This is a genomic window from Paenarthrobacter sp., from assembly GCF_031180005.1.
GTDB lineage: Bacteria > Actinomycetota > Actinomycetes > Actinomycetales > Micrococcaceae > Arthrobacter.
Genome location: NZ_JAPSHI010000002.1, coordinates 112,948 through 170,166 on the forward strand (window position 1 = coordinate 112,948; position 57,219 = coordinate 170,166).

Annotated in this window: 53 protein-coding genes (2 of these 53 cut by a window edge); 22 read left to right on the forward strand and 31 right to left on the reverse strand. The window is 61.3% G+C overall.

Features of this window, described 5'->3' with window-relative positions; translation table 11 throughout:
- Positions 1-897, forward strand: partial view of a heavy metal translocating P-type ATPase gene (locus RIF72_RS02855; protein WP_309073355.1) — the end only. Its footprint begins 1,032 nt before the window's first position; the window shows 897 of its 1,929 coding nt (coding positions 1,033-1,929); its start codon lies beyond the left edge, outside the window; it ends in the stop codon at positions 895-897.
- Here the strand turns inward: RIF72_RS02855 and RIF72_RS02860 are convergent.
- Entirely contained in the window at positions 842-1,264 is a 423-nt protein-coding gene (locus tag RIF72_RS02860; RefSeq protein WP_309073356.1) for a pyridoxamine 5'-phosphate oxidase family protein, read from the reverse strand. The genes RIF72_RS02855 and RIF72_RS02860 overlap by 56 nt on opposite strands.
- 211 nt (positions 1,265-1,475) lie before the next feature.
- Between RIF72_RS02860 and pta the strand changes: the two genes are divergently transcribed.
- Complete coding sequence (gene pta / locus RIF72_RS02865; protein WP_309073484.1) at positions 1,476-3,551, forward strand: phosphate acetyltransferase; 2,076 nt, start codon at positions 1,476-1,478, stop codon at positions 3,549-3,551.
- On the opposite strand, the gene RIF72_RS02870 is transcribed toward pta, so the two are convergent.
- Both RIF72_RS02870 and RIF72_RS02875 read right to left on the reverse strand, forming a co-directional pair.
- Complete coding sequence (locus RIF72_RS02870) at positions 3,548-4,006, reverse strand: universal stress protein (protein ID WP_309073357.1); 459 nt, start codon at positions 4,004-4,006, stop codon at positions 3,548-3,550. The genes pta and RIF72_RS02870 overlap by 4 nt on opposite strands.
- Before the next feature lie 66 nt (positions 4,007-4,072).
- Positions 4,073-4,198, reverse strand: coding sequence for a hypothetical protein (locus RIF72_RS02875; protein WP_309073358.1), 126 nt, complete (start codon positions 4,196-4,198; stop codon positions 4,073-4,075).
- A 139-nt stretch (positions 4,199-4,337) separates the two neighbouring features.
- On the opposite strand from RIF72_RS02875, the gene RIF72_RS02880 reads away from it, so the two are divergent.
- Positions 4,338-4,820, forward strand: coding sequence for a pyridoxamine 5'-phosphate oxidase family protein (locus RIF72_RS02880; protein WP_309073359.1), 483 nt, complete (start codon positions 4,338-4,340; stop codon positions 4,818-4,820).
- On the opposite strand, the gene RIF72_RS02885 is transcribed toward RIF72_RS02880, so the two are convergent.
- The gene (locus RIF72_RS02885) at positions 4,814-5,635 is read right to left on the reverse strand and encodes a universal stress protein (protein ID WP_309073485.1); all 822 of its coding nucleotides are present in this window, start codon (positions 5,633-5,635) and stop codon (positions 4,814-4,816) included. The two genes, RIF72_RS02880 and RIF72_RS02885, sit on opposite strands and share 7 nt — an antisense overlap.
- Before the next feature lie 168 nt (positions 5,636-5,803).
- Between RIF72_RS02885 and RIF72_RS02890 the strand changes: the two genes are divergently transcribed.
- Positions 5,804-6,958 carry an acetate/propionate family kinase gene (locus tag RIF72_RS02890; protein WP_309073360.1) on the forward strand — a complete coding sequence of 385 codons (1,155 nt, stop codon included), beginning with the start codon at positions 5,804-5,806 and terminating at the stop codon, positions 6,956-6,958.
- A 3-nt stretch (positions 6,959-6,961) separates the two neighbouring features.
- Here the strand turns inward: RIF72_RS02890 and RIF72_RS02895 are convergent, their stop codons facing one another.
- Positions 6,962-9,658 carry an HAD-IC family P-type ATPase gene (locus RIF72_RS02895; RefSeq protein WP_309073361.1) on the reverse strand — a complete coding sequence of 899 codons (2,697 nt, stop codon included), beginning with the start codon at positions 9,656-9,658 and terminating at the stop codon, positions 6,962-6,964.
- 200 nt (positions 9,659-9,858) lie between these two features.
- A complete protein-coding gene (locus tag RIF72_RS02900; RefSeq protein WP_309073362.1) occupies positions 9,859-10,821 on the reverse strand; it encodes a 1-phosphofructokinase family hexose kinase in 963 nt (320 codons plus the stop codon).
- 208 nt (positions 10,822-11,029) lie between these two features.
- On the opposite strand from RIF72_RS02900, the gene RIF72_RS02905 reads away from it, so the two are divergent.
- The 4 genes from RIF72_RS02905 to RIF72_RS02920 all read left to right on the forward strand — a co-directional run bounded on the left by RIF72_RS02905 (position 11,030) and on the right by RIF72_RS02920 (position 15,684).
- A complete protein-coding gene (locus RIF72_RS02905) occupies positions 11,030-13,252 on the forward strand; it encodes a catalase (protein WP_309073363.1) in 2,223 nt (740 codons plus the stop codon).
- A gap of 224 nt (positions 13,253-13,476) precedes the next feature.
- Positions 13,477-14,907, forward strand: a complete 1,431-nt coding sequence (locus RIF72_RS02910; protein WP_309073364.1) for a DUF1538 domain-containing protein — start codon at positions 13,477-13,479, stop codon at positions 14,905-14,907.
- Positions 14,904-15,254, forward strand: a complete 351-nt coding sequence (locus tag RIF72_RS02915) for a P-II family nitrogen regulator (protein WP_309073365.1) — start codon at positions 14,904-14,906, stop codon at positions 15,252-15,254. Before RIF72_RS02910 ends, RIF72_RS02915 begins: the two co-directional genes overlap by 4 nt.
- Before the next feature lie 40 nt (positions 15,255-15,294).
- Positions 15,295-15,684 (forward strand): CBS domain-containing protein, encoded by a 390-nt coding sequence (locus RIF72_RS02920; RefSeq protein ID WP_309073366.1) that lies wholly within the window; start codon positions 15,295-15,297, stop codon positions 15,682-15,684.
- Between the two features lie 74 nt (positions 15,685-15,758).
- Here the strand turns inward: RIF72_RS02920 and RIF72_RS02925 are convergent, their stop codons facing one another.
- A complete protein-coding gene (locus RIF72_RS02925) occupies positions 15,759-16,400 on the reverse strand; it encodes a metal ABC transporter ATP-binding protein (protein WP_309073367.1) in 642 nt (213 codons plus the stop codon).
- Positions 16,401-16,454: 54 nt separating this feature from the next.
- Between RIF72_RS02925 and aztB the strand changes: the two genes are divergently transcribed.
- The 4 genes from aztB to aztD are packed head-to-tail and all read left to right on the forward strand — an operon-like array spanning position 16,455 to position 20,781.
- A complete protein-coding gene (gene aztB / locus RIF72_RS02930; RefSeq protein ID WP_309073368.1) occupies positions 16,455-17,339 on the forward strand; it encodes a zinc ABC transporter permease AztB in 885 nt (294 codons plus the stop codon).
- 2 nt (positions 17,340-17,341) lie between these two features.
- The gene (locus RIF72_RS02935; protein ID WP_309073369.1) at positions 17,342-18,589 is read left to right on the forward strand and encodes an ABC transporter; all 1,248 of its coding nucleotides are present in this window, start codon (positions 17,342-17,344) and stop codon (positions 18,587-18,589) included.
- On the forward strand, positions 18,586-19,497 hold the full coding sequence (gene aztC / locus RIF72_RS02940; RefSeq protein WP_309073370.1) for a zinc ABC transporter substrate-binding protein AztC: 912 nt from the start codon (positions 18,586-18,588) through the stop codon (positions 19,495-19,497). The genes RIF72_RS02935 and aztC overlap by 4 nt, the downstream gene beginning before the upstream one ends.
- A 54-nt stretch (positions 19,498-19,551) precedes the next feature.
- Positions 19,552-20,781 (forward strand): zinc metallochaperone AztD, encoded by a 1,230-nt coding sequence (gene aztD, locus RIF72_RS02945; RefSeq protein WP_309073371.1) that lies wholly within the window; start codon positions 19,552-19,554, stop codon positions 20,779-20,781.
- Positions 20,782-20,876: 95 nt separating this feature from the next.
- On the opposite strand, the gene RIF72_RS02950 is transcribed toward aztD, so the two are convergent.
- From RIF72_RS02950 to RIF72_RS02960, 3 genes are all read right to left on the reverse strand, one after another.
- A complete protein-coding gene (locus RIF72_RS02950) occupies positions 20,877-21,032 on the reverse strand; it encodes a zinc transporter permease (protein WP_309073372.1) in 156 nt (51 codons plus the stop codon).
- A 132-nt stretch (positions 21,033-21,164) separates the two neighbouring features.
- Positions 21,165-22,925 carry a prolyl oligopeptidase family serine peptidase gene (locus tag RIF72_RS02955; protein WP_309073373.1) on the reverse strand — a complete coding sequence of 587 codons (1,761 nt, stop codon included), beginning with the start codon at positions 22,923-22,925 and terminating at the stop codon, positions 21,165-21,167.
- Positions 22,922-24,145 carry a hypothetical protein gene (locus RIF72_RS02960; protein ID WP_309073374.1) on the reverse strand — a complete coding sequence of 408 codons (1,224 nt, stop codon included), beginning with the start codon at positions 24,143-24,145 and terminating at the stop codon, positions 22,922-22,924. Before RIF72_RS02960 ends, RIF72_RS02955 begins: the two co-directional genes overlap by 4 nt.
- Positions 24,146-24,250: 105 nt before the next feature.
- On the opposite strand from RIF72_RS02960, the gene amiA reads away from it, so the two are divergent.
- From amiA to RIF72_RS02995, 7 genes are all read left to right on the forward strand, one after another.
- Entirely contained in the window at positions 24,251-24,352 is a 102-nt protein-coding gene (gene amiA / locus RIF72_RS02965; protein ID WP_309073375.1) for a streptamidine family RiPP, read from the forward strand.
- An 81-nt stretch (positions 24,353-24,433) separates the two neighbouring features.
- Positions 24,434-25,165, forward strand: a complete 732-nt coding sequence (locus tag RIF72_RS02970; protein WP_309073376.1) for a hypothetical protein — start codon at positions 24,434-24,436, stop codon at positions 25,163-25,165.
- The gene (locus RIF72_RS02975; RefSeq protein WP_309073377.1) at positions 25,165-26,238 is read left to right on the forward strand and encodes a CocE/NonD family hydrolase; all 1,074 of its coding nucleotides are present in this window, start codon (positions 25,165-25,167) and stop codon (positions 26,236-26,238) included. Before RIF72_RS02970 ends, RIF72_RS02975 begins: the two co-directional genes overlap by 1 nt.
- Before the next feature lie 16 nt (positions 26,239-26,254).
- A complete protein-coding gene (locus tag RIF72_RS02980; protein WP_309073378.1) occupies positions 26,255-27,646 on the forward strand; it encodes a YcaO-like family protein in 1,392 nt (463 codons plus the stop codon).
- Complete coding sequence (locus RIF72_RS02985; protein WP_309073379.1) at positions 27,646-28,818, forward strand: hypothetical protein; 1,173 nt, start codon at positions 27,646-27,648, stop codon at positions 28,816-28,818. The genes RIF72_RS02980 and RIF72_RS02985 overlap by 1 nt, the downstream gene beginning before the upstream one ends.
- Positions 28,778-30,538 (forward strand): ATP-binding cassette domain-containing protein, encoded by a 1,761-nt coding sequence (locus tag RIF72_RS02990; RefSeq protein WP_309073380.1) that lies wholly within the window; start codon positions 28,778-28,780, stop codon positions 30,536-30,538. The genes RIF72_RS02985 and RIF72_RS02990 overlap by 41 nt, the downstream gene beginning before the upstream one ends.
- Positions 30,535-32,199 (forward strand): ABC transporter ATP-binding protein, encoded by a 1,665-nt coding sequence (locus RIF72_RS02995; RefSeq protein WP_309073381.1) that lies wholly within the window; start codon positions 30,535-30,537, stop codon positions 32,197-32,199. Before RIF72_RS02990 ends, RIF72_RS02995 begins: the two co-directional genes overlap by 4 nt.
- A 105-nt stretch (positions 32,200-32,304) precedes the next feature.
- On the opposite strand, the gene RIF72_RS03000 is transcribed toward RIF72_RS02995, so the two are convergent.
- The 5 genes from RIF72_RS03000 to RIF72_RS03020 form a co-directional block, all read right to left on the reverse strand.
- Positions 32,305-33,324: an ABC transporter substrate-binding protein gene (locus RIF72_RS03000; RefSeq protein ID WP_309073382.1), complete on the reverse strand. Its 1,020-nt coding sequence runs from the start codon at positions 33,322-33,324 to the stop codon at positions 32,305-32,307.
- Positions 33,325-33,362: 38 nt separating this feature from the next.
- A complete protein-coding gene (locus tag RIF72_RS03005) occupies positions 33,363-34,184 on the reverse strand; it encodes an ABC transporter ATP-binding protein (RefSeq protein ID WP_309073383.1) in 822 nt (273 codons plus the stop codon).
- Positions 34,181-35,299 carry an iron ABC transporter permease gene (locus RIF72_RS03010; RefSeq protein ID WP_309073384.1) on the reverse strand — a complete coding sequence of 373 codons (1,119 nt, stop codon included), beginning with the start codon at positions 35,297-35,299 and terminating at the stop codon, positions 34,181-34,183. The genes RIF72_RS03005 and RIF72_RS03010 overlap by 4 nt, the downstream gene beginning before the upstream one ends.
- 222 nt (positions 35,300-35,521) lie before the next feature.
- A complete protein-coding gene (locus RIF72_RS03015) occupies positions 35,522-36,967 on the reverse strand; it encodes an SLC13 family permease (protein ID WP_309073385.1) in 1,446 nt (481 codons plus the stop codon).
- A 12-nt stretch (positions 36,968-36,979) separates the two neighbouring features.
- Positions 36,980-38,098, reverse strand: coding sequence for a PrpF domain-containing protein (locus tag RIF72_RS03020; RefSeq protein ID WP_309073386.1), 1,119 nt, complete (start codon positions 38,096-38,098; stop codon positions 36,980-36,982).
- Positions 38,099-38,317: 219 nt separating this feature from the next.
- Between RIF72_RS03020 and RIF72_RS03025 the strand changes: the two genes are divergently transcribed.
- The gene (locus RIF72_RS03025) at positions 38,318-39,274 is read left to right on the forward strand and encodes a LysR substrate-binding domain-containing protein (RefSeq protein ID WP_309073387.1); all 957 of its coding nucleotides are present in this window, start codon (positions 38,318-38,320) and stop codon (positions 39,272-39,274) included.
- A 99-nt stretch (positions 39,275-39,373) separates the two neighbouring features.
- On the opposite strand, the gene RIF72_RS03030 is transcribed toward RIF72_RS03025, so the two are convergent.
- The gene (locus RIF72_RS03030; RefSeq protein WP_309073388.1) at positions 39,374-40,735 is read right to left on the reverse strand and encodes an aspartate aminotransferase family protein; all 1,362 of its coding nucleotides are present in this window, start codon (positions 40,733-40,735) and stop codon (positions 39,374-39,376) included.
- A 30-nt stretch (positions 40,736-40,765) separates the two neighbouring features.
- Positions 40,766-41,824, reverse strand: a complete 1,059-nt coding sequence (locus RIF72_RS03035; protein WP_309073389.1) for a phosphotransferase — start codon at positions 41,822-41,824, stop codon at positions 40,766-40,768.
- A 254-nt stretch (positions 41,825-42,078) separates the two neighbouring features.
- On the opposite strand from RIF72_RS03035, the gene RIF72_RS03040 reads away from it, so the two are divergent.
- The gene (locus RIF72_RS03040) at positions 42,079-42,753 is read left to right on the forward strand and encodes a haloacid dehalogenase type II (protein ID WP_309073390.1); all 675 of its coding nucleotides are present in this window, start codon (positions 42,079-42,081) and stop codon (positions 42,751-42,753) included.
- Positions 42,754-42,828: 75 nt separating this feature from the next.
- On the opposite strand, the gene RIF72_RS03045 is transcribed toward RIF72_RS03040, so the two are convergent.
- From RIF72_RS03045 to RIF72_RS03100, 12 genes are all read right to left on the reverse strand, one after another.
- Positions 42,829-43,503, reverse strand: coding sequence for a GntR family transcriptional regulator (locus tag RIF72_RS03045; RefSeq protein ID WP_309073391.1), 675 nt, complete (start codon positions 43,501-43,503; stop codon positions 42,829-42,831).
- 105 nt (positions 43,504-43,608) lie between these two features.
- Positions 43,609-44,376, reverse strand: a complete 768-nt coding sequence (locus tag RIF72_RS03050) for an amino acid ABC transporter ATP-binding protein (protein ID WP_309073392.1) — start codon at positions 44,374-44,376, stop codon at positions 43,609-43,611.
- Entirely contained in the window at positions 44,373-45,302 is a 930-nt protein-coding gene (locus tag RIF72_RS03055; RefSeq protein ID WP_309073393.1) for an amino acid ABC transporter permease, read from the reverse strand. Before RIF72_RS03055 ends, RIF72_RS03050 begins: the two co-directional genes overlap by 4 nt.
- A gap of 11 nt (positions 45,303-45,313) precedes the next feature.
- Positions 45,314-46,240, reverse strand: coding sequence for an ABC transporter substrate-binding protein (locus RIF72_RS03060; RefSeq protein WP_309073394.1), 927 nt, complete (start codon positions 46,238-46,240; stop codon positions 45,314-45,316).
- 310 nt (positions 46,241-46,550) lie between these two features.
- Entirely contained in the window at positions 46,551-47,213 is a 663-nt protein-coding gene (locus tag RIF72_RS03065) for a GntR family transcriptional regulator (protein WP_309073395.1), read from the reverse strand.
- Positions 47,214-47,238: 25 nt separating this feature from the next.
- Positions 47,239-48,693 (reverse strand): NAD-dependent succinate-semialdehyde dehydrogenase, encoded by a 1,455-nt coding sequence (locus RIF72_RS03070; protein ID WP_309073396.1) that lies wholly within the window; start codon positions 48,691-48,693, stop codon positions 47,239-47,241.
- A gap of 56 nt (positions 48,694-48,749) precedes the next feature.
- Positions 48,750-49,883, reverse strand: a complete 1,134-nt coding sequence (locus RIF72_RS03075) for an FAD-dependent oxidoreductase (RefSeq protein ID WP_309073397.1) — start codon at positions 49,881-49,883, stop codon at positions 48,750-48,752.
- 43 nt (positions 49,884-49,926) lie between these two features.
- Positions 49,927-51,333 carry an FAD-dependent oxidoreductase gene (locus RIF72_RS03080; protein WP_309073398.1) on the reverse strand — a complete coding sequence of 469 codons (1,407 nt, stop codon included), beginning with the start codon at positions 51,331-51,333 and terminating at the stop codon, positions 49,927-49,929.
- Between the two features lie 32 nt (positions 51,334-51,365).
- Complete coding sequence (locus RIF72_RS03085) at positions 51,366-52,100, reverse strand: SDR family oxidoreductase (protein ID WP_309073399.1); 735 nt, start codon at positions 52,098-52,100, stop codon at positions 51,366-51,368.
- 50 nt (positions 52,101-52,150) lie between these two features.
- Positions 52,151-53,257 carry an alanine racemase gene (locus RIF72_RS03090; protein WP_309073400.1) on the reverse strand — a complete coding sequence of 369 codons (1,107 nt, stop codon included), beginning with the start codon at positions 53,255-53,257 and terminating at the stop codon, positions 52,151-52,153.
- Between the two features lie 126 nt (positions 53,258-53,383).
- Complete coding sequence (locus RIF72_RS03095) at positions 53,384-53,869, reverse strand: RidA family protein (RefSeq protein ID WP_309073401.1); 486 nt, start codon at positions 53,867-53,869, stop codon at positions 53,384-53,386.
- A 42-nt stretch (positions 53,870-53,911) separates the two neighbouring features.
- Entirely contained in the window at positions 53,912-54,598 is a 687-nt protein-coding gene (locus RIF72_RS03100) for a haloacid dehalogenase type II (protein WP_309073402.1), read from the reverse strand.
- A 236-nt stretch (positions 54,599-54,834) separates the two neighbouring features.
- On the opposite strand from RIF72_RS03100, the gene RIF72_RS03105 reads away from it, so the two are divergent.
- Positions 54,835-55,068 (forward strand): hypothetical protein, encoded by a 234-nt coding sequence (locus tag RIF72_RS03105; protein WP_309073403.1) that lies wholly within the window; start codon positions 54,835-54,837, stop codon positions 55,066-55,068.
- A 4-nt stretch (positions 55,069-55,072) separates the two neighbouring features.
- Here the strand turns inward: RIF72_RS03105 and RIF72_RS03110 are convergent, their stop codons facing one another.
- Together RIF72_RS03110 and RIF72_RS03115 are read right to left on the reverse strand one after the other, a co-directional pair.
- Positions 55,073-56,059: a LysR substrate-binding domain-containing protein gene (locus RIF72_RS03110; RefSeq protein ID WP_309073404.1), complete on the reverse strand. Its 987-nt coding sequence runs from the start codon at positions 56,057-56,059 to the stop codon at positions 55,073-55,075.
- 58 nt (positions 56,060-56,117) lie between these two features.
- On the reverse strand, positions 56,118-57,219 hold the 3' portion of the coding sequence (locus RIF72_RS03115) for an ATP-dependent acyl-CoA ligase (protein ID WP_309073405.1). 497 nt of this gene lie beyond the right edge of the window; the window shows 1,102 of its 1,599 coding nt (coding positions 498-1,599); its start codon lies off the right edge, out of view; the stop codon is at positions 56,118-56,120.

The window sequence follows — 57,219 nt, forward strand, 5'->3', positions numbered from 1 at the left end:
GCATCCGCCGAGCAGTATTCCACCCACGTCCTGGCTGCTTCAGTCATGGCAGCCGCCCGCGCGCGCGGCTTGGCGCTTGTACCGGCAGCGAGCGCGAGCGAACACGCCACAAACGGGGTGACGGCCGCCTGCGGAACCCACCACGTGGTGGTGGGAAAGCCTGCCTACGTCGGCTCCCTGGTGAGCGGCTTCGAGAAGATGCCACTGCCTGGAGGCCACCTCGGGATTTACGTCGGCGTGGATGGCCGGTTTGCCGGCACTCTGATCATGAGCGATCCATTGCGGCACAATGCGGAGGCCACCCTGACGGAGCTCCGCAGACTGGGAGTCGTGGAGACGATGCTCCTGACCGGAGACACTGCAACGACAGCCCAACACATCGCCGCGGAGGCGGGGATCAGCAACGTCATTGCCGAATGCCTGCCTGCCGACAAAGTTACTGCCGTTGCCGCGCTTCCGCTCAGGCCCGTGATGATGGTGGGCGACGGCGTCAACGATGCCCCGGTACTGGCAGCGGCCGACGTCGGCATCGCCATGGGTGCCAAAGGCGCCACTGCGGCCAGCGAGTCGGCGGACGTGGTGGTTATGGTTGACGACCTGTCCAAGGCTGCGGTCGCGGTTGGCATCGGGCAGCGTACCCTTCGAATCGCGCGAACCAGCATTTGGACTGGGATACTGCTGAGCCTCGGCCTGATGGTGATGGCCTCGTTAGGCATGATTCCGGCTGTCGCCGGGGCGCTGCTGCAGGAGCTGGTGGATCTTGCCACCATTCTCAACGCCCTCAGGGCTTTGGGTCCCGGACGGTCTGTTGCCTCGGTGCGCGCCGCGGATAACCGCGGGGTCAATACCGCGCCGGCTCATCACCGAGTTCAAAGTGGCGGCCATGGACCCGGGTAGGGGTGATCTCCACGTAGGTGTATTTTCGCGTCGGAATCCATGGTTTGAGGGGCAGCTTGTCGGCCTCGTCGATCTCAGATTGTGACTCGATCACCCTGGCAGTCCCCTTAAGGACAACGCTCCAGGCTTCGGCGTCGACGATCTCTTCCACTTCGAAGGCAACCTTCTCATTGACGGTCAGCTCAGCGAGCTTTGTTCCCGGATTCGTCCTCAGAAGCAGCCGCTGCTTGTGGGCGATGAAATTCAGTGGGTAGATGTCCGGTTCACCCAGGACGCTGACTGCCAAGCGACCATGCTGGTTGCGTTCCAGGACTTTCCATGAGTCGGCTTCGGATAGGACGGTTCCGGGACGTTCGTCGGTTTCCATGGGTCTCTGTCTCCTGGGTGGTTTGGTGGCTGCTGGCGAATTGACATGTTGCCGTTGGTTTCGATGCTCCCGAGCCTATGACCGGCTCCCCGTCCCCAACAGAGTCCAAGGTCCCGAGGGCGAAAGCTGCCATCATGACCTTCGACTCTGGTGTTGAGGGCCTCCAGGGTGGAACCTGAAACATCGGATGATCGGCCCGGAGGGATTCACCATGGTCCAAGGCGTTTATGTTTTGTCCGTTGCACCGGAAGCAGGCAAATCACTCGTGGTTCTGGGCTTGGCTGACGCGTTGCACCGCAGAACAGGCCGTCTGGGTTTCTACCGGCCAATCGTGAACGGCAGAGATCCGGCCGATGACCCGCTACTCCGGATGCTTAAGCGGCTGTACAAAATGGAGTCATTCCGCTGCAAGGGCGGAATGACTCTGGCTGATGCCCGGGCGGCACTGTCGGTAGGCCGCGAGGACGAGGTTGTTTCCCGGGCCCTCGAGGAGTACGGACGCATCGCCGAAGAATGTGACGTGGTTGTGGTGGACGGTTCGGACTTGAGGGGCCAGGACGGTGGTTGGGAGTTTGACCTGAACGCGCAATTGGCCAACAATCTCGGGCTGCCTGTTCTTGCTGTCATTGGGGCACAGGGCTTGAATCCCCGGGAGAACACACAGGCTGTGTCCGACGCGTTGCGGCAGCTCGCCGCAGCCAGATGCACGGTGTTGTCGGTCGTGGTTAACCGCGCCCAGCCAGCAGGCATCGACACGGTCCGGGGCGCCCTTCGGACAGCTACCGGAAAGCTACCTAGCTATGTGATTCCCGAGGTTGCAGAAATATCAGCACCCACCGTGGCCGATGTGGCGATGTCGTTGTCGCTTGAACGGCTCTCGGGCAGCGCAGAACTGGACCGGGACGTGGGCAGCGTGCAAGTGGCCGCGATGACCGTAGAGAACTTCCTACGGGTACTTGAGCCCGGGAACCTGGTGATTGTTCCCGGGGATCGCACTGACATCGTCATGGCTTGCATGGCCTCTGCCTTGTCACCGGAGCTGCCCACAACGTCCGGAGTCATCCTGACCGATGGCCTGGTCCCTGCAAGCTACGTGCTGCCCTTGGTGGCACATGCGCCCTTCCCTGTCTTCGCCGAAACAACGGATACCTACACAACGGCTCAACGGGTCTCGCACGTCCGCAGTGAAATCCACACGGGAGAAAGCCGCCGGCTCGCTGCAGCGTTGGGCGTGTGGGCCCGCTCCATCGACGAAACAGAGTTGCTGGAACGTCTGGCGCTGCCGCGCCCGGCTACCATGACGCCGCTGCGCTTCCTCAATGACCTGGTGGAACGCGCCCGCCAGCAGAAGAAGCACATCGTTCTGGCGGAGGGTACAGATGGCCGAGTATTGCGAGCGGCGGAGATTCTGCGACGCAGGGACGTTTGCCGCGTGACGCTTCTTGGGAACCCGTCGGCGGTCCGGGAGCTAGCCGATGCTGAGGGCATAGACGTAGGTGGTATCACCGTCATCGACCCCGCCCACTCGCCATTGCGTGATCGATTCGCGATGGAATATCAGCGGTTGCGCGCCCACAAAGGCGTGATCCTGGAACGGGCCAGGGAAGTCATGCTCGATGGCGCCTACTTCGGCACCATGATGGTCCACCTCGGGGAGGCCGACGGAATGGTCTCCGGAGCGGCGCACACCACGGCCAACACGATTCGGCCGGCCCTGGAGTTCATGAAGAGCCAGCATGGCAACGGACTGGTGTCCTCGGTGTTCTTCATGCTGTTTCCGGACCGCGTGCTGGTATACGGGGATTGCGCTGTGGTGCCGGATCCAACGGACCGGCAACTGGCGGACATTGCGCTCGCATCGGCAATGACGGCGGCGCAGTTCGGCGTCGAGCCCAGGGTGGCTATGTTGTCGTACTCTACTGGCGTATCCGGCGCCGGAACGGCGGTGGACAAGGTCAAGCGTGCCACGGACATGGTGGCGGCTGCCCGGCCGGACCTTGCGGTGGACGGGCCCATACAGTACGACGCCGCGGTGGATGCAGCTATCGCGAGTTCAAAGTTGCCGTCCTCTGCTGTCGCGGGAAGGGCGACAGTCTTCGTCTTCCCTGACCTGAACACGGGCAACAACACCTATAAGGCCGTGGAGCAGTCTTCCGGTGCCGTCGCCGTCGGGCCTATTCTTCAGGGGCTCCGCAAACCTATCAATGACCTGTCCAGGGGATCGACGATCGAGGACATCATTAACACTGTCGCCATCACTGCTGTCCAGGCGCAAGGGGAGAGTTAGCCTTTGTCGTCCTGAGTGACTACCAGGACCGGGCACTGCGCGTGGGCCGAGCAAGCCCGGCTGACGGATCCAATGGGCTGACTGAGGAATCCGCCCGAGCCCCGTCTGCCCACCACCAGTAGTTGTGCCCCACGGCTTTCCTCGACGAGGACCTTGGCTGGCTCGCCGAACTTCACGGTCACTGTAAGATCCTCCGGACGGCCGGACCCGAATGCGCGTTCCAGTCCCTGGTCCACCAGCCGTTTGGCGGTCTCCTCAAGTTCGGTGGTGAAGCGTGTCAGTTCGGGTTCGAAGAGGGAGGCCATGTAGTAGTCGGACATTCCAATACAGGTGATCACATCCAGAGGGCCTCCCAACGCGGCTGCCATTCGACCGGCCATCTGCAAGGTGTTGGAGGAATATTCGGATCCATCGACGCCTACAACGATCCGATCGGAGCGCGATTGTGTATTCATGGGACCAGCCTGCCTTCCGCGTAGCCGCCCCACTAGGGTCGAAGGGCATGGATCCGGCAGACTGCCTTACCGGGGGAAGGCCCCTCCGTGACGCAGCCGTTTGTAGAGCCAGTCCGCGCCCAGTACGCCGGGGATTGCCAGGAGCGCGACTGCGAGGCCAGGCAGGGGAGGCGGCGCCTCCATGGTAACCATGACTGCAAAGATCCTGAGCATGAGTTGGCGATCAAGGAAAGACTCCACCGGGGAACTGCTCGCGTCTAGGGTCGAAGGGCACGGCAGGGAGGGACCTTCTGCCCTATGAGCGTATCGACGGAGGGGTTAGGCTCACCCCATGGAGAACACATCAATGGATTCAGACACCAAAGAGCTCAGTGTCCACGACTGTTGGAAGTACCTTCAATCGGTGTCCATTGGCCGGCTTGCCCTCATCAACGGCGAAGAGCCCGAGATCTTTCCAGTGAACTATGTGCCTAATTACGGAACGCTTCTTTTCAGGACGGGACCGGGGACGAAGCACGATGCCTTGCGTGAAGGAGCGGTGGTAGTTCTGGAAGCCGATGGGTTCAACCGGTATGGAACCATCGCCTGGAGCGTCATCCTCAAGGGGAGGCCGGAATTTGTCACCCAGCCTGAAGACATCCAGGAAGCCGTGGATGCGGGGTTGTCGCCGTGGCAGCCTGGCTCGAAGGACATTTTGGTGAGGATTACGCCCACGGAAATCAGCGGTCGCCGGTTCGTTATTGCACCTCCATCGAAGTGGTGGCCGCCGCTGGATCCAACGGCCTCTGACGCTCACGACGGCGAAGCTCAGTAGGCGGTGCCCGGCACCTCTGGCTTGGGCCGGGTCAGGATAGCAGGGCACTGCACATGCAGGAGCACATGCTGGGCCACGGATCCCAGCAGTACGCTCAGACCTCCCCGCCCTTTGCAGCCCATGACCAGCAGCTGCGCTTCTCTTGCAGCAGCTATCAGCGCCACGCCGGGGCCATGGGTGGTATTCAGGACTTCCCTTACGACGAGGGCCGGGAACTTTAACTTGACCCGCCGGACAGCCTCGCTGAGGACATCCCCGCCCTCTGCAAGTCCGGCTTCGGGACCTGTCGCATGGACAACGATCAATTCGTCATCCAAACGCTGAGCCTCCCCGGCCCCCTGATCCAAGGCATCCAATGACTCAGCGGAGCCGTCAACGCCAACCACAACACCGCTACGCCTTTGAGGTTCAATCCCCGGGACAACGGCGACGTCGCACTTGCTGGTGACCGCCACTTGGAAGCTGACAGAACCGTATCCTTGCCCTTCTGTCCCTGGTGCTCGGTCCGTGCCCACCACCACCATTGCGTAGGCCGGTGACAGGGATGCGATCGTTTCGGCCGGTTCGCCAGATAAGCGTTGAGTCGTAATGCCCAAGCTGGGAAAGGCAGCCGCAAGCCGCTGCGCTTCGCTTTCGAGGAGGTCCTCAGCGCGGCTTAGAGCCAGTTGACGGTCCGTTTCCCGGGCGTAAGCCCACTCCCCGGGAACCACATGGACCAGGGCCAGGCCAAGATCAAGGGAAACTGAGCGAGCCGCCGCCCAGTCCGCCACATGTGTACCCGCTCGGGAGCCATCCAGGGCAACCAGAATCTGCATCTTCACGAACCGCCGTACCTTTCGGATTACCAACGATAGTGCTCTCCACTATCGGCGGGGAGGCCCGCCGCGGCAAGGGTCGGAAGGCCCTCCCACTGAACGGTTCTGTGTATTAGGGTCCACAGCAGAGACATCGCCACTAGCTTGCCCGCGGAAGTGAGGGGGAACATGCGTGTTCTTGTGCTGAATCCCGGCTCCTCATCGCTGAAGTACCACCTGCGTGACACTGTAGCTACCAGCCCGGCTGCTGCCCTTCTTGCCTCCGGGCAGGTCGATTGGCCACCGGATGAGCGCTCCAGCGCGACCCGCCTGCACGCTGCCTTCGAAGAGCTGAAAGACACCATGAAGAACCTCGGATCCGTGCATCCAGAGGCGATCGGACATCGAGTAGTCCATGGTGGCCTGCGGTTCAGCACCCCGGTTCATGTCACGGCGGAGGTAATATCCGCCATTGAAGAACTAAGTCCCCTGGCGCCGCTTCACAACCCGGCAAGTGTTGCCTGCTTCTATGCCGCCGGCAAACATTGGCCCGCCCTCCCACAAGTGGCTGTCTTTGACACAGCGTTCCATCGCTCCATTCCGGAGTTCGCAGCCCGCTACGCCATTCCGGATGACGCATACCGGGAGCATCCGGTGCGGCGCTACGGCTTCCACGGCATATCGGTGGAAATGGCGTGCAGGGAAGCAGCTGAGTTTCTCGGAATTCCGGTTTCGTCCTTGAATGCGGTGGTGGCACACATTGGCAACGGGGCGTCCGTCACCGCGGTAAGGGGTGGTCTTAGTGTGGATACTTCCATGGGAATGACCCCCTTGGAGGGGCTCGTCATGGGCACGCGTTCAGGAGACCTGGACCCCTCCGTGGTCCTCTTGCTGCAACACGAAGGCGCAACTGCAGATGAAGTTGACCACCTTCTGAACCACCAATCCGGGTTGTTGGCCCTTACAGGATCCGCGGACATGCGGGTTGTTGAAGAAGCTGCGGGCCGAGGCGAAACTCGTGCTCGTCTCGCAATCGAAATGGCGTGCTACCGGCTCGCCAAGTACATAGCTTCATACTCGATGGTGGTTGGTCGCCCCCACGCATTGGTGTTCACCGGCGGCGTTGGGGAGAACTCGGCGATTTTCAGGGCGAAAGTGGTCTCATGGCTGGGAACCCTGGGCCTCAGCATTGACGAAGACCTGAACGCTGCTACGTCGAAAGACCTCCGTGTAGTCAGCACCCGGGCCTCCGGTTTTCCTGTGCTGGTAGTACCCAGCGACGAAGAACGCGCTATAGCGGACTCGACGGCGGCGCTGCTCACCGGAACCGCCGGGGAAGGATGATGTTCATGTTGCCACTGTCACTTCATTCCGGCGGTACCAGCGTCGGACAGCCTTTTCGGCCTCGACGATGAGCAAGACAGTAGACCCGACAGCGATGCACGTCAGCCATTCCCAGGCGGTCAGTGGAGTGATCTCCAGAAGTCCCGCAGTGACCGGCCAGGTCATTGCGGCCCAGTGCAGGCCCAAGGCGCCGAGCGAAGTAAAGAAAAGCGGTTTGTTGGCCAGTAAACGGAGTTGGAAAAGTGACTTCATTTCGGCCCGGGAACTGAATACCTGAAAGAAGCTCAGCATCACGAACATGGTCAGTGCCATGGTCCGTGCATGAATCTCTTGGTACCCGGCATTGAGTTCCACAATGAAGGTCAAAATCACCGCAAGGGCCATCCACGCGCCTGTTATGCCGGCCCGGAACCACAGAGTGCGTGACAGCAGTCCCTCTGACGCTGGACGCGGCGGACGGCCGAGCTCATCGCCTTCTCCCGGCTCGAAGGCCAAGGCAATGTCTTGCACACCATTGGTCACTACGTTCATCCACAGCATTTGGACCGGAAGAAACAGCAAGGGCGTCTCTGCGAAGACGCTCAAGGTAACGGCCAGCAAAGCTGCGGCACCGGTGGACAGCAGGAAATAGGTGGTTTTGCGGATCGCCGCAAACGTAATCCGACCTTCCTCCACAGCATGGACGATGGTGACGAAATTATCGTCCGTGAGAATGATGTCCGCGGCTTCGCGTGCAACGTCTGTTCCAGACCTGCCCATTGCTACGCCGATGGCGGCGGACTTTAGGGCAGGTGCGTCATTGACGCCGTCCCCTGTCACTGCCACAACTTTCCCCGCGCCCTTGAGCGCTTCCACGATCCTCAATTTGTCTACAGGCGAGACCCGGGCCGCCACGCTTGTCTGTTCAAGCCGGGCGGCCAGCATGTGGTCATCCAAGTTCGCCATCTCGGTTCCCGTCAGGGCCGGTTTACCGGACGGCATCCCCAAGCGGTCCGCGATGGCCACGGCGGTGACAGGGTGGTCGCCGGTAATCATCATCACTTTGATGCCAGCCCGCCGGCATTTCTCCACCGCTGCCGCCACCCCGGGCCGCGGCGGATCAGTCATCCCTTCCATGCCAAGGAACGTCAGCCCGGACGGTGGAGGCAGTGGCTCGACAGCGTCTTCATCATGGGCAATTACTCGGGAGCCTGTGGCAATAACGCGGAGTCCGTCCCGTCCCATTTCCTCGTTGGCCCCATGGATCCGGACAGCATCCAATGGAATGTTGCCAGCAGGGCCAGCCAGATGAGTAGATGCATGCAACAAGGCTTCCGGGGAACCTTTCACGTAGAGGACCCGTCGGCCGTGCGCCTCCCGCCGAACCGTCTGCGAATACCTGAAATGCGGTTCGTATGGCTGGTGGGCGACCGGTACGGCGGTGCGATCCGACTCAATGACGGCACCGCGGACGACGGCAGCTAGGGCCATGGCCGCATCCACGGCGTCGCCGGAGTACTCAAGGTCCTCTTCGTCTTCGGCGGAGAGCGTAGCTTCATTGGTCAAAGCGCCCGCGCTCAACACCGACCGGACCAGAGGCGGGTCCGCCGAGCCGCCGTCGTCGTCTCCGTCTGTGAGGTCCAGCATGCCCGCGGAGGTCCACACGCGCTCGACTGTGAGCCGGTTCTCTGTGAGCGTCCCGGTCTTGTCCGAGCCGATCACGTCCGTGGATCCCAGTGTCTCAACTGCCGGCAGGGTGCGCACAATGGCGTTCCGCCTGGCCATCCGGGACACGCCCAGGCTTAGCGCCACTGTCAGGACGATTGGCAGTGACTCGGGGATGGTCGCCACGGCCAGCCCGACGGCGGTGCGGAACATCGTGGACACATCATTCCCCAACACCAGGCCCGCAATGAAGATGAACACCAGAGCGCCGAGCACAATCATGCCGATTCGGCGTTCCAGGCTGTGGGTAAGCAGCTGAAGGGGCGACTTACCGGAAGGCCCCTGGATGAGCGCATTGATCTCACCCAAGGCAGTACCGGCCCCCGTGGCTATGACGATCCCCCTGCCCCGGCCGCTGCCTACGAACGTGCCGCTGAACGCTATGTTCGCCTTGTCAGCATCCCCGACATCTTCGGGCAGCGGCACGGAACGCTTGGTGGCGGCAAAGGACTCGCCCGTCAGCATCGACTCGTCCACTTGCAGGCCGTTGACTTCGAATAGACGGAGATCAGCCGGAACGCGTTCGCCGCTCTCCAAGAGGACCACATCGCCGGGCACGACATCCCGGCCGGGCACCACTTGCCCGTAGCCCTCTCGCAGGACCCGGCACGACGGCGTCGACATCGCCTGGAGGGCGCGTACGTCGGCCTCCGCCTTGCGCTCCTGAACGAACCCCAGAGCGGCGTTTATGGTCAGCACCAACAAGATAGCGCCGGAGTCCACCCAGTGCTGCTGTATCAGGGTGACAATTGCGGCAACCAACAGGATGCCAATCAGCGGACTGATGAATTGCCTGATCAGCACACGCCACCATGGCGTGGCGCCCACGAAGCTCAGCTCATTGGGCCCCACCTCAGCCAGTCGCCGTGCAGCCTCCTCGGTACCCAAACCTTCGGGCCCGGAGGTTTGCGCAGCGAATACCGCCTCGGAACTCATGGCGTGCCATGGCACGGACTTCATGGGGCGGGGAGCTGATGCCGCGAACCGGGCTGCCATAGCCACAGTCTCCCCGCACACACTCATTCCGGCAAGCAATAGGGGCGCTATCAGCGTCCCACTGGTTCCTCAGGGGCGTTCGGTACCGGGGCTGGCACTCCTGCCCGCCTATGCCGACCCGCCGCTGGCAGTGATCCGGTTCGGGACCACGCCTTGGTCCGCCGCGGTGAGGTCTTCCGTAATGGTTGTGGCGAAGTTGGTCATGGCATCCCAGCCAACAACCCAGCTTCCAAACGCTCAACGTCGCCGCGGCAGCATAACTCGGTGGCCGGCGTCATGACAGCGGCGCTCCCGGCGGCGACTGCAGCTTTGAAAGCCTCCTCGGCAGAGCGGCCTTGGGCGAGGCGCAGCACAAAGGCGGCAAGGAAGCTGTCACCTGCACCCACGGTACTGACCACCTTCACTGTCGGAACTCCCAGACGGACAACGCCGGACGTTGAGGCCAGTACGGCACCTGCCTCACCCAGTGTGAGAGCCACGTACTCCGCGGAACCACGGGCGATCAGCGTGGAAGCCGCTTCAACCTGGCTCTCAGGACTGTTGAGTTCTTCCCCAACGTACTCTTCCAATTCCCGCCTGCTGGGTTTGACCAGAAAGACCCCCTCTGCCAGTGCACCTCTGAGGGCAGGCCCGGAAGTATCCACAATGCACCTTGCCCCGCCCTCCTGTGCCAAGCGGACCACCCGCGCGTAAAAATCGTCCGGCACTCCTGGCGGCAGGCTGCCGCTAGCCACAACATATCCACCAGGCGGAACCGCTTGGATAACAAGGTCCAAACACGCACGCCATTCATCTTCGGTGAGCTCGGGGCCTTCCAAAACAAAGCGGTACTGCTTGCCCGTAGACGTCTCGTCCACGGTGAAGTTTTCCCGTGTACTTCCCTGAACCGGCACTACAACGCTGGGAATGCGCTCGGCTTCGATAAGACGTCGATAGGCCTCACCAACGGGACCGCCCGCGGTGTAGACGGCAATGCTTCGTCCACCGAGCCGCTGGATTACCCTCGATACGTTGACTCCACCGCCGCCGGGGTCCACGCGGCTAGTGCTGCACCGGAGCTTATGGGCGCCGACCACTTGTTCCGTTGAAGTGCTGATGTCCAATGCGGGATTTAGTGTCAGAGTGAGAATCTGTTGGGCGCTCATGCGCTGTGAGGCTTCCATGCGCCCAGCATAGGGACCCACTACCAGCGCTTGCTACAAGAACATCCCGTTACGAGAAGAAAGCTACCGCATCAAGCGCGCAGGGTTACCCGCCGATGGCTTGCCCTGACTTTGCAAGAGGGAAGCCGGGCCTCTAGGGTACTAAGGAAGCTTACCTTTTGGTTGAGTGCAGAATTCGGTTTGCCCATCACGTCGAGGAGAATGCGAAGTGCCAGTCGAGGACAACATCAAGATTCCAGGTGCTCCTTCAAGTGAGCGCCCAGCGGTTGACGAGCCTACAGTCCCAAGGGAGCCGTTGTCGCCGAAGCCTGATCAGCAGGGTCCGGAGGCCGTATCACCCACGGGGAGCCCCACAGGGGCGCCTATGAACTCACGGGCCCAGTCGGGCCAGTACCTGACAACGGCCCAAGGTCTGAGGCTGGGTGATACGGACCATTCGCTGAAGGCTGGACTGCGGGGCCCGGTTTTGCTGCAGGATCATCACTTGCGTGAGAAGATCACGCATTTCGATCACGAGAGAATTCCGGAGCGCGTGGTTCACGCCAGGGGCGCAGGCGCGCATGGAACGTTTCGCTCTTATGGCACGGCATCAAAAATAACCAAGGCAGGGTTTCTGGCACCGGACGTAGAGACCCCGGTGTTTGTGCGCTTCTCCACCGTTTTAGGATCCAGGGGATCCGCTGATACGGTCCGTGACACGCGTGGATTCTCAACGAAGTTCTACACGGATGAGGGCACTTACGATCTGGTAGGCAACAATATTCCGGTCTTCTTCATTCAGGACGGGATCAAGTTCCCGGACATCATCCACGCGGGGAAACCGCACCCTGACAGGGAAATCCCGCAGGCCCAGAGTGCGCACGACACGTTCTGGGATTTCGTTTCACTGCATACCGAGGCGCAAGCCCACACCATGTGGAACATGTCGGACCGCGGAATTCCCCGCTCCTACCGGACCATGGAAGGGTTCGGTGTCCACACTTTCAGGCTGGTGAATGCCGATGGTAAGACGACTCTGGTGAAATTCCACTGGAAGCCGAAGCTGGGTGTCCATTCATTGGTGTGGGAAGAAGCCCAGATCATCAACGGCATGGACCCCGATTTCCACCGTCGTGACCTGGCCGATGCGATCGAATCAGGTGCCTACCCCGAGTGGGAGCTTGGCATCCAGACCTTCCCGGACACAGAAGATCAAATGTTCGAAGGTATCGACCTCCTGGATCCGACCAAGTTTGTCCCTGAGGAGCTGGCGCCGGTCCAACCGATCGGACTGATGACCCTGAACGCCAACCCGAGTAACTACTTTGCCGAGACCGAGCAGGTGGCGTTCCATCCCGGACACCTGGTCCCGGGCATCGATGTGACCAACGATCCTTTGCTGCAGGTCCGGCTCTTCTCCTACCTGGACACGCAGATTTCGCGGCTGGGCGGCCCGAACTTTGCCCAGATTCCCATCAACCGTCCCCACGCCCCGGTCAACGACATGCTGCGGGACGGGATGCACCAGACAGCGGTGCATGGGGGAGCGGCCCCGTACCACCCGAATTCCCTCGATGGCGGCTGCCCGTTCATGGCGGGTCAGGACGTGGGGGCTTTCGTGGACGTTCCTGAGGAAGTCGCGACAGCAATAAAGGAACGGCGCAATCCTGCGTCCTTTGATGACCATTTCAGCCAGGCCCGCCTGTTCTTCCGCAGCCTGACGCCGGTAGAGCAGGACCACGTGATTCAGGCCTATACGTTTGAGCTTGGCAAGTGCTATGAAGCGGTGATCCGGGAACGGCAACTCATGGCGCTGGCTAACATTGACGCCGGGCTTTGCGCTGCCGTCGCCAAGGGTCTCGGGATGCCGGCTCCCACGGCCACCGTTCAAACACCGGACGTGGAACCCAGCCCCGCGTTGTCCCAGATTGGCGGGAAGTGGCCTGTTGCTGGCCGCGTCGTGGGCATCATCGCGGACAGTGACAGTGACCTATCGTTGGTAACCGCAGCACGCGAGTCGCTTGATGAGGCAGGCATGGTCCCGCTGGTCATTGCACCATCGGGCGGCGCGTTCGAGCCTGAACAGGGTCCCGCACTGACTATTCAGAGGAGCTACCTCACCGCGCGCTCTACCGAATTCGACGCCGTCATTGTGGCTGGCGGAGGCATTCCATCGGCCGACGCCATGCCGGGCCGCGATGCGAAGGCCGGTGAACCCGGGGCGACCCTTGACCCGCGGGTGGTTCTTATGGTCTCTGAAGCTTTCCGTCATGGCAAAGCCATTGGTGCCTGGGGTTCAGGTGCCGCAGTTCTGGACGCGGCCGGCGTCCCTCAGAATGCCCCTGGCATTATCAGTGGAGAAGGTCCGGACACGGTAATTCCGGCGGTCCGGGAGTTGCTCTCTGCACACCGGGCGTGGGAGCGGTTCCCTGCGGTGGGGACAGCTTCGTAGCGGACAAGGCTGAGCGCTAAGAATCACGACGGCGGGTGCCGACCATGCGGGTCGGCACCCGCCGTCTTTGATACCTTCGCGTACTGGGAACAGGGGCTGGACGCTAAGGTGGCGGCCCGGCAGACTGAAAGGCCAAGCAAGGACAAACTAGTCACCGCGAGAGAGGCCCGATGGAGCACCTCAGGCGATTTGGGGAGGAATTTCTCAAGGCGCTGAGGAATCTTGTGCCGATTGTGGCTGTGGTTGTGGTGTTCCAGGTGTTGGTCTTCCGGTCCGTTCCCGACGCACCACTAACGTTGCTGTTCGGGGTCTTGGTCGTTGCAGTGGGGATTGCCCTGTTCCTGCATGGACTTGACCTGAGCATTTTCCCGGTTGGTAAGAACCTTGCCAACCAGTTCGTTCGCCGCGGTGCTTTGAGGCTGTTGCTGCCTTTCGGGTTTTCCATCGGGTTCGCGGCCTCTGTTGCCGAGCCGGCGGTTATCGCGGTAGCCGAGCAGGCTCAACTGGTCAGCGGGGGCCGGATCAACGGCTTGGTTCTGCGCTTCATTATTGCCATTTCCGTGGGGCTGGTCATGATCCTGGGCATCCTTCGTGTCCTGCGGGGCTGGGCGGTCCACAAGCTCCTCATCGCCGGTTATGCCGTTGTGCTGGTTCTGAGCTATGCGGCTCCGGCTGAGATCATTGGACTGGCGTATGATTCGGGCGGCGTCACAACGAATATAGTCAGTGTGCCTCTCATCGCCGCCATAGGTCTGGGCTTGGCGAGTTCGATCAGGGGCCGCAGTCTCCTCTCGGACGGCTTCGGCCTGGTGGCTCTGTGCGTGATGGTGCCCATGATCGGGGTTCAGCTCTACGGGACCTGGGTGTATGCCTTTGGCGGTGCCGGAGCAGAAGTACCGGCTGCTGATCCAGAGGCGGACGCCGGCGGTTGGGTTGTAGGGATGATTCTAGGCCTGGCGTCCATGGTCAGGGAGGTACTGCCGATAGTGGGGGTGGTCCTGTTCTTCCAATACGTGGCCCTGAGGCGAAGGCTGGCACATCCGATGCGGGTCGTCGTCGGATTCGCCATGGTGCTGGTAGGGCTCTATGCCTTTGTTGTTGGACTCAGGCTGGGCCTTTTTCCCATTGGGAAACTCATGGCCGAGCAACTCATTGAACAGGACATTCCTGTCCTGATTGTGCTGTTCGGCCTTCTGATCGGCTTCGCCACCACCATGGCCGAACCAGCCCTGCTGGCCATCGGTGAGCAGGCCGAGGTTGCCGCGCCGGGGCGAATCAGTGCAACCGCCATGCGGGTGATCGTCGCGGTCGGGGTAGCGTTTGGCATAGCTTTCGGCGTGTACCGCATTCTGGTGGGCGGCCCGTTCCACTACTTCATCATGGCCGCTTACGCGGTGGCTGTGGTGCTGGTCTTTTTCGCCCCGAAGTACATCATCGCCCTGGCGTTCGATATGGGCGGCGTCACGACGTCGGAAGTGACGGTGCCGCTGGTGACAGCCCTGGGCATTGGCTTGGCAGCGGCGGTGGAGGGAAGGGACGTGCTCATTGACGGATTTGGGCTGATCGCGTTCGCGTCGGTCTTCCCGGTTATATCCGTCATGGTGTATGCCATGGTGGTGGAGAGATTTCCCCGGCTAAGGAGGGAAGCGGCATGAAGTTCACCGCGATATTGGTCATTGCCCCCGATGACCTTGAGGATCAGGTCATTGAACACGCTCAACGGGCCGGCGCAGCCGGAGTGACCATCCTGCAAGGAAAGGGCATTGGCGGTGAGGCCAGAAAGACGTTCTTTGGACTGACCTTCGAAGGAATGCAGTCCGTATTGCTGATGGTGGTGGGGACCCACCTCAGTGCCCCGATCCTGAAGGAACTGCACCACGTCCTGGTCCGGGGGACCGAAAGTCGAGGGCTGGCGTTCGCGGTGCCTATCGAGCACTTGACAGGAATAGACATCCGGCAGGTGGTTAAATTCGAGGATCACCTGCGTCAGGACGACACCTAAGCGACACAAGCCCTTTACTAGCCCCCAGCAAGGAGGAAGCATGCTCACAGTCAAAGACGTGATGGTGGAAGAGGTGGTTACGATCTCTCCCTACAGCACCCTTCGGGAGGCGCTCTCCATGATGAAGGAACGCCAAGTGAAGAGCCTGGTGGTGGACCGACAACATGCCCACGACGCCTACGGCCTCCTGAGCTATCGGGAACTGCTGGACACCGTGGTGGCCCAGGGGGGTGATGTGGACCTCCTGAACGTCTACGATGCCGCGACGATCCCGGCGATTACCGTCAACGAGCACTTGTCGGTGCGGCAGGCGGCCGCCTTGATGAGCCGATACCACCTCAGCCGACTGGTGGTAGTGGAAGGCAACGCACTGGTTGGCCTGCTCGCCATGAACGACATCCTCGCCCGCCGGATGGAAGAACTGAAGTAGGCGGTGCCACGAGGCCCGGGCCCGGGAGCGCCTTGTACGTCGATGCTGCCTCTTCCGAGCGGGCGTCCGGCCCCCTAACTGACTCGACGGCCTGCCCTAAGGCTAATCACGCAATCGGCGGCCGCGATTGACTCATCGTCGTGGCTGACGCAGGCTACGGCCGCGCCGCTTTTGGCTTCTTGGGCAAGCATGGCCCTGGTGCGCTGTCGGCTCTCCATGTCCAAACCCGCGGCGGGTTCGTCCAGCAGGAAGATGCGGGCTCGGCGGGCGATGCCCTGGGCAAGCAGGGCGCGTTGGCGTTGACCGCCGGACAGGGCATTGAAGGGCGATGACGCGAGGTCCGAGAGTTGCACGCGGGCCAAAGCCTCGGCAATCCGTGCTTTCCGCTCCATGGTTCCGATTTTGGGCGCTCGGCCTGTCGCCTTACCCCATGTTCCCATTTTCACGACGTCATAAACGGTGAGGGGGAGTGCTTCAGGGATTGTTACCCGTTGGACCACCAGTGCGACGGCATCATCCCGGTACACCGTGCCTTGGGAGGGTTTGCGCACGCCTGCAAGGATTTCCACGAGGGTGGATTTCCCTGCCCCGTTGGGACCGGCAATGGCCGTGACTTTGCCCCACTCAAGGTCGAGGTCGACGTCGAGGAGGGCGGGACGTTCCCCGAAGCTGAAGTGGAGATTGCGGGCGCGGAGGGCGTAGTCGGAAGGAGTCACACCCCATTCTACTTCCTTTTGATAATGAATCTCAATATGCTCTACAGTGGCTGAGTGCACTGGCTTACTGAACCGTTTACCGCAGATTTCTTTCTTCGCGCCCTGATAGGGGGCGTGCTCGTCGCGGTGATCTGCGGTGTCGTTGGTACTTGGGTGGTTATTCGCGGAATGGCGTTCCTTGGCGAAGCTATCGGCCACGGGATGCTGCCTGGCGTGGCTTTGGCGACCGTTGCCGGTGCCCCTGCCATCGTTGGTGGAGCGATCAGTGCAGTCATTATGAGCGCAATGATCAGCCTGCTGCAGCGACGCGGCCGATTGTCATATGACACCAGCATCGGTTTGCTGTTCGTATCAATGCTCTCCCTCGGGGTGATCATCGTGTCCCACTCGCGCTCTTTTGCGACAGATGCCACGTCAATGCTTTTCGGTGACATCCTCGCCATGGACGAGGGGGACTTGACGGGACTGTTCATCGCGGTAGGTGTCACAGTAGCCATCGCGGCTGTTCTGCACCGCAGCTTCGTGGCCGCAGCTTTCGATACCCGTGTTGCCTCGACCTTGGGTTTGCGTCCTCATTTTGCCCAGTTGGCTTTGGTGGCATTGGTGACGCTTGCTGTTGTCTCCTCCTATCAGGCCGTTGGGTCTTTGTTGGTGGTGGGGCTGCTGCTCGCGCCGGCAGTGGCTGCGGCTCCTTGGACGCGAAGCATCCCCGCCCGCATGGTGGTTGCGGTCGCTTTCGGCGCGTTGGCGGTGGTCCTTGGCTTGTTGTGTTCCTGGTACGCGGGCACTGCGGCAGGAGCTTCCATTGCGATGGCGGCCATCTTGTTGGCTGTCGTCTCAGGTGCGGGGGCTCGCTTGAACCGCTGGCAAGGCAGGCAGGAAACCTTACTTCATGAGCCGGAACCGGCCCCTATTTCTTTATCCCTCACTGGAAAGTAGTAATGAACCTCCGAACACCACCGGCGGCCGTGGCCGCCCTGGCCCTTCTTTTGCTCGCTGGGTGTGGCAGCGCGCCCACGCCGCAGGACCCGTTACCTGACACAAGTGATTCAGCGTCTGCCGATGCCGGGCATGGCGCGATTGCGGGAGCATCCGAGGTTGCCGAACCGCAGCTTCACCTCGTGGCGATCGACGCCGACGGCGAAACTTCAATGCTTGACCTCCTCACCGGGACAGAGTCGCAGCTGGGGAAGATCAGTCCTCCGGAAGACGTCCGCACTGACGGCCGTTACATCTTTGCGGCCGATAGTACCGGCGTGGAGATCGTAGACAGTGGCGCGTGGACCTGGGATCACGTGGATCACTTCCATTACTACCGAGCCGAACCCAAGAACCTAGGCAAGGTTGCCGGTGAAGGCACTGCAACCATCGCTACGGGCATGCTCTCCACGGCTGGAACAACAGGGATGTTCTTCCCAACGTCCGGGGAGGCGGTCCTGCTTGATAACTCGGCGCTGTCAGCGGGCACCCTTTCAGAAACCCTTCGCTTCAAGACCGAATCACACGCGGGTCTGATCGCCCCCTTGGGTGAAGGGGCAGTGGTCACCGAAGCGGACAGCACGGGGAAGGCCGCCCGGCTGCGGGCCATTGACGCCAACGGTAAGGAACTGGCCGTCGCGGAATGCCCGGCTGCAGCCGGTACCGTCACCACCCGGGTAGGGCTGGCCATCGGTTGCGCCGATGGCGCGGTGATCGCCACGACGGAGGGGACGGCGCCCGTATTCGAAAAGGTTCCTTACCCGGCCGCGGCTGCTGCCCCGGCAACAGAGTTCAATGGGCGCAAGGGCAGGCCAACTGTCGCCGGTATCAGTTCTGATGCTGGAGTTTGGCTGTTGAACACTCGTCAGCGCACGTGGGACTGGCTACCGACTCCTGCTCCTGTGCTTGCTGCCGTGACAGTCGACGACCAAGACGACCACTTGGTGGTTGTTGGTGCGGACGGCACCGTCCAGGTATATGACGCTTCGACCAAGAAGCTCATAGCCGCAACGAAGCCCTTGATCGGCGCGACCATGGCGGACCCGGCGCTGGCCGGAAAAGTGCAGCTCACGGTCGACGGCCAGCGTGCCTACGTCAATGCGCCGGCGGAGGGACTCGCCTTTGAAATTGACTATGCCGACGACGCCCGTGTTGCCAGGACCTTGGAGCTGCCGACCAAACCCGTGCATCTGTTGGAGACCGGTCGATGAGGCGCGCCGCACTACTGGCCCTCGCCGCCGCGGCTGGGCTGATCTTCTCGGGTTGTTCCCAGCCCGGGACCCCGGAGAAGCCTCAGATTGTGGTCACCACCAACATCTTGGGCGACGTGACGCGGGAGGTCCTCGGTGACCAGGCTGAAGTGACCACTCTTATGCAGCCAAATGCTGATCCGCACTCCTTTGAGATATCTGCCCAGCAGGCGGCCCTCATGGGCAGCGCTGATTTGGTGGTTTCCAATGGCCTTGGCTTGGAGGAAGGACTGCAGCAGCATTTGGACAGGGCTTCGAAAGCCGGCGCTCCGATGCTGGTGGCAGGTGAGCTCATCGACGTCGTGCCTTATAGCTCCGGGGACGCTGAAGGGGCCGCTGACCCGCACTTCTGGACTGACCCGGCCGCCGTGCTGAAAGTTGTTGACGCCCTCGAGTCGGCGGCGGAAAAGATCGAGGGAATCGACGCCGGGCGGCTTGCTGCCAGCGCGGCGGCCTACCGGGATCAGCTCACGCAACTTGATACCGAAATGACCGGTGCATTTGCCGGTATCCCCAAGGAACGCCGGGCATTGGTCACCAACCACCACGTCTTCGGCTACCTTGCCAAACGCTTTGACTTCCAAGTTGTTGGCGCGGTCATCCCCGGCGGCACAACCTTGGCCGCGCCGAGCGCTGCTGACCTGCGCCAACTCAGCGAGGCCATCCGCGGGGCCGGTGTCCCGACGATCTTCGCGGACTCGTCCCAGCCCGACCGGCTGGTGCAAGTCCTCGCCAGCGAAGCCGGCGTCAACGTCCAAGTCAGTGAACTTTTTACGGAATCGCTGACAGGACCCGACGGCGGCGCAGCAACCTACCTGGACATGATGCGCGCCAACACTGAACGCATCGTCAAAGGACTAACGACTTGACCGTGTCGCACCATCCACACCACACCCAGCAGAATTTTGCACAACGAAAATAGAATGAGGGATCCACACATGCTCCGCCAAAGAAGCACCCGTTTAGGTGGCATCGCACTGATTGCCGGGATGACACTCCTGGCCTCAGCCTGCGCCAACACCGCACCAGCCACTACGTCAGAGACGCCCGGCACGTCCTCCTCGGCTGCAGCCGACGCGCACGGACGCGTTGCCGTCTCCTACCCGGGCGGCATCAGCGTCCTGGATAGCAAGACGTTGGAGGTGGTGAAGAAGTTCGATTCCGAGGAGTTCACCAGGCTCAACGCTGCCGGGGACGGCCGACACGTCTTCGTCACCACTAAGGCCGGGTTCCAGTTGCTGGACACGGTGGAACCCAAGCTCACTGACCTGCGCGTGGACGCAACAGCGGCAGGCCACGTAGTCCGGCACGCCGGCAACACGGTCCTGTTCGACGACGGCACGGGCACCACGTCCATCCTGAAGACCGACGACCTCGCCAAGGCCAATGGCGTCCTGCCTGAGGCGAAGACTTACAAGGCCGACTCCGCGCACCACGGCGTGTCGATCGTTTTGGAGGACGGGAAGCTCCTCACCACCCTGGGGGACAAAACTTCACGCACAGGGGCCGTCGCGCTGGAATCCCACGATGATCACTGGGACAAAGTAGCCGAAAGCAAAGAGTGCCCGGGCATCCATGGCGAAGGAACTGCAGCCGACGAGGCAGTGATCTTTGGCTGCGAGGACGGCGCCCTGCTGTACCATCACGGCAAGTTTGAAAAGTTCACGGCACCGGATAAGTACGGCCGGATGGGCAACGCTTTCGTCTCCGAAACAAGCCCGATTGTGGTGGGAGACTACAAAGACGACCCCGACGCTGAGGGCTACCTCCTCAATTCGGTGGCGCTCATTGATACGGAGAAGCACACTTTCAACGTGGTCAAGCTTCCGGAGACGGTTAAGTACACGTTCCGTGACATGGCACGTGGCCCCGGCGACCTGGCATACATCCTCTCCACGGATGGATCGATCCACGTCCTTGATCCCAAGGATGGGAAAATCGTCAATGAATTCCCCGTGATCAAGGCCTGGGAAGGTCCGGCCGAGTGGCAGGAAGCGCACCCCGCTATTGTTGTCAACGGAAACACGGCCTATGTAACAGAGCCGGCAGCCAACACCGTTCATTCAGTGGATTTGACCACCGGTAAGGTCACGGCATCGTCCAAGCTGGACGTCGTACCCAACGAAATCGCCATCACCCTCGGGGCGCACTAAATCCATCAGCGCAATGAAGTCTGAATAGTACGCAAACAGCAGGTGCCGCACCCTTTCGGGTACGGCACCTTCTGTTTGGTTCTAACAGAAGCGAGTTAGTGCTCGTCGTAGTGATCGCCATGCTGGGCGTGGCGGTGACCGTCGTGGAGGTAGTCGACGTGGTCACCATGCTGGACGGTTTCGTGTGAGCAATCCGCGGAACCGTGGGTATGTTCCTCAAGGGTGTGCTCAGCCTTGACTTCGGTAGCCATCTGTTTCTCCTTAATATCATTCCGGCTGGATGCTGCGGGATCAGGGGCGGCGAAAGGCCCGCGCCTTGAAGGGGCCCTCCAACGGTCCCTTAACGGTTTATTATGCGCTTCCCCGAGGCACGGAGGTACTGACTATCCTCTGCTGTTTCCTCCTGCGCCCTCATACTTTCCGTCCCTGCTCGCCACCGAGCCGGCGAAAGCCAACACGGCGGAGGAGAAGGCGAGCACGTCCATTGAAGCGCGCTGACCATGCCCGCCGTCGTCTTCGCGGAGAAGCCAGGCGCGCCCACCACGTTCGCGGATGCCGGCAACGAACCCGACCGCGGCACTATTGTCCACGCGTTCGTCCTGCTCCAAGAGACAGCACAACACGGGAGGTAACGTTGCTGCGTTAGTCTCGGGCCGCTCCAGCAGGTGAACCGGCGAATAGGCTGCGCGCTGCTCTTCGGAACATTCGCCGTCAGCACCGAACTCGTGAAGCCATTGCGGTCCCAGGCCGTGTCGGTGAAGATCTACGGTGTCCAGCAATGGTGCCACGGCCACCACGCCGCCAAAGGATGCAGGGGAGAACAGGGCGGCAGCGGAAACCACCAGACCACCATGAGAGGCGCCAAAGGACACGATTTGATCGGGTGAGCTCCAGCCTGAGCCAGCCAGGTAGTGGGCGACGTCGATGAGGTCCTGGACTGTCCGCATCTTTCGGGACCCGCGACCTGCTTCGTGCCACGCTGCTCCCAACTCGCCGCCACCCCGCAGTTGCGCGGCCACGTAGACTCCGCCGCTCTCCAGCCACGCCGGCACGCTCGGTTCGGCCTCCGTCTTGTGCTTCACACCAAAACCCCCATAGCACGTGAGGATTAGCGGCAGCGGCCGCAGCGGCTTCCCGTCCCGCCCGAGATCCGCGGCGCGTACCGAAACGATGAGCGGGATTTCGACGCCGTCACTTGCCAGGGCCTTCAGCCTTCGATGGACGATGGGCATGGGCATGTGAGTGACGTCAGGGGTGTCAAGTGCTTGAGTATCAGCGGGGATTTCCACGCAGAAGACGCCTGACGGCCGCTCCGGGGAGGCTGTCTGAAGCCACAGGACCTTGGAGTCGCCCCGTTCGTGGACGGCGAACGATTGCACGCACTCGGCTGGAGAAAGCCGATGTACCGGTAAGCCGTCCAGCATGAGGCGGTCGCCGTCGTCCTCCGAAACCACGGCCAGGCGGGAGGCGGTCGCCGTCGTCGTGGACACGCGCCAGTCACCCGCCGCCAGCTCCCACGTTCGATTGTCGCCAGCGGGCCGCTTTGCCGTGAGGTGAAGAAGGCCTTCAGTGTGCGTCAGGGAGAGCCTGCAGCCTGTTGTAGCCCCAAGATCCTTCGGAAACGGAAGTTCCGCCGTAAGCCCCGAGCCAACGGCGAAGTGCCCGATCTTCTGCAGTGGTGGCTTGCCGTTAAGGATCCACAGCCCGGTACCATCCGCATCCCAGAGCGGCGGCGCGTACCATGCGCTTGCGCCGGGAACGTGGAGGGGATCGGCCTTGGGGGCGAGCACATAGACCTCCGCAAGTTCGCTCTGCGGCGTGCTCAGTAAGGCCGCAATCCGGGTTCCGTCGGGGGAGATGCTGAACCCCCTCACGACTGTGTCCGGGGGCGCGGGAATCCGGACGCCCGGCGGTGTGGTCGCGCACGAATGGCGTTGATGGACACCCCACGCTCTGCGAAGTTCAGCTTCTGTAGCCACGTGCAGGGAGGCGAAGGCCTCATCAGTCGAACGCCAGAGGAAGGCTGCTTGTCCACCGGCGAGTTGGGGAAGGCCTTGGCGCGGAGTGGCATCCCAGCGTTCCAGAAGGGCATGGAACCGTGGGCGGAGTTCTGCCCCGGGAACCATGTTCCCGATGACATTCACCGGCCCACCGTGTCACCCGGAGCAGTGTCTTCCGCCGATAGCCAGGCGAGGTGGCCGCCGTCGTGCAGTGGAGTGTCCAAAGCGATGGTCTGCAGGTGGTTTCCTGGCTCCGCGGTGTCAACCACCTGCACTTCGCCGTGCCCGCCGCGTGTTACGGCTACGAATTCGGATGAGGGTGAGGCTGCTATGGCGCGCCGCTCGGCGTTATCCCATGGTTCATGCCCGGGTCGCGGCGCCCCGTCCATGGAGGGAAGCTCCCAGGTACCCCGCAGCTCCGGGGCGGCAACGTCCGATGGTCCAAGGTGGTGCATTGTTAGTTGGTCGCCGTCCGGGTGCACCCGTGCGGAGGCGATCCCGGTGGCCGTCAGCGCGAATCGGAAGACCAGGCCTTGGCCCAGTGGTGTGCTTTGTGTCTGCCCGGTATCCAGGTGGTGGACCCACAGTGTGTTGTTCCACGTGGCCCAACTGCGGGGTTCCGCGCCGCCCTCGCGCAGGACAGCCACCACAACGCGCCGCCGTGGGCAGAATCGTAGGAAGTATGCCCGGCCGGGCACGCCCCAGGCGATGGCGGGAAGAATTTGAGGCTGAGGTTTGCGCACGTCGAAGCGTTCGAGGCCTTGGCCCGTGGCAACGAACATGGTGCCGGTGGTGGGGTCGAATGCGTCGCCGTGACCGTCAGGGGAGGCATTGACCTGGAGCCCTTGTAGCTGTGGGCAGTGCACGCCCTCATCGAGGATTTGTTTGATGCTGATGGATTCGATGCCGCCAGGTTCCCGGTGGCGGACGACGGCGGCTGGACCGTCGGGCGTTTCGCTCACCACCACCCCGGGTTCCCCCGCGCGGGTGCGGATCCGGCGTGAGGTGGGGCCGCCGTCGGACTGCAGGTCAACAACGGTGAGGAGGTCGCTCCACGGTTCCCATGAGAGGCCGAGTCCTGTGGTGACCGCGATAAACCGGCCCGGTGGGTCGCATGCGAGGTGTTCCCCGGGGATGGCTACCGGGATGATTCTCGGCGGCACGTCGCAAAAAGCGTCGACCACTACCAGGGCACCCCCGGCGTTGTCGATGAAGGCGCACTTTCCTCCACCCAGGGGCAGGAACCCGGCATGCTCGGCCAGGACGAGGGAGTCAAGACGGCGCTGGACTCGTCCGGACAGGGGTTCCAGGAGCCGGACATTACCGGCTTTTTGGTCCGCAACTATCAATATTTCCTCAGTCATTATGTCTCCGTGATCCCTTAGTTTGAGAATGGTTCTCATTAACTATAGTGTGACGTTGTCGCAGCAAAAGCAGTGACAACCAACACCACCGAAAGGAGACCAACCATGGAGAAGACCACGGTTTTGGTTGAAATAGAAGAAACCGAGCAGCTGGCGCACCTGTCGGCAACGCACTCGAACGCACTGGTCGAAAACCCGTTCGACTAGTCACTAAGCCAGGGGGCGGGCGCGCCGGCGTGCCCGCCCCCTTAGCTCCACCGCTACCCTCACAACTTCCGGAAGGCAACCATGGGCACCGCAGCAGATTTATTTGACGTCGCGGGAAGAACCACGATCCGCAGCGCCGACGGCGCCTTCTTTCACCTCGGGGGCCCGCTGGAAGCCAGTAAGCCCCTTGACTCCCGAATCAGCCAGGAACTGCGTGAACGCCGCGTGGCCGATGGCCGTCCTGTCCTTGGGCGGGAAAGTATTGGAATAGTGGCATCCGCGCAGGTGGCGTCCGGACTCCTGCGTTCGTTGGGGGACGCAGGTATTGCTGCCGCCGTTGTCAAGGACGCCGGAGACTCCGAATCTCCGGGGCTGCTATTGCACATCGCGGGCTCGCCGGCCGAGCGCAGTCACTACGACGGTCTTCCTTGTGGAGGGACCGCCGTATTGCGCTGCTACCGTGAAGGGGATCTGGTCTTCATTGATCCGCTGTCCATGTCGGGACAGGATCCCACGAGCTCCCAGGTGCTCCGGCGCAGGCTCGCAGCTTCACCCGCTGCAACCGAATTGAAAGCCTGGCTTGACACCCCCGCCGCTTCTATGGACCTTGATCTGCAGGCGACAACCCTGGGTCTGGTGACAGCCCGGTTGCTTACGATTATCAGGGCCTGGCAAAGAAACTCCCCGGTACTTCCAGCACTTCGACGCACCCTCTGGCGCCTGGACAGTGGGACGTTTGCGGTCAGCGAGCACCCCGTTCTCCCGTTCCCGGAGCCTGCCAAGCTGGATGAGAACTGGCCGGCAACGCGGTGATGATTCCCGCAACAGGTGCGCATTCGCTTCAGATTTATGCTGACGACGGCGTCCGGCTCGCCACCGACCACTATCGCTCTTCAACGGAGGAAACGGCGCTGGGCACGGTCCTGATCCGGACACCTTACGGCAGGACAAAATACGCCGAGCAGGCAAAGGCATGGACGCGGGCCGGCTACGACGCAGTGATTCAGGACGTCCGTGGGCGTTACGGTTCCGGCGGCGAGTGGCATCCTTACGTCAGCGAGGGGCGGGACGGAGCTGCCACGGCGAAACAATTGGTCTCCAACAACTATTTCCGTGGGCCGCTCATCCTCGCAGGCGCATCCTATGATGCCCACGCTGCCGTGGAGGCGGCTCGCGTACTGGAAATGGAGCTCGTGCTGCGAACAGCCGCAGGCCCAGTATCCTCTTGCGTACCCGTGGCCGTAGTGGCCATGGTGCCAGCCCTGGGACTCTACGAAACGGCCCGTCATCCGGACGGCACACCTCGGTTCCAGGACAGGATCGGGTGGTGGCATCGGCATGGATTCGACAGAACGTCCGCTGAGGCGCTCAGCCCGGCGGAACTTCAACGGAGGTATAGGCAGGCAGAGGAGCTGGGCATGGGATGGGTGCTCCAGGGCCTTGTCCGGGATGCCGAGTATGGCAGCGGTGCCGGCGACAAATGGAGGCAACTTTGGGACGCCCCGCCCCTTGATCTCCAAAATCTCTACGGCAAGCTCAACACCCCGCTCCTGATGATCTCCGGGCAGCGGGACTTCTTTGTTGCCGAAGCACTGGCCCTGGCACGGGCTTGGGGCGGTGCGGCGTCGGGGAGCGTTGTGCAAACCATCTGGGGGCCATGGGGGCACGGACTCGCCAGGGATCTGGACACCGGAGCTGCCGCGGCACTCCGTGAACAGGGCGGCCTGATGGCCCGAATCAAGGATTTCCTGGCCGTAGCGGGCGGGTGCTCCCAGTCCGCCACGGCAGACGGGCCCCGCCCGCCGGCCCTCCAGTGGCAGCCCGATGATCATTCTGGTGCATGGGGCTGGACCCCTGCCACCACGGACTCTCTTCAGCTTCAATGAACAACCACGGAGAATCATGACCACATCAGCCGAGGCACTCGGCCTCCTGCCTTTGCACACCCTGGTGGATGAGCAGACAGGGATCATCCGCAGGGTGCGTCCTGTCCTGACCCCGGACAACGCGCCGCCCGCTTACACCTCCATGACCGCTGAAGTATCCAACGCCCGCTGGCTGGGTGACTGGCCCGCCGACCGCGTCTCATTAGGCACTACCTTCGGCGACAGCAGGCAGGCCTGGATCGCTGCTGTTGCAGAAGGCATGGAACGCTACTGCGGCAACTTCATCCCCGAGGACCTCCCGGACAACGAATATTTCACCGGGACAGTCCATGAGCTCGAAGCGTCCGGCCGGACTGTCGTCGGGCTTGAGGAACTGCCAAGGTTCGCAGGCTGGCAGCTGGAGCATGAGGCCTTTCCTTACCGTAACCTCGACGGCGATACTCCCACACTCTGGACCGCGTGCACGCGGGAACCGGACAAGTCGAAAGTCTGGCTTCCTGCAAGCCTCACTTTGCTGAATTGGCGGCAGCGGCGCTTCCGGAGCCTGCCGCGGCTTCACCATCTGAACTATGCCGGGATCGCCACAGGACAGGGACCTGCCGATGCTGCGAACCGGGCGGTGCTGGAAACAGTGGAACGCGACGCCCTGGAGCTGTGGTGGCACTTGGACGGTCCCACGCGGGGCATCAGGCCCGGGAGCGTTCCCGGGCTGGTGGATGCCATGGACGGTTGCCGCCTGCAGTACTGGGTGGTGGAAATGCCCAGCGAATTCGCCCCCTGCATGGCAGCCTTGGTGTTCGATCCCGACACCGGACTGTACGCAGCCGGATTCTCGTGCAAGAACGATCCCGCTGAGGCAGCGCGCAAAGCAGTCCTCGAAGCAGTACACACCTGGATTTACTCCCAAGGTGCCACCGACGCGGACGGCTGGGTGTTCCAGGCCGTGGAAGCAGGGCTCATGGCCAAGGGGCTGTATCTGGAACACCGTGCGGACCGCCAGTACCTCGACGACGTCGGCCCCCATTTCGGTGCAGTCCGTGACCTCGGAGCACACGTGCAGGTGTGGTTGGATCCACGTACGCACCACCTCGCTGACAGGTTCACCAAGCCGGCAGGCGGTGTGGTGGACATCGGTGACCTGGATTACGTCTCCATGCCAGCGCTGTACGAACGCCTGGGGTCAGCAGGCCACACCGTGTACACACGCGAACTGACCACTCCGGACGTCAGTGCCACCGGCCTAAGCGTGGTCCGCGCCGTGGTGGGAGGGCTGGTTCCCAACGCCCCGGCGGCCTTCGCCTACCTGGGTTGCCCCAGGTTCGGCACAGCGGCCCTCCAGCGAGGATGGCGTGAAACCATGCCATCGCGGCCGCAGGACTTCACTCTCACGCCGCCGCCCCACATGTAATGGAGATACCCGACGTGCTTCTGCCGGACGGTCTTGCCCGTGCTTGGACCGCCGAAGTGCCCGGCCCCCTGGAGCCGGCCGGTCCACAAAACACCCCTGTGCGAGGTGTCATCCAGCACCCGGTCGCGGTCGGCGTCCCGGTCACCGCCATGCTGCGTGCCATCTGGTGGAGCGATGGATTCCATCCCAATCCAGTGACCGGGCTGCCCGGCAAGGTTCGCCAACGCCCGGTGCCGTCGGCCGGAGGCTGTTATCCCGTTCAACTTCGCGTCCTCTGCGGGGAAGGCTGCGACGTGCCCCCCGGAATGTACGTGTTCAACAGCGGCGGTTCCGGCAGCAGCAGCGGGGGTCAACTGCTACGAGTTCAAGGAAACGACGCCAGTTCCCACGACAAACTGGAACTGCGGGCACCAGCCCGGGGTGCCGTCGTCGTATTGACTGTTCTGCCGCAACGCACCATGTCGAAGTACCATCATCGCTCGGGCCCGCTTCTGATCGCCGACACCGCGTACGCGGCAGTAGCCTTACTGCACCACGCTGCGGCCCTTGAAGTGATCGCATGGTGGGACGTAGTGGCACCTCAGCGGTGGCCGGGGTCAACTACGGAGTTCGCGCTGGCCAAAGTGGCGCTCGGTACTGCATGGACTGAAACCGATAAAACGGACGTGGACCCCGCTGGCTCACGGATCGTCGGAGTGACAAAAACGCAATTGGCGACCCGCAGGAGTGCCGACATGCCCGGGTCGCGGTCAAGGGCGTCGGCCGCCAGCGGCCAGGCGAACATGGTGCTTCAACGGCTTTTGGATTATTGCCTGCCCACCTTCCACGAGCCCGTCCCACCTTCCTGCCGCTTCCGCGTCCTCTCCAAAGAGCTGCTCCAGTCGCCGTTGCTCGCTGAACGTTGCGCAGGCCAACACTGGGTGCGGAATCTGCACGCCATGGTGATCTTCGAAACCTCAGCCACACCAAGCCCTGATGCCATGTGGTGGTCATCCGCGCTGGCTGCGCACATCCTCTATACCGCACTCGGGACAGAAACCGCTCTCGACTTCCGGCCCGTCGGTGGCTGGACAGGGTCACAAGGTGGGTGGACCACGCTTCACGGTCTCGGCGTGGTCCTCCGGGAACCATATGACAGATACCAAGAAAGGCCCGCCAATGCTGGTCAATAAGAGACTCCTCCAGATGACGGTGGGCCACCGCCGCCGCTTGGCCGGTGTAACGGCGTTGCTGTGCGCCACCACCGCGAGCTACTGGCTTCAGGCATGGTTCCTGGCCCAGTCACTGGCAGCCCTTGTTGTCCTTGTGAAGGTTCCCGAAGAACCCGACGGCGGCACTTACGGCCCATTGGTCCCGTACCTTGCCGGGGTACTCGCCTGCGGGCTTGGCCGGCTGGTGCTGCAGCAGCTCCACTCCAGGCTGGCCAGCTCCCTGGGATCCGGGGTACGCCTGAATGTGCGACGTTCCCTTACCGATCGATTGCTCCAGCCCGAGAGGCTGAGGGACACTTCCGACCGCAGTGGAGCCCGGCGGCTGGCTCTGAGCGAAGGTGTGGATGGGGTGGATAGCTACATCAGCCAGTACATCCCGCATGCCTTCCAACTTCAGATAGTTGTTCCCGCACTCCTGCTATGGATCGCTTGGTTGAATCCCCTCCTCTCCCTTGCCCTTGGCCTCGCCGTTGCAATAGCTGTGGGTGCTCCAAAACTATGGAGCAAAGCGCTGGCCAAGCGCGGACAGCATCACTGGGACACTTACGAAGCACTCAGTGCCGATTTCCTCGAAGCACTCCAAGGCATGCGCACGCTCAAGATTCTCCATGCTGTTCCCCGGACCCGGGCCAGGCTGAACGATCGCTCGCACCAGTTGCACCGGGCAACTGTGTCAACGATGCGCACGTCCTTGGTGGACACCGCTCTTGCTGATTTCGGGATCCAGGCGGGAATGCTGGCCGCGGCGGCACTGGCTGCGCTCGCGGTCATGGGCCAAGGCCCGTTGCCCGGACAGGAGGCCGCTGCCGTGACCTATTTCCTGTTGATGCTCTCTTCTGAGGTGTTCAGGCCCGTGCGGGATCTGGCGCGTCAGTGGCATGCCGGGTATCTGGGGCTCTCTGCCTTGGGGAGCATTGATGCAGCAGGCGGCGCCGACCACGGCAATGCCCCCGCACGCCCGGACAAGGGCTTGGCGGAGGCCCTGGCGCTTGAGCCGGGTCATGCCCTCGGCCTTCCCGAAACGCTCGCCCTGGACCGCGTGAGCTTCCGGTACTCCGACGAAGACCCCTGGGTCCTTCACGAGGCGTCCGCCGAAATCCCTCGGGATGGGATTACCGCGCTTGCCGGCGTATCCGGGGCGGGCAAGAGCACCCTGTTCGACCTTCTGCTGGGATTCCTGCCTTCCGGGGGCGGCCGCATCAGCTTGGACGGCCGCCCTCTCACTGCCGGTGACGTCAGCGTGGTCTCCCAGCGCAGCTATCTCTTTCCGGGGACCATCCGGGAAAACCTCCGCGTGGTGGCCCCATCTGCTACCGAGGCGGATTTCCGGGATGTCCTTGAAACGGCGGGACTGGGGGAGGAACTGCAGCAATGGCCTGACGGCTTGGATACCGTGCTGTCCGAGGGCGGCGGATCCGTTTCAGGTGGCCAGCTTCAGAGATTGGCCATCGCCCGGGCACTCTTGGTGGACAGGCCGGTTCTCCTGCTGGACGAGCCCACGTCTGCCCTTAATACCGAGCTCGCCGGACGCGTCCTGGCGGGTCTTCGCCGTGAGTCTACCCAGCGAATCGTCCTTATGATCGCTCACCGGCCCGAAGCCCTTGCCGCCGCAGACACCGTACTTCGACTCGACGACGGGCAACTCTTCACAACCCGGCAACCGGAAGCAGCCACGTCATGAGTGTTACAGTCCGTACTCCCCGTAACCCGCTTCTTGGCCTGATTCCGCACATGTCCGGTGAATGGGCCGCTATCGTGTGGACCGCGCTGGTGGGAATTCTCAATAATCTGGCTCTCATTGTCCTGGCAGTCATCGGTTCCTACGTGGTTGCCTTGGCGGTCATGAGGCAGGAAGTTGCTTCTCCCGTGTGGTGGATTTCCGGGATAGCTGCAGTGATCCTCCGCGCCATACTCACTTGGCATGAGATGGATATTTCCCACAGCGTTGCCTACAAGATCCTGGCTGCGCTGCGGATGGCACTCTTCGACGGATTTGCCCGCGGAGTTCCTTCCCGCAAGCCAGGTCAGCACACCGGCAAACTCGCTGCCACTGCCATGGGCGATGTTGAGAAGCTCGAGTTCTTTTACGCCCACACTATTGCCCAGCTTGCCGGCTCAGCCGTGCTGTTCATAGCTGGCGTGGCAGTCCTGCTACCGCTTGGTCCGGACGTTGCCGGGGCACTGTTACTGGGGTTCGCAGCATTGGTTGCGGTGACGCTGCCGGGTCTGCGCCGGGGTGCCATGTTGGGTGCCCGGGTTCAGGAAGCCCGGTCCGCGGTGTCGGTCCTGGCTGTAGACCTGTTGGGAGGAACCCGCGAAATCCTGGGTTTTGGTCTCCGGGAGCATGCGCAGCGTCAACTGGCGGAACAGAGCCTCGCGGTGGACGCTGGACAACGCAAACTTTGTTCCTTCCTCGCTTTAGCGGGATCCCTGCGTGAGCTGTGCGTTTTGGGCACCGTCGTGGCGGTATTCCTTGCCGCCATAGCAAAGCCCGGGGTGGAACCGGTGTGGTTGCCGGCGCTGGTTGCAGGAACGTTGACATTGCTGGCACCGGTGGCCGAAGGCGTGGCCACCGTGACGCAGCTTCAGCCTCACCGCGCCAGTGCGCGGCGTGTTTTGGAGGGCATCGGCTTGTCTTCGGACACAAGCGGCCTGCCGGCACCCTTGGACTTCGAGCCGAACGGCCCCTTGGGTGTGGAGGTAAAGAACCTGCAGTTCACGTACGACGACGGTGCGCCGGCTTTGCGCCGGACTTCCCTGTCCGTGGCACCCGGCGAACACGTGGGGATCAGTGGCCGGTCCGGCGCCGGGAAGACCACGCTGGCACGGCTGCTGGTACGTCTGTGGACTCCGGACTCCGGGAGCATTTCGCTGATTTCGCGCGATGGGCGGGAGGTGGACGCGTGGGCAGTGAACGAGGCGTCGTTCCGGCGTGCGGTCACTCTGGTGGAGCAGGACTCGCCGGTATTCCACGGTTCCGTCTTGGACAACATGCGCTTGGCGTGCCCCACGGCAACCGCGTCCGAAGTCCTGTGGGCCTTGGAGCGTGCCGGGCTGCCGCTCGCCGGCGATCGCTGGACTGAGGGGGTTGATACTGTGATCGGCGAGCAGGGGTTGAGCCTGTCCGGGGGAGAGCGTGCCCGCTTTTGTTTGGCCAGGGCACTGTTGATCAAGCCCAAAATCCTCGTGCTGGATGAAACCACGGCAAGTTTGGATCCTGCCTCGGAACGTGCCTTGGTGGAGGCCCTGGCAGCGATTGCGGGTGAGACCACCATCATCACGGTGTCACACAGGGAGTCGACATTGGCGGCGTGCAACCGGCGGGTGCATCTGGGGGAGTAGCTGCCCCGTGAGCAGGCCCCCATCCCCCGCGAGATGGCAGTTGGCGCCCATGTTTTGGGGAAAACATGGGCGCCAACTGGCATCTCGGTGGCCATCGAAGAGGGGTTAGAGCGCGTCCGGGTGCAGGCCCTTTGCGATCTGCTCCACGGCCCGCAGGTTGCCCCACGTGCCAGGCATGACGTCGTCTGAGCTGATGGCAACCAGACGGTTGTTCTTCACCGCGGCCACCTCGGGGAACTTCTCTTTGAGAAACGTTCGGGTGGCGTCCTCGTGGGCCTTATCGAGGGTGGTGAACACAATGACCTCGGGGTTCTTCTCCACCAGTGTCTCCGGGGAGATCATCGCCGAGAAGAACTTCGCGAATGCCTCGTCTGACGGGCTGAAGAGATTGTTGCCGCCGGCGGTCTTGATCATGTCGTATTCGATGCCGGCTCCGATGGCTGCGATCGAGTTTCCTTCCACAAACAGTTCCACCACGGTGGGTTTGTCCTTGCCGTCCACTGCTTTCTCCACGGAGGACAGCACATCAGCGGCTTCCGTCCGCACGGCTGAGGTGTTGCCACCGGCGCCAACAATGGCGCCCATGTTCTCGATGTCGGTGAGGATGTCCTTGACCTCCGCCGTACTCCGGCGTTCCATGCATCCGGCGGTGGCTATGTAGGACTCAGCCCCGGCCTCCTTGAGCTGTTCGATGCTTGCGAAGCCTTGTTCGGCGGTGAATTCGTAGGCTGTTGGGGAGTAGACGAAGTCAGGATTGGCGCCGAGCAGGACCTCACGCGACGGTGGCATCTGATCGCTCAGTTGTTTGACGTCACCACGTTCCTTCAGCTCCGGCAGCAACTCCCGGCCCTTGGTTTGAGCCTCTGCCGCTACCTTGTTCGCGGCGCCCAACTTCACCAACAGCTCGGACTGTCCGGGTGTCATCGCGACAATCCGCTCGGGTACGGACGTGAATGTCAGCGTGCGCCCGCAGTTCTCGATGGTGCCTGCGGGTTCGGCTGCAACACCGGCCTTTTCCGTTGCAGGCGCTTGGCTGACCGCTTGTCCGCAGCCCGACAGCAGCAAGCCGGTGAGCGTCATCACGGACAGGACTGCAGCCGTTTTGGGCAGGGTGGATTTCTTCATGGATGTGCCTCCAGGGTTGTGTTTGGTGATGAGGAATTTCAGGGGCGGGACGCAGATAACTCAGGATCGTTATCCGGCGTTGTCGCCTCGTTCCGCCTTGCGGCTGCTATGGCGATCAGCGGCCTGCCGGTCAGCGGATGTTCGAGTTTTCGTGAATCCACGCCAAAGCAGCTTCGAATGAGCTCTTGGTCCAACAACGCCGACGGCGGACCGAAAGCCTGCAGCTTCCCGGACTGCAGGACTGCGACGTGGTCGCAGAATTCCGCAGCAAGGTTCATGTCGTGCAAGGCCGCCAGAACAGTCCGTCCCCGTGAGGTGACCAGGTGCATGAGCTCCAGCTGGAAAGCAACGTCGAGGTGGTTGGTGGGCTCATCCAAGACCAAGACGGGTGCTTCTTGAACGAGTGCCCGGGCCAGCAGGACCCGTTGCTTTTCGCCACCGGACAATCCTGCAAAGTAGCGGTCCGTGAGCGAGGAGGCTCCGACGTCGAGCAGTGCCTGATGCACCAGATGATGGTCATGAGGAGAGTCCGCGCCGAATCCGTGCTGGTGCGGAGCGCGGCCCAGCATCACTACCTCGCGGGCAGTCATAGGGAAGTCCTGGTTGGATTCCTGGGCCATCACTGCCACTCGCAGGGCGGCCTGCCGGGAGTTGAGGCGCCGGACGTCATCGTCATCAACCAAGACGCGTCCGGTGGATGGTTTGTTCACCCGGTAGAGAGTGCGGAGGAGAGTGGATTTGCCGCAGCCATTGGGACCCAGAATCCCGATCACGGACCCGCTGGGGGCGAATAAGCTGACATCGTGGACCACGCGCGTATTGCCTAAGGTGACACTCACGTTCTGGAATTCAACATTCATCGCTTGATACCTCCGCGGACAGCACCGTTGCTGCGCATGAGCCACAGGAAGAACGGTGCGCCCACAGTGGCGGTGAGGATGCCCAAGGGAATCTCTGCAGGCTGGGCGACGGTACGTGCCAAGAGGTCAGTCAACATCAGGAAGAGGGCGCCGCCGAAGATCGAGACCGGCAGCATTTTTCGATGGTCTGAACCAACCAGAATGCGCGCTGCATGCGGCACTACCAGGCCTACGAATCCGATCCCACCGCAGACAGCAACGGTGGTTGCCGTTAGGAGTGCGGTAGCGAGGAGAAGCGTTCGTCGCATCGATTCGACATTTACTCCCAAGGCCGTGGCAGTCTCGTCGCCTGCCAGGAAAGCGTTGAGGGCACGGGAGCGCAGCATGGCGAAAACACTTACCGCCAGCAAAGCCAATCCCGGAAGCAGCAGTTGTGGGTAGGTGGCTGCGGAAACGCTTCCCAGCAGGAAGAAGAGCACGCTATAGACGTTCTGCGCGTCAGTGGTGATGGTGAGGAAGTTCGTGACGGCTGAGAGGAGTGAACCCAGGGCCACTCCGGCCAAGATCAAGCGGGAGGGGGCGATTACACCGTCCTGCTTTGCCAGCAGGTACACCAGGGCCGTCGCCGCAGCAGCTCCTGCGAAGGCCGACGCGTTCAAGCCGATCCCTGCCACCGCCGTCGAGCCTGCCACGATGGCGACCACGGCGCCCACCCCGGCTCCGGCTGAGACGCCAAGGATGTAGGGCTCTGCGAGGGGGTTGCGGACGTTGGCCTGTAGAAGGGCGCCAGCCAGGGCGAGGCTCGCTCCGGCGATGCCCGCCAAGAGCGCCCGAGGGACACGGAAACTCCAAACAGCTTGGTCCTGCGACACTGACAGCGAGCCGTCGGTCATCCAGGGCAATCCTGGAATCAGATGACCGGCCATGATTTGCAGGGATTCCATGAACGTGGTTTGTAGCGGTCCTGTACTGCCGGAAACTACCAGAAGTAACAGAATGCCCAGCACCAGGACTGGCGTCATAAGCCGTTCAAGGGTCGATCTGCGCGGGACCGGCGGTGGGTCGGTTGGTTTGGTGCCGAGTCCCTCGGGGCGGCGCGCGAGGTCAGCAGTCATAGGAGTGTCCAATCACACTCTGAATGTTATCTTAACTGAGAATCATTCTCATGCGATGTTTTTCTCAAGACAAACAAGGGCAGGACCACCAGCGGTTGGTCCTGCCCTTGTTGCGTTGGGTCGCGCTCCTGCGCCCGTCGGTCGGGCTACCTGTTGCGATGGTGTGCGGGAGCGGTTCCTTACGCATGCCGAACCGGTTCGTCGGCGTGTATCCGCCCGGAGCTACATGATTCCCGTGGGAACCAGCAGCGCCCAGGCCAGTGCGGGTGCCACCAGGACTACTCCACCTGCGTACATCATTAGCTGCTTGTAGACGCGCTGGCGATCGTCTTCACGGGCATTGGCTACCACCAAGGCGCCGTCGGTGGAGAACGGCGATACGTCCACGACGGTTGCGGCGATGGCGAGGGCCGCCACTGTCCCGGACGCACTGAGTGAGCTCGTTGCCAGCAATGGACCGGCCAAGGGGATGAAGGCCGTCAGGAGTGCGGTGGACGAGGCGAATGCCGAGCCAACGCCGATGACGTAGCAGAGCACCAGGGCAATGAGGAGGGGTGCTCCGAGTGCAAGGGCTTGCTCGGCGAGGGTATCGATGACACCGACGTGCTGAAGGAGGGAAACGTAGGTGATCATGCCGGCGACGAGCAGCACGGTAGACCAGGAGACTCCGCCGATGAAGGTCTGGTGCTCTTTGATGTTGACCAGCGCCAGCAGGAGTCCTGCGGAGAGGGCAACGAAGCCGATCGGCATGTGGAAGCCCAAAGCGCAGACCAGCATGGCGACGATGAGTCCCAAAGTGAGGATCTGCTGGCCGTGAGGCCGGGTAATTCGCGTCTCGAGGTCGGCGTGCTGGCCGGCAGCCCCGTCGCGAAGTTTGCCCAGGAGGGCGAACAGCACCACGGTGAGGACGGAGAGGATGAGATTCAGTGCGAAGCTTGCTCCGAAAAGTGCGCCTTGCGAGATCGGGAAACCATTCTTCACAGCGATGTCATGCACCAGAACTCCGGCCACGGAGAGCGGGGAGAAGCCACCGGCGTGTGCTCCGTTGATGATGAATGCGCCCATAAGAACGGGGTGAATGCGGGATTCGTAGGCCAGCCCGATTGCGGCGGGTGCCAGCAGTGCTACGGCGGCAGGGGAAAACGTGCCCAAAGCAGTGAGTGATGCCGCCAAGAGGAAGAACACCCACGGCAGAAGCAACGTTTTGCCGCGAACAAGCCGGACGCAGTTCTGGACGATGATGTCGATGGTCCCGTTTCGCTGGGCCATGCTGAAGAAATATGTGACGCCGATGATCGTGATGACGATGTTAGCCGGGAAGTCGGCCAGGATTTCCTTGTCGGTCATGCCGAGCATGAAGTAGCCGACACCGAAGGAAGCGACGAGTCCCATGACGCCGATGTTCAACGGCCACTTGGTGGCGACGACGAACATCACCACGAGGATTACAAGCGGGATGATCTGGGTGGCTGTCATGGTCGGCTCCGATTCCGGGGTAGCCGCCGGGTTAAAGATGGCACCCCCAAACAGGATGGCAACCAGACCCAGGATGACAGAAGCGGCAACCGTTATCAGCAGGATACGGCGGCGGTTGTTGGGGCGCTGGGAACGTTCTTCCCGGATGTCGCTCTCAGCCTCGGGAGCTGGTTTGAAAATAGTCTTAGCCATGGTGTTTTCTCCTCATCGAGTGGCTGTTGCTAGTGAGGCTTCGACGGCGTTGCCGAGAGTCTCCGGGAGGTGAATGATGCTGGAAGCGATGGTGCGGGCTGTTCGGTCGACGCCCACCAGGACGGAACCGTCTAGTTGCTCGCTCCAGGTTTCGATGACGCCGGCAGGCGTCCTGAGCTTCAGAACTGATTCGTCTGTGTTGCCGGTGATGGTGTGCAGCACGGTGCCGGGTGTGCGGGCAGCGAGCGTTAGCGCAATACTGCCGGTGATAGCCAGCGCGGGATGCGGTTTGCCCATGGAGAGCATCATGACGTTGACGTCACTTTCGGCGTCATGCCCTGTGGGAGGCCCAATGATTGCAAGCTTGGGAACAGCCCGCGCGGCTTGAGCGGGAGTGGCCGCCATTCCCATCCGAACGGCTGCCTGGCGACGGATGATATCCAGGGTGTCCAGTTGCAATTCGACCCCGGCTTTCCACGTGTCATAACGGGCGGTGTCCAGTCCAAGCTCCTCGGCCCGCACCATGACCACAGGCGCCCCTGCGTCCACCATCGAAACCGTCCAGCGGGTTCCGCCGGCAACAATCGTGTCAGTGGCTAAGCCGGTGGGAAGCAAACGCCCGGTGGTCTTGCCTGCCGGATTCTGGAAGCCGAGGCCCACCCGGTATCCGGGAAACACGACGCCGGGCATCTGTGCGTCCGGGATGATCGGCAGGGCACCGGCTGGAGTTGAAACGCGCTGAATGATGATCTGACCCGTGTTGGTATTCCGGGTGACGATCCGGGTGGAATCACTGTCGGGCACTACCCACCCTTTCTCGATAGCGTAGAGACCCACGACGGCCGAGCAGTTCCCGCAGTTGCTTCCCCAATCAACTGATGCCTCTTCGATACCCACCTGTGCGAAAGTGAACTCAACATCCACGTCCTGGTCCGCCGGACGGCCCAGGATCATTGCCTTGCTGGTGGTTGAAGTAGCTCCGCCCACACCATCGATCTGCCTGGAATCCGGGCTTCCGAAGAGTCGTGGCAGAAGTTCGTCCAGGTCGGCGCCTGCCCTCTCCAGATGATCAGTTTCGAAGACCCAGCACTTGCTGGTGCCTCCGCGCATCCATTCCGCTTCGATCTTCATTGTGTTCCCTGCTTCCCGTGGCACTTAGTGAACTTGTGGCCTATTACGAGAATGATGCGGATCACATGTGAAGACAATGTTGGATAGATGAAGGGGAATGTAGCAATGCTTCACTCACTGCAAATTAGCTTTGAGTAATGGGGCACGGCAAGTGTCCAAGCTGCATTTCGTGGGATCGCAGACCCTTCATTGCAGGAGAGTGCATAGAATGAACCAAAGATGAAGAAGGGTGAAGACTTGCTTAACGATGAGAACTTGGAATTATTCGATATCCGGCGGCTTGCCCTCCTGGTGGAGGTGGTTGAGCAGGGGTCGATCACGGCGGCGGCTGACATTATGATGTATTCGCCCTCCGCCGTCTCGCAGCAGCTGCGGAAACTGGAGCAGGAGGTGGGCCAGCCCCTCCTCAACCGCAGATCCCGCGGGGTGGTTCCTACTGAGGCGGGGCAGGTGTTGGCGGGGCATGCTCGGAAAATCGTCGGACAGATGAGAGCGGCCAGGTCCGACCTGGGGCAGATCGCCGGTTTGAAGCGTGGCTCATTGACTGTCGGTACGTTCCCCACACTGGCCGGTTCCTTCCTGCCATTGGTGATCCGCGCGTTCAAAAAGCGATACCCGGCGATTGGCCTCTCCGTGCGCAGCGCGCGCTTCGATGAACTCGTCTCGGACTTGGAATCCGGAGTGACGGGACTGTGCTTGCTATGGGACTACCCATGGAACCGGTTCAACGACGAGGCCATTCGCATTACGGAGGTGTTCCAGGAGAGCACAGTGATCCTGGTGGCCAAGGGACACCCTCTGGCGGACCGGGATGAAGTGACCATGAAAGACCTCCGAAAGGAGTCGTGGATAGTCCGCGCGGAAGCCCACCCTGTAGTAGAGGTACTTCAACGATCTGCGCACGACGCCGGCTTTGAGCCGACTATCGGCTTCCTTGCCAATGATTACCAAGAGGCTCAAGCCATGGTCAGCGTCGGCATGGGCGTGGCGATGGTCCCCAAAACAGCAGTGGCTCTGCAACATCCGGACGTTAGGATCCTAAGTCTCGGCGCTGACGCCCCACTGCGCAGGGTTCTTCTGGCCCAGCGCCAGGACAAGGTATATGCACCCGCAGAGGTAGCCTTCCACTCAACCCTTCTGGAGATTGCCCGCGAACGTGGCAGCGACTATCTCTGAGCGGCCAGATTCGGACTGCGTCCTTGCGAAGTCCAGGGGGCGCCTTCCCCTATAGGGAGGCGCCCCTTGTGCTGCTGACAGGCCTTGTTAGCCGTTGGATTAGCGTAAGTTCGTGAAAGCCCTGGCCATGGCCTCTATCAGGCGGTCGGCATCCCTGCTGGAGAACGGCATGGGTGGGCGTAGTTTCAATACGTTGCCTTGGGCACCGCAGGCAGAAATGAGAATGCGGTCCTGGCGCAAGGAATTCACAATTTCCGCTGCTGCCGCTCCATCCGGTGACAGTGTGGATCGGTCTGTGACGAGATCGACCCCAATAAAGAAGCCGCTGCCGCGAACTTCTGCGACCTGTTCCAGGCCCTGCGACAGACTCTTCAGCTCGGAGATGATCTTTGCGCCCACCTTCAAGGCATTCTCAATGAGCGATTCCTCGCGAATGACATCCAGGACTGCCTGAGCAGCAGCGATCGCTACTGAGTTCCCGCCGAAGGTGTTGAAGTACCGGATATTTTTTTCGAACTCCACAAGGAGTTCCGGCTTGAAAATCGCTGCCGCTACGGGGATGCCGTTGCCCATGGGCTTGCCAATGGTCACGATGTCCGGCACTACTCCGTGGCGCTGAAAGCCCCACCATTCCTGGCCGGTGCGTCCGAAGCCTGGCTGCACTTCATCGGCGATGTACAAGCCACCTGCAGCATGGATCTCCTCGATGATGGGGCGGAGGAAGCCTGACGGACCGGCGAAAACACCGTCCGAAGAAAAGATGCTGTCGGCAATAAATGCCGCTACACCAATGCCGTGCCTATGCAGGTCGGCGATGGCGGCACGTACCTGGTCACGCAGATGATCATCCAAGGAGCTTTGGTCTGAGGAGTACCGCAGAGCGTCAGGCGCATCGATGACCCGCACGTTCGCACCCAAGGGAACGCCGATACCCAGCGAGGGCGAAAAGGATGACACTTCGGCGGTGAGCCCGTGATACGCGCCGGAGGTGACGATGATGCCTTGGTTTCCCGTGACGTACTTGGCGACGCGCATGGCCAAGTCGTTGGCTTCGGACCCAGTGCAGGTGAACATGACGTGGCCAAGCTCGGCAGGGAACGTTGCAAGGAGTTGTTCGGAGTACTCGAGGATGGACTCCTGGACGTAGCGGGTGTTGGTGTTCAGGGTCTGCATCTGCTGGTGCACGGCTTCGATGACACGAGGATGGGCGTGGCCGACGGATGGAACGTTGTTGTAGACGTCGAGGTAGTCATTGCCGTCCCGGTCGAACAACATCACGCCCTTGCCTCGAACGATTTCCAGGGGTTCGTCGTAGAAAAGCCGGTAGCTCGGCCCCAGACTTTGGTCCCGGCGTCGAATGCTCTTCTGCATCTGCTCCGGGAGCTCATTGAGACGGTTGGGATCAAAGCCGTTGATCATGGCTCGGGATGGCTTGCGAATGGTTTGGGGAGCGTTGCTCATGATGTCTCCTTGAATGCTGGTGGGTCGGGTTCAGGGGGTGGAGGGGAAATTTGGTGCAGGGGTCGCAGCAATGAAGGCGAGGCGTTCCCAGTCCGGCTTTGAATGGGAGAGAAGGTAATCCCGTCTTTGGGGCAGTTGGCTGGCCCGCCACTGCGTGATCAGGGCTCGCAGCAGGAGACGGGCCTTGGCTGAGACAATCAGGGCTTCCAGCTCCCGGGCAGGCAGCGGACGGATGCTCAGGAAGCCATCCAAGACGTGGAGAGCCTGTTCCCAAGGATTTTCGGGATCCGCCCCCAGGAGATTGGCCATAGTCACGCTGAGATCGAAGATCACGGGGGTTCGTACAACGTCCCCAAAGTCGATAATCCCGGCCACATAGTCCGGCTTAAGTGGGTCGACCAGAACGTTGAACGGGCTGAAATCCCCATGGACAACTTGAGTGGTGAGAATGTCCAGTAATGGAACGACCCTTGCATCGAACTGATCGAATACCTGCTCGGCCAGGACGCGTTTTGAGTTCTCATCGACGAAGTCAAGCAACGGCCGCATCCGGTGGAAGTGTTTTAGATCCCAAAGGAGCATCCGGTCAGCGCGGGGATGAGCAAAGCTCTGCAGGGCAAGGCCCAGGTGGGCAAGGCTTGATCCCACTGACTGAAGTTGACCTGCTGAAGCGGAGTGTTCGGCCAGCAGATTTCCAGGCATGAAGCGCATCACCCGAAGTACACGGCTAAAGGGCCCATCAGTTGCCGGGAGGAGCACTTGAGGATCTCCACTGCGGCTCCTCACCAGACGCTGCACCGGAAGTTCGGGGGCGGTCCGCTCCAGATGCTCCATGCATGTCGTCTGGAGTTCGACAATCACCGGGTCCTCATCGGGTGGTGACACCTTGACCAGGTACGCTTCTTCTCCGTCCCGGAGTCTGAAGGTCTCGTCCTTCTCCGTTGGAATTCGTACAAGTGTTCCCTGCAGCCCGTAAAACTGTCCCAGGAGCTCCACGACAGTGGAGTCAGTGAGCTGCGACTGGGCTGCCAAGAGCCCGCTTTCCGCTGCGACGGCGTCGATAAAGGCAGAATCGGTACTGACATCCATGTCTTGGGCTCCTGCCGTTTAGCGGGGAAAGTTCGATATTGGACCGCATGCTTGCGTGTTCAACAGTTATACAAAGCATTGCAGGCCAACTCCGCGAGGTCAACTGTAGAACTGTTGACAATCATGCTTTAAGCAACTTAGTGTCGACATAGGGCGTCCGGGGTTCGGGACCGCAAGACCGGAACGCTGGCATTCTCCAACCGCAAGGCCGCTAGGGAGCGACCTTGCTACCTACAAAAAAGAACGGACGACTCATGTCAAGCAGCAATTCCCGGCCGAAGTACATCTCCTTTGACATCTACGGCACGCTTATCAACTGGGATACCGATTTCACCACCCGCCGGCTTCTCGCGGGCCGCTTGCCCGAAGAACAGTGGCCCGCGTTCAAGAAGGTGTTCCGCGGGTACAGGTTTGACGAGGTCCTTGGTGATTACAAGCCCTATGAACAGATCCTTCAAAATTCGTTCGATAGGGTCTGCAAATTCTTCGGCATCGAACCAACTCCTGGTGCTGGTACAGAGTTCGCGGACGCAGTCCGCGGCTTCGATGCTCACGAGGACGTGCCGGCTCCACTGAAGCTCATGGGCGATAACTACAAGTTAGTGGCCCTGTCCAATGCAGACGACAGCTTCCTGGGCATCAGCATTCCCAAGCTCGGCGCCAACTACCACGCAGTCCTGACCGCTGAGCAGGCCCAGGCTTACAAGCCCCGCTACCAGGCCTTCGAATACATGCTGGACACCCTGAACGCCAAGCCGGAGGACTTCCTGCACATCGCCTCGCACACGCGGTATGACATGCATCCCATGCACGACATGGGCTTTCGTAACCTGTGGGTGCTGGACCGTGGTTATGACCCCATTACCGGGGGATACGACTACAACTCGGTGAAGTCGTTGGACGAGATTAACGAGTACCTCGGTCTCTAAGGGCCGGGGGCCAAGGCCAGTTGCGAAACCATCAAGCCCGGCCGGGGAACGCCTCGGCCGGGCTTGATGTTTGCCCTAGTTGGCTGAATGTCTCTGGGCGACAACCTGGCGAATGGATTCCCGATACTGGATGATCGTGTCCGAGATGACCTTCTCAGCAAGCACGGGGTCACGGGAGTCAAGAGCGTCAACGATGTTCTGGTGCTCGGCTTCCAATGAATCCGGATCCTCGTACTCATGATTTTCAATGGAGAGCACAAACATGAAGTACCGAAGTTCGGTCACCAGTTGCTGATAGAAGATCCTCAGCTTTTGGCTTCCCAGCAGTCCTACAATCGCACTGTGTACGGCAAGGTCCTTCTCGACGATCTTGAACGGGTCTCCGCTTTTTAACACCTCACGGAATTCGTCCATGGCCGCATGCACTTCATCCATGGACGTGGTCTCCGAAATGCTCCGTGCCGCCGTGGTCTCCAAGTGGTACCTCGCGTTGTAGACGTCCATGATCTCAGCGTCTGTGGGATCCCACACGATTGCGCCCTGATTGGCGCGATGGCGAATGAGGCCGCCCGCTTGAACAATGCGGACGGCCTCGCGAACAGTATTCCTGGAAAGGCCCAAATTTTCGGCGAGCAGACTCTCCCTCAGGCGTTCGCCCGGTTTCAGACCTCCGCTAAGGATCATCGCAGTGAGACCATCTGCGACCTGCTGCACCGTAGATGAATGGACAATCTTTATCTGCTCAACCATGGCTTCATCGTACAGGCGATTTCAACTGTAGTGCTGTAGACCACTTGATGTCATAGCAGCGTGGAAAATTCTCCAGAGCGTATCCGAGTGTGGAGAACTCAGCGGTTAGAGGACCTGTTTGAGGAAGGCTTGGGTGCGGGGTTCTTTGGGGTTGGTGAGGATTTCGCGGGCGTCGCCGCGTTCTATGACGTTGCCGTCGTCCATGAAGATCAGGGAGTCTGCTACTTCGCGGGCGAAGCCCATTTCGTGGGTGACGACGACCATGGTCATGCCTTTTTTGGCGAGGTCTTGCATGACGTTGAGGACTTCGCCGACTTTTTCGGGGTCCAGGGCGGAGGTGGGTTCGTCGAAGAGGATGATTTCGGGGTTCATGGCCAGGGAGCGGGCGATGGCGACGCGTTGTTGTTGGCCGCCGGAGAGTTCGGCGGGGTAGCGGTCTCCGAAGGCTTCGAGGCCGACGCTGGTGAGGAGTTCCTGGGCGTGTTTGGCTGATTGTTTTTTGTCGGCGCCTTTGACCAGGACGGGGCCGGCCATGACGTTTTCGCGGGCGGTCATGTTGGGGAAGAGGTTGAAGGATTGGAAGACCATGCCGACGCGGGTGCGTTGTTGGGCGAGTTTTTTGGGTGGCAGGGCGTGGTAGGCGTTGTCGGTTTCGTAGTAGCCGAAGTCTTCGCCGTTGACTTTGAGGATGCCGGAGTCGACGGTTTCGAGGCCGTTGATGCAGCGTAGGAGGGTGGATTTGCCGGAGCCGGAGGGGCCGATGATGCAGCAGATTTCTCCGCTGGCGATGGTGAGGTCGACGTCTTTGAGGACTGTTTTGTGTCCGAAGGATTTGCGGATTTTTTGGGCGTGGATGGTGCCGTCAGCGTTCATCGTGCTATGCCTTCCGGTGCGGTGAGTGTCACTTTGCGGGCTTTGCGGGGGACCCGGGCGGAGGTGTGGGAGTATTTTTGTTCGAGTTTGGATTGGGGGTAGCTCAGGAGCATGGTCATCACGAGGTACCAGAGGCTGGCGACGATGAGCAGGGGGATGGTTTCGTAGGTGCGGGCGTAGATGAGTTGGGCGCTTTGGAGCAGTTCGGCGACGCCCAGGACGGAGACCAGGGAGGTGCCTTTGAACATGCCGATGACTTGGTTGCCGGTCGCCGGAATGATGGAGGGCATGGCTTGGGGGATGATGACTTTGCGCATTTTCATGGCTCCGCTCATGCCCAGGGAGTCGGCGGCTTCGATTTGGCCTTTGCCTACTGAGGAGAATCCGCCGCGGATGATTTCGGCCATGTAGGCCGCTTCGTTCAGGGTCAGGCCGATCAGGGCTGCGGTGATCGGGCCCATGATGGCGTTGGTGTCGATCGCGGTGCCGATGTCGGTGAAGGGGATGCCGATGGACAGGTTCGGGTAGAGCGCGGAGATGTTGAACCAGAAGATCAGTTGGACCAGGACCGGGGTGCCGCGGAAGATCGTGATGTAGACCCCGGCGAGGGCGGCGATGGGTTTGATGCTCGAGGCCCGCATGATGGCCAGGCCCAGTCCGAGGAGGGTGCCCAGGGCCATGCTGGCCACGGTCAGGAAGATGGTGAGCATCAGCCCGCGCAGGATGGATTCGTGGGTGAAGTATTTCGCTACGACGTCCCATTTGAAGTTCGGGTTCGTCGCGACCGAACTCAGGACACCGATACCGACCAGGATGCACACGACCCAGGAAACGTACTCAAACGTGCTGCGCCGCTTCAACCGCGGCTTCAACGCCGAATCCAACCCGCTCATCACTTTGCTTCTTTCAATAGTCACTTGCTTCATTCGAGCGCTCCTTAGCGGATCGCCGCTTCGGTGATGGCCGATTCGTGGAGGCCCCAGTAGTTCAAGGATTCTTGGTATTGGGGGGTTTCAAGGACGGATTGGATGGCTTTTTGCAGGGCTGGTGTTAGCGGTGAGCCTTTTTTGAGGCCCATGGCGACGTTGGTGTTGGTCCGGGTGTCCATTCTGGGTTCGAGCATGACGAAGTGGTCTGGTTGCTGGACTTGTGCCCAAGCCAGGCCGCTGGCGTCGTAGAAGACGCCGTCCATCCGTTTGGAGTCCAGTTGGGTAAGGGCTTCTTGGACGTTTGGCAGTGTTACTGCGTTGATGGCGGGTTGGCCTTTTTCTTCGCAGGTCCATTTGGAGACGTTCGGCAGGTGTTTAAGTTGCTGTGTGGAGCCTTTGGTAACGGCGATGTTCTTGCCGCAGAGCGTTTCGTTGGTCAGGTTCTGCGGATTGCCTTTGGGCACGGCGATGGCCGAGCCGCCTTTGAGGTAGTTGATCATGTCCAGGACCTTCAGGCGTTCTTCGGTGGCGGACATGGTGGTGGCGGTGAAGTCGTAGCGGCCGCCGTCGATGCCGGGAATGATGGTGTCGAAGGCGGTATTTTCGAACTTCAGTTTCAGTCCGAGTTTTTTGGCTACCAGACGGGCGAGGTCGGGGTTCACGCCGATGGGTGTGGTGTTGTCCTCGGCGAGGAATGTCATGGGCGGGGAGCTGAGGTCCATCGCTACTGTGAGTTCGCCCTTGGCTTTGAAGGACTCGGGCAGAAGCGCGACGGCGTCGGGGTCTGCTTGGACGCCTTCTGAGATGTCGCGGGTGTTCTGCGTCTTCGGGATGTCCGTGGCCTGGCTGCCGGTGGCCGTGCCGCCGCAACCGCTCAGGGCCAGCAGGGCAGCAAGCCCCGCAGCTGCCGTCTGGAGTTTACTGGTGCTCTTCATGATGCTTCCCTTCGAGGATTCAGGTCGATGTCGCCTGAAGTGCGTTTCTCATTTGCTTCCGCATGCCACATCGGTGGGACAGGCGAAGGTGAAGTTCGATCTTGGGCTCGTGGCGTGATGTGACTCAGGTCTCGCCATATAAGCAATAAAACGCCGTTGCGTGCAGATTGTCAACAGTTCAACAGTTGAGCGACTGCTTTTCGAAGGCGGCTTCTTCGGGTGAGGAAGTGCCCCGGGTGTTGTTCAGTAGTAGAGCTGGAGGTCGATGCAACGGCATCGCCGGCAGGCTTCGTCGATAATCCGCCTGATGTCAGGCGGGATCTGCGGTTTGAGCGCCTAACGCATTGTGGAACTGACTGAGCATTTCCTGGCGATACCCATCGATGTCACCGTCCATCGCAAGCTCAGCCAACTTGTCGTGTTCAACGGCAAGTTGATGGAGGTCGCTGTAAGTTGGATGATCGGCCGCGAAGTAGAGACGCAGCTTGTTCTCCCAGCCATTCCAGAGACTATGCAGTGCCGAGTTTCCGGAAAATTCGTAGAACAGCCGGTGGAATTTAAGGTGGGCATCTATGCTTGCCGGAATGTCGTTGGTGTCCGTGGCCCGGTAAAGTTCCTCAATGGCCTGCTTGAGGCGAAGCCGTTCCGCATCCCGCAGTGTCGGGGCAGCAAGCTCAGCAGCATAAGGTTCCACAAGCAAGCGGATCGATGCGATCTCGGCAACATCCCGCGCACTTACCTCCACAACGAATGACCCGCGGAAGGGTACCTTGACCACAAGGCCTTCTTCTTCAAGCTTGGTCAACGCCTCACGCAGTGGCGAACGACTGATACCGAGATCCGCCGCGATGTGGGTTTCGCGCAACTGTTCTCCGGGCGAGACGGTTCGATCCAGGATCGCGGAACGGAGCACACGGTAAACGCCGTCCGGTGTGGTCGTTCGCTGTTCCTGCCATTCAAATCTGCGATCCACCGTGCGCCTCCTCGTCGATTGTCGATTATACCGCCAGCGCCGTGTACTTGTACTCCAGGTATTCTTCGATGCCTACTTTTCCACCTTCCCGGCCAAGGCCGGATTGCTTGACGCCACCGAAGGGTGCCGCCGGGTTCGACACCAGACCGGTGTTGAGACCGACCATGCCAACCTCAAGCTGAGAGGAGAACTGCATGCCTCTATCAAGGCTCTGTGTAAACACGTATCCCACCAAACCCCAATCCGTATCGTTGGCGAGGCGCAGAACTTCTTCCTCGCTGTCGAAGGACGTGATGGCAGCCACGGGACCAAAGATCTCCGTACTCATCAGATCGGAGTCCAGAGCCACGTCCACCAGCACCGTGGGGGAGTAGAAATAGCCGGGACCTTCCGGGCGTGTGCCTCCGGTCAGAACACGAGCGCCCTTGCTGATCGCGTCAGCCACAGGGCTTTCGACCTTCTCCAGGCCCTTCCGGTCGACGAGGGGTCCGACGTCGGTACCAGCCAATGCGCCGTCGCCCACCTGAAGCTCCGACATCCTTTTAGAGAACTTTTCGGCAAACTCTTCGACGACGGAGCTGTGCACGAAGAAGCGGTTTGCAGCAGTGCAGGCTTCGCCCATATTGCGCATCTTGGCTTTCAGTGCACCTTCAACGGCTTTTTCGATGTCTGCATCGGCGAGGACGATGAACGGGGCGTTGCCGCCCAGTTCCATGGAGGAACGCATGACGTTGTTTGCCGCTTGGCGCAGCAAGGTCTTACCCACTTCGGTGGAGCCGGTGAAGCTGACCTTGCGGGCGATGCCGTTGCTCATCCAGTGATCCACCACACTCGAGGCCTTGGAAGTGGTGACGACGTTCAGTACGCCGTCCGGCAGGCCGGCCTCGCGGAATATTTCCACAAGGGCGAGCGACGTGAGCGGGGTCAAAGCCGCGGGTTTAAACACCATGGTGCAGCCGGCCGCAACAGCAGGCGCGATTTTGCGGGCACCCATGGCAAGGGGGAAGTTCCACGGAGTAACCAGCACGCACGGACCGATGGGTTCCTTGGTGATCATGATCCGTGTGGTGCCGTCGGTGGAGGTGGTGCTGTCGCCGCTGATACGGACAGCTTCCTCAGAGAACCAGCGGATCATATCGGCGCCGTAGGCCACTTCTCCCCGGGCTTCTGCCAGGGGCTTGCCCATCTCTGCTGTCATGATTGCCGCCAACCGCTCGGTGTTGGCGATCACGAGCTCGAAGGCCCGCCTAAGGATGTCGGCCCGCTCGCGGGGAGTGGACTTTCCCCAACCAGCCTGTGCCCGCCCTGCTGCCGTGATGGCAAGGGCTGCGTCTTCAGGGCCACCATTGGCAACGTGGGCAATGATTTCGTTTGTGGCCGGATTCTCCACCGGGAAGGTGGCCAAACCGGTCGCTCTTAGCCATTCGCCGTCGATGAACAAGTCAGTGCGAAGAGTGGAGGGGTCAATTGAAGTAGTCATGTTGCGCTTTCTGTGTGAGTGGGAGAGTGCCGAAAATGGCGTGGGTGTGCTTGGAATTAAGTGGTCCTGAACCGTTCCGGGCGCACGAAATCCAGACCTTCGATTGGTTGTTTGCCGAGCGCTTCATGCGCGGCGATGTGGCCGTACCCGGTGGCGTTCTTGAATCCGCCTCCGGAGAAGCCTGTGGCGTAATAGATCCGGCTTGATTCGCTAAGCCATCCCAACAGCGGGTTGCGGTCCTGGGTATAGAGGTCCGGAAAAGCGTCTGAACGGACAATGGTCGGAATCAGGCCCGGGATGAAGTCCGAGACCGTTTTCAAGGTTTCGGCGATTTCGGCTTCAGATAGTTCCCTGGGGAAGGCGTCGGGATCATCGGTCACTGTTCCCCGGCCATCCAAGGTGGCCTTGACTGTTACTCCGTCGACGGCGGGGGCTCCATATATGGCGCGGTCCTCGTACATGCGACTAAAGATGGGGAATTTTTCCGGCGTAAATTGGGCTGCATCGCGGGCGACGAACCACGACAGGAAGACCCTGCGTGTTTCGGTGTGCGCCCTAAGATAGTCAGGCATGAGTCGCTGGGACCAGCCCCCCGAGGCGACGATGACGTTCTCGAAGCTCCAGGTCCTGTCGCCTGAGGTGAGGACAACGCCGTCGTCCGTTTCGGTGATGCTATCGATCGGGGTGTTGATGTGCACGGTAGCCCCGTTGGATTCCGCTGCGCCGATAGCGGCAGTGACGGCGCGGTCCGTACGGAGGACTCCGGCGTTGGGGTCAAAGACCGCGACGTCGACTGGCCGAAGCTTGTGCTGCGGATAACGTTCGGCGAGATCTTCGTGGCTGAGAATTTCGTGGGCAGCCCCGTTGAGTAGCGCAGTTTCCTGAAGGCGGCTGATGTAGGAGCCGCCTGCCGTGCCTATGGACAGTCCGCCACACCGAGTGAGTATGTCCTGTCCGGTTTCTGCTTCCAGTTCAGCCCAAAGATCACGTGAGCGTTCCAGGATGGGGTAGAGGTTGGGGGTGCCGAGGTAGATCATGCGGAACAGCCGGGTGTCACCGCCCACGGCACTTCTTCCGTGAGCGGGTGAGTGTGCCTCGAATCCGGTAACAGTTTCAGTCAGCCGGGAGGCCTGCCACAAGGCCATGCTGCCAACACTGCCTAGTCCGATAACTGCGAGTTTTCCATCCATGGGTTGGGTGCTTCCCCTCGAGGTTTCAGTTGGAAATGGTGGGTTATTCGTGAAGTCCGGCGAGCCTGCTGCCGAATTTGGCCAGGAGGGAAGTCTTAGTGGAATTCCTGTGTTCTTCCCACTTGTCTGCAATGCCGAAGAGGCTGTACATGCTGTGGACTCCCAGCCAACGGATGGGCTCGGGCTCCCACTTTGGTGCGCCGTAGCCCACCCAGGGAAGGGATGTTCGTTCGGTCTTTTGTTCGAAGGCCAGTTCCACCAAGGTTCTGCCGCCCAGGTACGCTGCGGTCACGCCGTGACCGGCATACCCGGTGGATGAACCGATCCCGGTTGCTTGGTCCCATTTGACGCCGCCGTTCCAGTCGCGGGTGACACCCAGAACGCCGGACCAGGCGTGATCCACGACGAAGTCGATGCCCGGGAAGAACGAGCGGAGCTTGGTGGAGAGCAGATCAACCGTGGACTGGGGGGTTGAACCTGCGCCGCCCGTTCCGGAGCCGTAGCGGTAAGGTTTGCCCCGGCCGCCGATGGCGATGCGCCCGTCCGCTGTTCGTTGCGAGTAGATGAAGGTGTGCGCGGAGTCGCTGAGGCATTTCGGACCGTTCCAGCCGATCTGTTGCCACGCTTCGTCTGACAACGGCTTGGTGACAATCATCGAGGAGTTGATGGGTATCAGGCTCCTGTTGCCGAGCAGTGGTCCGGAGTAGCCCTCGGTGCAGATAAAGGTCTTTGCCGCAGTAACCCGCCCGCTGTTGAGGGTGAGGGTGTTGCCGATGATGCTGCTGACGCGGCTGCCCTCGTAGATGCTGACCCCCATGGAGATGAGGGTTTCGGCGAGTCCGTAGACGAGTTTTGCCGGGTTAAGCCGCGCGCAGTGCTTGTAGACCAGGCCGCCGTGGACGGTGGAGATGTTGATGTGTTTCTGGAAGTCTTCACGGCCGATCAGATAGACGTCGTCTTCGGTCAATCCGTACTTCCAGTCTGCGTCACGTCGGGCGACCAGCCGGCCAAGCCCGGCCTCTGTGTGGGCTGCGACCAGCGCGCCGCTCTTGTGCTGATCGGCATCGATGCCTTCAGCTCTCAGGATCTCCAGGACGGAGTCGACGCCGGCGACAAACTCCTGCTGCAAGGCGCGGCTGGCTTCGATTCCTCCCTTGGATGCACGGGCAAACCTGGCACGGTTTCCTGCGGGCATTGCTGAGAGCCAGCCGCCGTTTCGTCCGGAAGCGCCGTAGCCGATCTGTTCTGCTTCAAAGACGGCGACCTTGAGGGAGGGCTCGAGCTTTTTGGCGAAGTACGCTGCCCATAGTCCGGTGTAGCCGCCCCCGACAATAGCCAGGTCTACGGTCTGGTCTCCTGCGAAGTGAGGGTTGGCGTGCCGCTTGTTTTCGAATCCGGCCATCCAGAAGCCGAGGTCACCGTTTCGGGGTGCTGCCGCGATAGTTGTCATTGTTGATCCTTCTTTGGGTGGAATCGGTGAGATCAGAAGGCGGTGTATCCGCCGTCGACGGGCAGAACCGCACCGGTGATGTAGGAGGATTCCGGTGACGCCATGAAGAGGATGGCGTCTGCGATCTCTTCGGGGGTGGCGAGGCGTTGGAGCGGGATTTGGCCCTCGCGTTCCCGACGATAGGCCTGGGGATCGTCCCTGCGCTGGAACGATGCCTCGATGACAGGGGTGACGGTCAGGCCGGGAGCGACCACGTTGACGCGGATGTTCCGTGAAGCCCATTCGATGGCCGCGCCCTTGGCCAGCATGATCAGGCCCCCTTTGGCTGCCGAATAAAGGACTTCGTCGGGCTTGCCCACCATGCCGAGCCGTGAGCCAACCAGAACGAACGACCCTCCGGTTGCTGGCATCAAGGGGGCGAAGTGCTTCAGCATCAGGAACGAGCTGAGCAGGTTGCTGTGCAGCACGTTCTTCGCGTCCTCGTAGCTCATTTCCGTCAGTGGACCGCTGACCTGCAGTCCGTGATTAAGGACAACCACGTCAACTGTGCCGAAGGACTCTGCCCCCTGGCGGGCGAGGCTTTCGACGAATGCTTCGTCGTTGAGGTCGCCGGGAACGTACAGGTCCTCGGGCTGAGCGCTCGCGAGTTGTTCCCTTCGACCGGTCAGGAGCAGACGTGCGCCTTCACGGCGGAAATGTGAGCTCACTGCCTCGCCGATTCCGCTGCTGGCACCGGTGATTACAGCGGTGGTCTTATCAAGTCTCATGTGGGTCACTCCGTTGTGATGTAGGTGAGTGGTGAAGTGCTGGTGAGGGATCAGCTGAGGAATCCACGGGCGTCCACTTTCCAGCGCTCCAAGGTGGTGCCTGCGCTGTCGGTGACGATCAGGTCTTCAAAGTTGATGACTACCGGGCAGACGTGGTTGGGCACAATCGGAAGCACGGCGCCAATACTGGGGCTGAAATCGCCGGCGGGCAGCGGGAGGAAGCCGTGGTACTCGTTGAGTTTGGACAGCACTGCCTGAGTGCCGGCCACGGCACCGTAACCGATCTCAGCATTGCCCTCACGGCTAAGTGCTTTGGTGCCGACGTCGAGGATGACCTGATCGGGAACCCAGTCGCTGACTACCGTGCCGGCGACGAACAGCGCGATTTGATCCTCGGTGCAGGCGCCAAGCCTGGTGTTGTTGAGATCGTTGAAGACGTACTCGCCGGGCCGGATCTCGGTGATGATGCTGCTCGTTGCGTATTCGATGGTGGGTGTCGAGCCCGCGCTGACCACATCGGCAGTCATGCCCACGGCCTTGAAGCTGCGCATGGCAGCGATGAGCGCTGCTTCTTGGTCCAGGGCGGCACGTTTGCGGGCTTCCCGGCCGGAACTGCCATGCCCCGGGTACGTGAAGACGCCCACCGGCACCAAGCCTCTCCTGCGTGCGGCAACGGCGAGGTCGCCGGCTGCCTCGGGCGGCGCGCCGGAACGGCGGGCACCGCAGTCGACCTCAATCACGACCTCCAGGCGCCCGGATTCAGAGCCCATCGCATCAGCAAGGGCATCGATTGCCGCGAAATTATCGACGCCGACCCGTAGCCGGGTGGTTACAGCGAGCTTCCGGAGCCGCACGCCCTTGGTCCCTGAAGGCCAGATCGGGTAGGCGATGAAGATGTCATCGAAGCCGGCCGCGGCAAACACCTCGGCCTCACCCACATTGCCTGCAGTGATTCCCACCGCACCGGCCTTTACCTGCCGCCGGCCAATTTCGACGCACTTGTGCGTCTTGACATGCGGCCTGACATCGAGATTTCGCTGGGTGGCGAAGCCTTGCATGCGATCGATGTTGTCCTGCATCACATCGACCAAGACGATCGGCGCCGGGGTATCGATCCGATCGAGCAAGCTGTCCAGTGCTTGTTGGAGCCTGTTCACGCTGTTCTCCTCATGAAGTACGTAATTGGGGGAGGAGAGCGAAAACAGGCTCCCTCGTTTGCTTGTGGACCGGGACTCCGGTTCCCGGGCTCCCGGGGTCCCGGTCCAGGCCGCTGTTCGCAGTTCCTAAGCGGCCGTGCAGACCATCTGGATTTCAACAGGGGTATTGAGCGGTAGCCCGGCGACTCCGATAGCGGTGCGGGAATGCCGTCCGTTCTCACCCAAAACCTCGATGAGCAATTCACTGGCCCCTTCGGCAACCTTTGACTGCAAACCGAAGTCAGGTCGGCTGGCTACGAACACCAGCATCTGCACGATCCGGACGTTGTCAAGGTCGCCCACTGCCTGGACAGCGGCCGCGAGGCAGTTCAGTGCGGCATGGCGTGCGAGTTCCCTCGCCGACTCCAGCTCGACGTCGCGGCCGACAACACCCTGACCTAGCAGCACGCCGTCTTTGAAGGGCAGTTGACCCGAAATGTGGATGCTGTCGCCAACTTTGTTGTGATCCACATAGTAGGCATTGGCAGACAGGACGGGTAACTCCAGACCAAGGTTCGCCAACCTTTCCAAGGCGGTCTCGCCGTGGACTGGTTGAGCTAAAGGAGCGTTCATGATGCTGCCGCCTCGCCGTGAATCGCCACTTCGCTCCGTCTCTTAGGAATCCGAACGCGGCAGGCCGAAGAGGACAGGGAGATCGGCGATGTCGGTGATTCGCTCGTACCCGAGCCAGTGCTCGTCGTGTTCGAAGCCGCGGTCAACGTACACCTTGTTCTTGATGCCCATGGTCGCTGCTGATCGATGGTCGTACATCGGGCTGGCGGAGACGTGCACGATCTCGTCCGGCGTCACTCCGAGCTTTTCGAACAAGTACTCGAAGGCGCCGAGCCGTGGCTTGTACATGCCCATTTGCTCGGCGGTAATGATGACCTCGAACGGGGCATCGAGGTTCGCTGCAAGGCGTACAGCCTGGGCGGTGTCGCTGTTCGTAATGATGACCAGCGGGACTTCCTCCGCCAGGCGGTTCAGTGCCTCCGTGACACCCGGGTACGGGCCAAAGGAGGGGACCTTATCGTAGACTGCCCGTGCATCGGCCGCAGTGAACTCCAGACCGACCCTGCGCGAGGCGCGCTCCATGGAGTCGGCAACGATCTGGTGGAACGGCTTGTAGTCGCCCATGCATTCGTCGATGCGGTACGCCTTGCAGGCCTGCAGATAGTCATCGGCGATCTCGGCCGGCAGCCGGTCGCCCAAGACTTCACGGATCGCATCGTTGATGGCGAACTTGATCAGCGTTCCGTTCATGTCGAACGTAACGAACTTTGGCTTGGTTGCGAATGCCATTTTTTCCTCCGGTACGGATTATGTCGATTGTCGACGAGGGATCGAATGCCTGCGTCGATTGTCGACAATACTCGCCACCAAGCGTCATTGTCAACGATTTCCGGAGAATCACCCGGGAACGTGAGGTGCCCCGTCATGTCAAGGAAAAAGTTTTTGACTCAGCCTCTTTCGTAGATTGTTGACAATTGCTAAGCTCTGTCTATGTCTTCAACCCGCAAGTGAGCGAAGGAAATCTCATGAAAAAGCGACGCCCTGCTACCTCAGCCCTGGACCACATCGAGACGGCCAGCACCGGTCACCACTGCCCAAAAACCGGATGGTGGTCACTGAAGTGGAATGAAGAGGCCACCGCGTTCATCACCGAGGGTCAGGTGATGCCTGCCGTGGGCGGCGTTCCGACCGTATGGATTCTGCGTGCGGCGGCCAGCTATGGTCGTGTGGGCGCAACGTCGTTGCTTGCGGCGTCCTAGGACATCAACTGCTTGTTGGACCCTTTCCCGGTTCGGCAGGCACGGTATAAGCGTGAGGGCCAATGTCGCGTCCCATCTCGTCTGCGACTTCCCGGAGCTTTTCCGCGAGCAGTGCCGCGCTTGGAGTCAGTGGACGGTCCGGATGAAGCAGCAAACCGACTTGTTGCGCCAACCCATCCAGGTGAAGGTCGAGGATCTCCACATCCGGTTCGGCCACCGCCATGGTCTCCGGCATAAGGGCAAGGAAGCCGCCCTCGACAACCAGCGTACGCAAGGTGGCTGGCGCCCCCGATTCGACCTGCTGTGAAGGCGGGGCAAGGCCGGCGTTCCTGAAGTTCAATTCAAGTTGGTCCCTCAGGGGAGTATTGGCCAGCGGAACGACCCACCTGTGCTCGACCAAATCATGCAAAGACGCACAGGGCAGATCGTGCGCAGGATGCGACCGCGCAGCCACGATTCGGAACTCCTCCCGGTAGAGCGGAACCAGCCGCAGCCGCGCTGTGCTTGGATGATCTGTCACCCTGCCTACCAGCAGGTCCAGATCCCCGCTGCTCAACTCCTGGATCAAGGTTTCGGGGGGTGCCTCGCGCAGGCGAACCTCAACCCGGGGCTTCTCAGCCATGAGCCTGGCAACGGCCCGCGGCAACAAGAGATTCGCGCCGGTGACATGAGCCCCCACCTGCACAAGGCCCGCATCCGGATCATTGAGCTCGTCCACCCGGCGCCGCAAGGTACCGAGGTGTCCCACAATTGCCTTGGCGTGTTCGAGACAGGCTGCCCCGGCCGGAGTGGGAACCATGCCACGCCCTGTCCGTTCGAACAGTGAGGCTCCTACGGCGTGTTCGGCTTCCCGCAGCGCACGGCTTAGCGCCGGTTGTGTCAGATACAGTTCCTCTGCGGCCCGAACCAGGCTTCCGTGTTCTGCGACGGCGAGCACTATGACAAGGTGGCGTAGTTTCAGGTGGGTGGTCAGCAGCGCCCGCAGGTCCATACGATCATCCTACGGGCAGCTGCCGTCCACAACCGGGGCTTCCGGGAGTGGATGCCGGTCAGTGCGCTCCAACTGCGGCTGCACGCCTCGGCTGCGCTACTTCACGATCCCATTCGGCCGCGTCCCGGCCGGCGGCCTTCAGTACCTGCTTTTGCACTTTGCCGTTCTCCGTCTGGGGTAGTTCGTCCATGGTACGGAAGAAGCGCGGGATGGCGAAGGAGGCCAGACGCGGAAGGCAGAACCGGCAGACTTCGCCGAAATCCACAGGCTCACGGAGAATCAGGGCGGCCATGACTTCGTCCTCACCGAGCTCCGAGTCGACCGCGTAGACAGCGGCTTCCTGGATGGCAGGGTGTTGACGAAGTACCTGCTCCACCTCAACGGAGGAGATGTTCTCGCCACGGCGGCGGATCACGTCCTTGATCCGGTCAACAAACCGTACCCACCCGTCGTCGTCGATCACCACACGATCGCCGCTGTGGAACCAGAGGTCCTGCCACGCTTTGGCAGTAGCCTCCGGCATATGGTGATACCCGGTGGCCATGGCGTGCGGCTGGTCGCTGCGGATCAGCAACTCCCCGGGCTGGCCGTTGGGAACAGGGACGCCGTCGGCGTCCACCACGCGGATGGAGAAACCTGGCCGGACCTTACCCATGTAGCCTGGCCGCCACTGCCGAGGGGTGGATCCAATGACGGAGTTGGTTTCCGTCGAACCATAGCCGTCAAGCAATAGCACCCCGAACCTCTCCCTGAAGGGCTCAACGAGGCGCGGCGGCGTAGCAGGAGAGAGAGCCAGCCTGATCCCATGATCACGGTCGCCGGAGCTGGGTTCACGGCTGTCGAGTATTCCCACCATGGCGCCGAGAAGATAGGTCACCGTTGCCCCGGCCGAGGACGCATCAGCCCAGAATCGTGAGGCCGAGAACCTCGGACCGAGCACGTACTCGCCACCACAGACCACCGCTTGCATAAACGCGTTAAGGGCGTTGGTATGGAAGAGCGGCAAGCAGGTGTACAGGACATCGTCCGGCCGAAGCCCCAATTGATCGGACATGTTGGCCGCCCACCAATAGAACTGTCCCTGTGGGCAGAGAACACCTTTGGACACTCCTGTGGTTCCAGAGGTGTACAGGATGGCCGCAGTTTCTGCCGGGCCGGTG

Coding starts and splice junctions, on each gene's coding strand:
- RIF72_RS02860 (WP_309073356.1), bottom strand. CDS start 1,264: ATGGAAACCGACGAACGTCCCGGAACCGTCCTATCCGAAGCCGACTCA.
- pta (WP_309073484.1), top strand. CDS start 1,476: ATGGTCCAAGGCGTTTATGTTTTGTCCGTTGCACCGGAAGCAGGCAAA.
- RIF72_RS02870 (WP_309073357.1), bottom strand. CDS start 4,006: ATGAATACACAATCGCGCTCCGATCGGATCGTTGTAGGCGTCGATGGA.
- RIF72_RS02875 (WP_309073358.1), bottom strand. CDS start 4,198: ATGGTTACCATGGAGGCGCCGCCTCCCCTGCCTGGCCTCGCAGTCGCG.
- RIF72_RS02880 (WP_309073359.1), top strand. CDS start 4,338: ATGGAGAACACATCAATGGATTCAGACACCAAAGAGCTCAGTGTCCAC.
- RIF72_RS02885 (WP_309073485.1), bottom strand. CDS start 5,635: ATGCAGATTCTGGTTGCCCTGGATGGCTCCCGAGCGGGTACACATGTG.
- RIF72_RS02890 (WP_309073360.1), top strand. CDS start 5,804: ATGCGTGTTCTTGTGCTGAATCCCGGCTCCTCATCGCTGAAGTACCAC.
- RIF72_RS02895 (WP_309073361.1), bottom strand. CDS start 9,658: ATGGCAGCCCGGTTCGCGGCATCAGCTCCCCGCCCCATGAAGTCCGTG.
- RIF72_RS02900 (WP_309073362.1), bottom strand. CDS start 10,821: ATGGAAGCCTCACAGCGCATGAGCGCCCAACAGATTCTCACTCTGACA.
- RIF72_RS02915 (WP_309073365.1), top strand. CDS start 14,904: ATGAAGTTCACCGCGATATTGGTCATTGCCCCCGATGACCTTGAGGAT.
- RIF72_RS02920 (WP_309073366.1), top strand. CDS start 15,295: ATGCTCACAGTCAAAGACGTGATGGTGGAAGAGGTGGTTACGATCTCT.
- RIF72_RS02935 (WP_309073369.1), top strand. CDS start 17,342: ATGAACCTCCGAACACCACCGGCGGCCGTGGCCGCCCTGGCCCTTCTT.
- aztC (WP_309073370.1), top strand. CDS start 18,586: ATGAGGCGCGCCGCACTACTGGCCCTCGCCGCCGCGGCTGGGCTGATC.
- aztD (WP_309073371.1), top strand. CDS start 19,552: ATGAGGGATCCACACATGCTCCGCCAAAGAAGCACCCGTTTAGGTGGC.
- RIF72_RS02950 (WP_309073372.1), bottom strand. CDS start 21,032: ATGGCTACCGAAGTCAAGGCTGAGCACACCCTTGAGGAACATACCCAC.
- RIF72_RS02960 (WP_309073374.1), bottom strand. CDS start 24,145: ATGACTGAGGAAATATTGATAGTTGCGGACCAAAAAGCCGGTAATGTC.
- amiA (WP_309073375.1), top strand. CDS start 24,251: ATGGAGAAGACCACGGTTTTGGTTGAAATAGAAGAAACCGAGCAGCTG.
- RIF72_RS02970 (WP_309073376.1), top strand. CDS start 24,434: ATGGGCACCGCAGCAGATTTATTTGACGTCGCGGGAAGAACCACGATC.
- RIF72_RS02975 (WP_309073377.1), top strand. CDS start 25,165: ATGATTCCCGCAACAGGTGCGCATTCGCTTCAGATTTATGCTGACGAC.
- RIF72_RS02980 (WP_309073378.1), top strand. CDS start 26,255: ATGACCACATCAGCCGAGGCACTCGGCCTCCTGCCTTTGCACACCCTG.
- RIF72_RS02985 (WP_309073379.1), top strand. CDS start 27,646: ATGGAGATACCCGACGTGCTTCTGCCGGACGGTCTTGCCCGTGCTTGG.
- RIF72_RS02990 (WP_309073380.1), top strand. CDS start 28,778: ATGACAGATACCAAGAAAGGCCCGCCAATGCTGGTCAATAAGAGACTC.
- RIF72_RS02995 (WP_309073381.1), top strand. CDS start 30,535: ATGAGTGTTACAGTCCGTACTCCCCGTAACCCGCTTCTTGGCCTGATT.
- RIF72_RS03000 (WP_309073382.1), bottom strand. CDS start 33,324: ATGAAGAAATCCACCCTGCCCAAAACGGCTGCAGTCCTGTCCGTGATG.
- RIF72_RS03005 (WP_309073383.1), bottom strand. CDS start 34,184: ATGAATGTTGAATTCCAGAACGTGAGTGTCACCTTAGGCAATACGCGC.
- RIF72_RS03010 (WP_309073384.1), bottom strand. CDS start 35,299: ATGACTGCTGACCTCGCGCGCCGCCCCGAGGGACTCGGCACCAAACCA.
- RIF72_RS03015 (WP_309073385.1), bottom strand. CDS start 36,967: ATGGCTAAGACTATTTTCAAACCAGCTCCCGAGGCTGAGAGCGACATC.
- RIF72_RS03020 (WP_309073386.1), bottom strand. CDS start 38,098: ATGAAGATCGAAGCGGAATGGATGCGCGGAGGCACCAGCAAGTGCTGG.
- RIF72_RS03025 (WP_309073387.1), top strand. CDS start 38,318: ATGAAGAAGGGTGAAGACTTGCTTAACGATGAGAACTTGGAATTATTC.
- RIF72_RS03030 (WP_309073388.1), bottom strand. CDS start 40,735: ATGAGCAACGCTCCCCAAACCATTCGCAAGCCATCCCGAGCCATGATC.
- RIF72_RS03035 (WP_309073389.1), bottom strand. CDS start 41,824: ATGGATGTCAGTACCGATTCTGCCTTTATCGACGCCGTCGCAGCGGAA.
- RIF72_RS03040 (WP_309073390.1), top strand. CDS start 42,079: ATGTCAAGCAGCAATTCCCGGCCGAAGTACATCTCCTTTGACATCTAC.
- RIF72_RS03045 (WP_309073391.1), bottom strand. CDS start 43,503: ATGGTTGAGCAGATAAAGATTGTCCATTCATCTACGGTGCAGCAGGTC.
- RIF72_RS03050 (WP_309073392.1), bottom strand. CDS start 44,376: ATGAACGCTGACGGCACCATCCACGCCCAAAAAATCCGCAAATCCTTC.
- RIF72_RS03055 (WP_309073393.1), bottom strand. CDS start 45,302: ATGAAGCAAGTGACTATTGAAAGAAGCAAAGTGATGAGCGGGTTGGAT.
- RIF72_RS03060 (WP_309073394.1), bottom strand. CDS start 46,240: ATGAAGAGCACCAGTAAACTCCAGACGGCAGCTGCGGGGCTTGCTGCC.
- RIF72_RS03070 (WP_309073396.1), bottom strand. CDS start 48,693: ATGACTACTTCAATTGACCCCTCCACTCTTCGCACTGACTTGTTCATC.
- RIF72_RS03075 (WP_309073397.1), bottom strand. CDS start 49,883: ATGGATGGAAAACTCGCAGTTATCGGACTAGGCAGTGTTGGCAGCATG.
- RIF72_RS03080 (WP_309073398.1), bottom strand. CDS start 51,333: ATGACAACTATCGCGGCAGCACCCCGAAACGGTGACCTCGGCTTCTGG.
- RIF72_RS03085 (WP_309073399.1), bottom strand. CDS start 52,100: ATGAGACTTGATAAGACCACCGCTGTAATCACCGGTGCCAGCAGCGGA.
- RIF72_RS03095 (WP_309073401.1), bottom strand. CDS start 53,869: ATGAACGCTCCTTTAGCTCAACCAGTCCACGGCGAGACCGCCTTGGAA.
- RIF72_RS03100 (WP_309073402.1), bottom strand. CDS start 54,598: ATGGCATTCGCAACCAAGCCAAAGTTCGTTACGTTCGACATGAACGGA.
- RIF72_RS03105 (WP_309073403.1), top strand. CDS start 54,835: ATGAAAAAGCGACGCCCTGCTACCTCAGCCCTGGACCACATCGAGACG.
- RIF72_RS03110 (WP_309073404.1), bottom strand. CDS start 56,059: ATGGACCTGCGGGCGCTGCTGACCACCCACCTGAAACTACGCCACCTT.